Annotated in this window: 38 protein-coding genes and 2 pseudogenes; 22 read left to right on the top strand and 18 right to left on the bottom strand. The window is 44.6% G+C overall.

Annotation, left to right across the window (positions count from 1 at the left end):
* Positions 1-129 precede the first annotated feature (129 nt).
* Together RDN79_RS13300 and RDN79_RS13305 are read right to left on the bottom strand one after the other, a co-directional pair.
* On the bottom strand, positions 130-3,195 hold the full coding sequence (locus RDN79_RS13300; RefSeq protein ID WP_308573238.1) for a DUF6383 domain-containing protein: 3,066 nt from the start codon (positions 3,193-3,195) through the stop codon (positions 130-132).
* An 875-nt stretch (positions 3,196-4,070) separates the two neighbouring features.
* Entirely contained in the window at positions 4,071-5,711 is a 1,641-nt protein-coding gene (locus tag RDN79_RS13305; RefSeq protein ID WP_298552020.1) for a fumarate hydratase, read from the bottom strand.
* 468 nt (positions 5,712-6,179) lie between these two features.
* Here RDN79_RS13305 and RDN79_RS13310 point away from each other — a divergent pair, with 468 nt between their 5' ends.
* From RDN79_RS13310 to RDN79_RS13345, 8 genes are all read left to right on the top strand, one after another.
* Positions 6,180-6,650 (top strand): hypothetical protein, encoded by a 471-nt coding sequence (locus RDN79_RS13310; RefSeq protein ID WP_298552018.1) that lies wholly within the window; start codon positions 6,180-6,182, stop codon positions 6,648-6,650.
* Positions 6,647-6,937, top strand: a complete 291-nt coding sequence (locus RDN79_RS13315; protein ID WP_298552016.1) for a helix-turn-helix transcriptional regulator — start codon at positions 6,647-6,649, stop codon at positions 6,935-6,937. Before RDN79_RS13310 ends, RDN79_RS13315 begins: the two co-directional genes overlap by 4 nt.
* Positions 6,921-7,139 carry a hypothetical protein gene (locus RDN79_RS13320; RefSeq protein WP_298552014.1) on the top strand — a complete coding sequence of 73 codons (219 nt, stop codon included), beginning with the start codon at positions 6,921-6,923 and terminating at the stop codon, positions 7,137-7,139. Before RDN79_RS13315 ends, RDN79_RS13320 begins: the two co-directional genes overlap by 17 nt.
* 177 nt (positions 7,140-7,316) lie before the next feature.
* Entirely contained in the window at positions 7,317-8,969 is a 1,653-nt protein-coding gene (locus RDN79_RS13325; protein ID WP_298552012.1) for a trypsin-like peptidase domain-containing protein, read from the top strand.
* Between the two features lie 243 nt (positions 8,970-9,212).
* Positions 9,213-10,904 carry a hypothetical protein gene (locus tag RDN79_RS13330; protein WP_298552010.1) on the top strand — a complete coding sequence of 564 codons (1,692 nt, stop codon included), beginning with the start codon at positions 9,213-9,215 and terminating at the stop codon, positions 10,902-10,904.
* Between the two features lie 111 nt (positions 10,905-11,015).
* Positions 11,016-11,672, top strand: a complete 657-nt coding sequence (locus tag RDN79_RS13335; protein WP_298552008.1) for a hypothetical protein — start codon at positions 11,016-11,018, stop codon at positions 11,670-11,672.
* 118 nt (positions 11,673-11,790) lie between these two features.
* Positions 11,791-13,443 (top strand): hypothetical protein, encoded by a 1,653-nt coding sequence (locus RDN79_RS13340; protein WP_298552007.1) that lies wholly within the window; start codon positions 11,791-11,793, stop codon positions 13,441-13,443.
* Between the two features lie 91 nt (positions 13,444-13,534).
* The gene (locus RDN79_RS13345) at positions 13,535-13,786 is read left to right on the top strand and encodes a DUF6722 family protein (RefSeq protein ID WP_298552005.1); all 252 of its coding nucleotides are present in this window, start codon (positions 13,535-13,537) and stop codon (positions 13,784-13,786) included.
* 249 nt (positions 13,787-14,035) lie between these two features.
* Here RDN79_RS13345 and RDN79_RS13350 read toward each other — a convergent pair whose 3' ends face one another.
* Genes RDN79_RS13350 through RDN79_RS13365 form a run of 4 tightly spaced genes read right to left on the bottom strand, consistent with a single transcriptional unit; the run spans position 14,036 to position 20,703 of the window.
* Positions 14,036-15,505 (bottom strand): glycoside hydrolase family 28 protein, encoded by a 1,470-nt coding sequence (locus RDN79_RS13350; RefSeq protein WP_298552003.1) that lies wholly within the window; start codon positions 15,503-15,505, stop codon positions 14,036-14,038.
* Between the two features lie 50 nt (positions 15,506-15,555).
* Positions 15,556-18,438 (bottom strand): glycosyl hydrolase, encoded by a 2,883-nt coding sequence (locus RDN79_RS13355; RefSeq protein WP_298552001.1) that lies wholly within the window; start codon positions 18,436-18,438, stop codon positions 15,556-15,558.
* Positions 18,439-18,453: 15 nt separating this feature from the next.
* Complete coding sequence (locus RDN79_RS13360) at positions 18,454-19,206, bottom strand: glycosyl hydrolase family 28 protein (protein ID WP_186929472.1); 753 nt, start codon at positions 19,204-19,206, stop codon at positions 18,454-18,456.
* A gap of 18 nt (positions 19,207-19,224) precedes the next feature.
* Positions 19,225-20,703, bottom strand: coding sequence for a glycoside hydrolase family 28 protein (locus RDN79_RS13365; RefSeq protein ID WP_298552080.1), 1,479 nt, complete (start codon positions 20,701-20,703; stop codon positions 19,225-19,227).
* A 178-nt stretch (positions 20,704-20,881) separates the two neighbouring features.
* Between RDN79_RS13365 and RDN79_RS13370 the strand changes: the two genes are divergently transcribed.
* Positions 20,882-22,642: a DUF6057 family protein gene (locus tag RDN79_RS13370; protein WP_298551998.1), complete on the top strand. Its 1,761-nt coding sequence runs from the start codon at positions 20,882-20,884 to the stop codon at positions 22,640-22,642.
* A 2-nt stretch (positions 22,643-22,644) separates the two neighbouring features.
* Positions 22,645-24,078, top strand: coding sequence for a hypothetical protein (locus RDN79_RS13375; RefSeq protein ID WP_298551996.1), 1,434 nt, complete (start codon positions 22,645-22,647; stop codon positions 24,076-24,078).
* A gap of 125 nt (positions 24,079-24,203) precedes the next feature.
* On the opposite strand, the gene RDN79_RS13380 is transcribed toward RDN79_RS13375, so the two are convergent.
* The 3 genes from RDN79_RS13380 to RDN79_RS13390 all read right to left on the bottom strand — a co-directional run bounded on the left by RDN79_RS13380 (position 24,204) and on the right by RDN79_RS13390 (position 30,748).
* Complete coding sequence (locus RDN79_RS13380; RefSeq protein ID WP_298551993.1) at positions 24,204-25,883, bottom strand: RagB/SusD family nutrient uptake outer membrane protein; 1,680 nt, start codon at positions 25,881-25,883, stop codon at positions 24,204-24,206.
* A 19-nt stretch (positions 25,884-25,902) separates the two neighbouring features.
* Complete coding sequence (locus tag RDN79_RS13385) at positions 25,903-29,451, bottom strand: TonB-dependent receptor (RefSeq protein ID WP_298551991.1); 3,549 nt, start codon at positions 29,449-29,451, stop codon at positions 25,903-25,905.
* Between the two features lie 268 nt (positions 29,452-29,719).
* Positions 29,720-30,748 carry a metallophosphoesterase family protein gene (locus RDN79_RS13390; RefSeq protein ID WP_255489075.1) on the bottom strand — a complete coding sequence of 343 codons (1,029 nt, stop codon included), beginning with the start codon at positions 30,746-30,748 and terminating at the stop codon, positions 29,720-29,722.
* A gap of 374 nt (positions 30,749-31,122) precedes the next feature.
* Here RDN79_RS13390 and RDN79_RS13395 point away from each other — a divergent pair, with 374 nt between their 5' ends.
* A complete protein-coding gene (locus tag RDN79_RS13395; protein WP_186929466.1) occupies positions 31,123-32,667 on the top strand; it encodes an ADP-ribosylglycohydrolase family protein in 1,545 nt (514 codons plus the stop codon).
* A gap of 349 nt (positions 32,668-33,016) precedes the next feature.
* On the top strand, positions 33,017-33,865 hold the full coding sequence (locus tag RDN79_RS13400) for an AraC family transcriptional regulator (RefSeq protein ID WP_298551988.1): 849 nt from the start codon (positions 33,017-33,019) through the stop codon (positions 33,863-33,865).
* Positions 33,866-33,878: 13 nt separating this feature from the next.
* On the opposite strand, the gene RDN79_RS13405 is transcribed toward RDN79_RS13400, so the two are convergent.
* Together RDN79_RS13405 and typA are read right to left on the bottom strand one after the other, a co-directional pair.
* Entirely contained in the window at positions 33,879-35,489 is a 1,611-nt protein-coding gene (locus RDN79_RS13405; RefSeq protein WP_374044518.1) for a dipeptidase, read from the bottom strand.
* Between the two features lie 455 nt (positions 35,490-35,944).
* Positions 35,945-37,741: a translational GTPase TypA gene (gene typA / locus RDN79_RS13410; protein ID WP_298551984.1), complete on the bottom strand. Its 1,797-nt coding sequence runs from the start codon at positions 37,739-37,741 to the stop codon at positions 35,945-35,947.
* 171 nt (positions 37,742-37,912) lie between these two features.
* Between typA and rpsO the strand changes: the two genes are divergently transcribed.
* The 6 genes from rpsO (at position 37,913) to RDN79_RS13440 (ending at position 44,387) form a co-directional block, all read left to right on the top strand.
* The gene (rpsO, locus tag RDN79_RS13415) at positions 37,913-38,182 is read left to right on the top strand and encodes a 30S ribosomal protein S15 (protein WP_186929463.1); all 270 of its coding nucleotides are present in this window, start codon (positions 37,913-37,915) and stop codon (positions 38,180-38,182) included.
* A gap of 158 nt (positions 38,183-38,340) precedes the next feature.
* The gene (locus RDN79_RS13420; protein WP_298551980.1) at positions 38,341-38,925 is read left to right on the top strand and encodes a helix-turn-helix domain-containing protein; all 585 of its coding nucleotides are present in this window, start codon (positions 38,341-38,343) and stop codon (positions 38,923-38,925) included.
* 12 nt (positions 38,926-38,937) lie between these two features.
* Positions 38,938-40,593 carry an AMP-binding protein gene (locus RDN79_RS13425; protein WP_298551978.1) on the top strand — a complete coding sequence of 552 codons (1,656 nt, stop codon included), beginning with the start codon at positions 38,938-38,940 and terminating at the stop codon, positions 40,591-40,593.
* A 45-nt stretch (positions 40,594-40,638) separates the two neighbouring features.
* A complete protein-coding gene (gene ahcY / locus RDN79_RS13430) occupies positions 40,639-42,057 on the top strand; it encodes an adenosylhomocysteinase (protein WP_298551976.1) in 1,419 nt (472 codons plus the stop codon).
* A gap of 140 nt (positions 42,058-42,197) precedes the next feature.
* Positions 42,198-43,628 (top strand): hypothetical protein, encoded by a 1,431-nt coding sequence (locus tag RDN79_RS13435; protein WP_298551974.1) that lies wholly within the window; start codon positions 42,198-42,200, stop codon positions 43,626-43,628.
* Positions 43,629-43,643: 15 nt separating this feature from the next.
* Entirely contained in the window at positions 43,644-44,387 is a 744-nt protein-coding gene (locus RDN79_RS13440) for a glycosyltransferase family 2 protein (RefSeq protein WP_298551972.1), read from the top strand.
* Between the two features lie 332 nt (positions 44,388-44,719).
* Here RDN79_RS13440 and RDN79_RS13445 read toward each other — a convergent pair whose 3' ends face one another.
* Positions 44,720-45,163 (bottom strand): Abi family protein, encoded by a 444-nt coding sequence (locus RDN79_RS13445; RefSeq protein WP_298552078.1) that lies wholly within the window; start codon positions 45,161-45,163, stop codon positions 44,720-44,722.
* A 141-nt stretch (positions 45,164-45,304) separates the two neighbouring features.
* Here RDN79_RS13445 and RDN79_RS13450 point away from each other — a divergent pair, with 141 nt between their 5' ends.
* Positions 45,305-45,505 carry a hypothetical protein gene (locus RDN79_RS13450; RefSeq protein ID WP_298551969.1) on the top strand — a complete coding sequence of 67 codons (201 nt, stop codon included), beginning with the start codon at positions 45,305-45,307 and terminating at the stop codon, positions 45,503-45,505.
* An 82-nt stretch (positions 45,506-45,587) separates the two neighbouring features.
* Here the strand turns inward: RDN79_RS13450 and RDN79_RS13455 are convergent, their stop codons facing one another.
* Positions 45,588-45,758: a hypothetical protein gene (locus RDN79_RS13455; RefSeq protein WP_298551967.1), complete on the bottom strand. Its 171-nt coding sequence runs from the start codon at positions 45,756-45,758 to the stop codon at positions 45,588-45,590.
* A 107-nt stretch (positions 45,759-45,865) separates the two neighbouring features.
* Here RDN79_RS13455 and RDN79_RS13460 point away from each other — a divergent pair, with 107 nt between their 5' ends.
* Entirely contained in the window at positions 45,866-46,444 is a 579-nt protein-coding gene (locus RDN79_RS13460; protein WP_298551965.1) for a plasmid pRiA4b ORF-3 family protein, read from the top strand.
* Positions 46,445-46,446: 2 nt separating this feature from the next.
* Positions 46,447-46,881, top strand: a complete 435-nt coding sequence (locus tag RDN79_RS13465) for a UPF0158 family protein (protein ID WP_298551963.1) — start codon at positions 46,447-46,449, stop codon at positions 46,879-46,881.
* A gap of 361 nt (positions 46,882-47,242) precedes the next feature.
* Here RDN79_RS13465 and RDN79_RS13470 read toward each other — a convergent pair whose 3' ends face one another.
* A complete protein-coding gene (locus RDN79_RS13470) occupies positions 47,243-48,598 on the bottom strand; it encodes a hypothetical protein (RefSeq protein WP_298551961.1) in 1,356 nt (451 codons plus the stop codon).
* A 75-nt stretch (positions 48,599-48,673) separates the two neighbouring features.
* Between RDN79_RS13470 and RDN79_RS13475 the strand changes: the two genes are divergently transcribed.
* Positions 48,674-49,672: a glycosyltransferase family 2 protein gene (locus RDN79_RS13475; RefSeq protein ID WP_298551960.1), complete on the top strand. Its 999-nt coding sequence runs from the start codon at positions 48,674-48,676 to the stop codon at positions 49,670-49,672.
* A 109-nt stretch (positions 49,673-49,781) separates the two neighbouring features.
* Here RDN79_RS13475 and RDN79_RS13480 read toward each other — a convergent pair whose 3' ends face one another.
* The 4 genes and pseudogenes from RDN79_RS13480 to RDN79_RS13495 form a co-directional block, all read right to left on the bottom strand.
* The gene (locus RDN79_RS13480) at positions 49,782-52,301 is read right to left on the bottom strand and encodes a YfhO family protein (protein WP_298551959.1); all 2,520 of its coding nucleotides are present in this window, start codon (positions 52,299-52,301) and stop codon (positions 49,782-49,784) included.
* 25 nt (positions 52,302-52,326) lie between these two features.
* Positions 52,327-52,482 (bottom strand): annotated as a pseudogene (locus tag RDN79_RS13485) (glycosyltransferase); the annotation flags it as partial.
* A gap of 68 nt (positions 52,483-52,550) precedes the next feature.
* Positions 52,551-54,014, bottom strand: a complete 1,464-nt coding sequence (locus tag RDN79_RS13490) for an ATP-binding protein (protein ID WP_298551957.1) — start codon at positions 54,012-54,014, stop codon at positions 52,551-52,553.
* A gap of 24 nt (positions 54,015-54,038) precedes the next feature.
* A pseudogene (locus RDN79_RS13495) lies at positions 54,039-54,158 on the bottom strand (glycosyltransferase); the annotation flags it as partial.

Genomic DNA, 54,158 nt, shown 5'->3' on the forward strand with positions numbered 1-54,158 from the left:
TTCAATTCAATATACTTTAGTATTATTAATATTAAATCCGGCCGCCTGTTCGCCTGTCGCAGGGTAATTGCCGTTTTCACGGCACGCGGCCAAACATTTTAGAATTATTTGATTATAAAATATCTTCCTTTATTTTACAATTGCCTTAACAGCAGCTTCGCCTTCGACAGCTACTACTACCACACCTTGAGGAGTAGCGATTGCAGCGTTGTCGGAAGTCAGAACCGTATTGGCTACTACCTGGCCTAAGATGTTGCTGATGACCACCTTCTTGCCGGCAGCGTTAGCGATGGTTACCTGGCCTTCGCCTGCGATAACCGTTACTTCAGATACTGCTACGCCTTCGTTGGCGGTAGGAGCTTCTGTTGCAGCCATATTGAACTGAGCAGCTTCATTGATGCTCGGAACCATTACCAATACATCATTACGAACGGCAATGAATTTGTTCGATTTCTGGTTTTCCAGAGAGATGGAACCGTTTTCGTTAGCAGTGAATGCCCAGTTGGCAATGTTTCTATGATTCTTCTTGATGACTACAGTGTCTTTATCAGCAATAGCATGTCCGTTGAACAATGTGATTGTATCGGCTTCAACAACACCTTCCAGGAATCCAACGCGAGGAAGCGTCTCACTTGTGTAACCGTCAATCTTTACAGAATCTTCGAAAGATACCAGATAGTTCATTTCACCCTTAGCCTTGCAGTCGTCAGAGATATTCTGGCCTGTAGCAATGTAGTACAACGGTTTGTTTACATCAGCCATCGTTGCTGTGTCGACATACATCTTCAGGTTATCGATCGTGTAATCAGCTTTCAGTTCCTGGCCTACGCGTTTCAGGGCGGCAAAGTTGTCTGATGTGATTGTCAGAGCCATTGCGTTGTCTGTTGACAGCGTGATAGTCTGGTGAGCCGGTTTCTGGATTGTCTTGTCGTAATCAGGAGTACCGTCTTCGATCATAAATACAGTGTTGGATGCTGCGTTGTCGTATTCAGTCTGACTAACAGCGCCGTCGGTAATGTTTACAGATACTTTCTGGTCATACAAACCGCTCTGCGTACGAACACCGGCTTTTATACCGGAAGCCATAGTGAAAGAAGTGCTATATGCGCCATTAACAGTAATAGCACCTGTAAGATCTGTAGTCGGCGTATAAATCTTTTCCATAACCAAAGAATATTTGTCTTTGCCTACAGCCTGGAAGTAAACAAAAGCAGTATCCGTTTCTGAAGTAGTCAGCACTGCTGTTGCATTTGTTGCATTCGCATTTTCCCATGCTACAGAAGTCATCTTATAAGAATTCAATGCCTTGTCATAAGCCAGATAAGATTTCTTGTCGGCACTCAACAACATATAAGAAGTACGTTTCAGAGAGTCATTTTCAGTATCACCAAACTTCATTTCTTTATTCGGTTTCAGGCGGAACATTACTTTCTTGTCAGCATCAACAGTTGCAACGATAGCAGAGTCTTTTGTCGTCAGATAGACTGGATCATTGCTCAAAGCCTGAACCTGAATAGCAAATGTCAGGTTATCAACCTGAGAAGCAGTGAATTTCTTATAACCGACATAGTTGCCAGTAGCTTCCGGACATTTAACCAAAGTAACAGTCTTAGAACCGATCATATATACTCCATTGGCAGCATCAACATCATAAGCTGTCCCATTAGCACCAGTCAGTTCATTTCCACTTTCGCGGTTAACCAACTTGTAAGAAGTGCCGCCATTAGAAACCAGATTCCACTGGGTTGAAGGAACATAAGCAGAGGCAGAAGCCGATTTAGCGTCACCGGCAACCCAATAGTTACTTGTAGCCTTGTTGTCTTCATCCATTTCTTTTACGAAATAAGCAACCTTTGTATCAAGGTTCTTAACTGCGGTAGAAGAACCGAAAGTGATGGACATGTTCTTGTAGGCTTCCAATCCTTCAACTGTAGCTTTATCACCCAATGTCAATGCTTTTGCATCTTTCAATACGTTGATGAATGCCAGGTATCCGTCTGCGGCAGTATTTACAGCTAAAGCAGTATTTGCAGGACTAATATTTGCAGCATAAGTACCTTTCTTTTCAACATCGCCCCAATATTGATCAGTAGCCGGAGCAGTCGGTACAGCAACTGGATAGATATCTACATTTCCTTTTGAATAGTTGTAAGAAACCGAGAACATATAAGAAGCCAAGTCGCGTCCCTTAGCCGGAACCAAACTCATACCATCCGCAGAAATACCGATTGTATCTTCTGTAAATGCGAATTGAGTTGTACCTGCGATATAAGCTGTGTCGACAACTGTAAAATATTTGACTTTTTGTTTTGCCCCGTTTGTTACAGTCTTACCGGTTGCCAAAAAGACAATCTTGTTTGTTGCATCAGTGCCATCAAAAGCGATATCACCAGTAGTCGTTGTGGCAATAGTTAAATTTGCAATCGCTGTATTATCGCTATTATCTCTTGCATAAGTAATGCTATTAGTTGCTTTAACAGACAACGCCTGCAAAGTCTTTCCAGAGAAAATATTATCGTCTGAATTCGGAGTGAATGTCAAATCGAAACCTTTTGTGTTTTTCTTTGCATTCAGGTCTTTAGCAGTCAGATCAACAGGATCGTTGTCGTCAACAAGTTTCAGTTCTAATACTGTAGCACCTGTTTCAGCAGTGACAACTGCGCCACTTCCGTTTAATTGTGCAACAGCAACGACTGCACTTGTTACCGCACCACCCCAAAGATTTGTAACCGTAACCAAACCATACTCTTTACCATCTTTATAAGCAGTAAACTTTCCGGCTGTTCCCCAAGCTGCAGCTTGACTATTTACCCACTGATTCAAAACGCCATTCGCTTTGATACGGGCAGCTGCTACATTTCCTGTTTTACTTGTTTCTGTCGTTTTACTAGGAATAGCCAAAGACAAAACGGCTTTAGTTTCCTTATTCACCAGTTTGTAAACGGGAGTTGCAGTAGCCGTATTTTCTTTTGTAATCGTCCAGAAGAAACGATCATCCAAAGAACTGGCAGTTGCAGCTAAAACCAAACTGTCTGTATGGATAGCATCAACACCTAATACGGTATTACCGCTTCCAGTCTCCAAACGATAATACTTGTCCTTGTCAGGTGTAGCATCGGCTGTTGCCATCACCGTCGAAGACAAACCACCGGCTACCAGAGCGGCAGCCAAAAGAGTAGAAAATCTCTTGTTCATAATCATTAAAAATTAATTGTTAATAAAATAGTGTATAAAAGTCCAACAACTAATTTTACGAAGGGGAGAAACAACTCCCCGCGAATGATTATGAACGGGCACAAAAAAACGCGGGTCTGTTGTCTATTATCAATCTTTAGGTATCGGCAAACACCCGCTTAGTAATAATAGAACAAAAGCCCGCGCCTTATACGATATAACAATCTTCCCATAAAAATGGTAGATAAACTTATACGTAACCAGCGCAAGCATTTTCTGTCCATTATTCCACTAAGCTTAAAATTTTGCCGATTTTAAAGATTGGAATAATCTTCGTAAAATGCTTACAATATGTAATTGACCCCGCGCCCTGTGAGCCGCTGCCCACTACGGAATCGTTGCAAAGGTAAATAGGTTTTCCGAATCAACAAGAAAAAACATTCATAATTTTCCAAAACATATGGGTTACAGGACAAAAGAATACCATTTATACAACATACCCCTTAGGTTTTAGGGATAAAAAGGATGACAGTTTTTTTTATGCTTTCCTTTGCCATGTCTTTCGAAGGGAACATCAAGGGAAGGTTGGCGACACAAACGACATTGTTTCCTGCCGCGAAACAAAAGTCTCTACGGTCGAAACTTTTGTTTCACGGCTTGAAACTTTAGTTTCGACCGATGAAACTAAAGTTTCCCTTAAGTGAAACTAAAGTTTCAAAGCAAGCAACCATATGAAACTTTAGTTTCAAACTTTTCCCAGGCTGAAACTAAAATTCTTCGAGCAGGAGACTTCATCATCGATACGGCTTTAAATAAAAGAGCCGTGATGTATAATAAAAAAAGAGGGAATGATTTTTTTCACTCCCTCTCTCTTATATATTAAGGTAAAGTACGTCTTACTTACCGCAAGTGCAACGCGGTTTGATCTGTTTGAAGAAATCGTTGCCCTTGTTGTCTACCAGAATGAATGCAGGGAAGTCTTCCACTTCGATCTTCCAGATGGCTTCCATGCCCAGTTCGGGATATTCCACACATTCGATGCTCTTGATGTTGTTCTGTGCCAGGATAGCAGCCGGGCCGCCGATACTTCCCAAATAGAAACCGCCATATTTCTGGCAAGCATCCGTCACCTGCTGGCTACGGTTGCCTTTCGCCAACATGATCATGCTGCCGCCGTGGCTCTGGAACAGACCGACATACGGATCCATACGGCCGGCAGTCGTCGGGCCCATGGAACCGCAAGCCATACCGGCAGGAGTCTTGGCCGGACCGGCATAATAGATAGGATGATCCTTGATATACTGGGGCAGGTCTTCACCGCGGTCCAGGCGTTCCTTCAACTTGGCGTGAGCGATGTCGCGGCCTACGATGATCGTACCGTTGAGCGACAGGCGTGTAGACACCGGATATTTGTCCAGTTCTTTCAGGATATCGGCCATCGGCTGGTTCAGGTCGATCTTGACAGCGTCGCCTTCGCCTGCCTGGCGCAGTTCAGCCGGGATCAGTTCGCCCGGATGGCTGTCCAGCTTCTCGATCCAGATACCGTCTTTGTTGATCTTGCATTTCACGTTACGGTCAGCCGAGCAGCTAACGCCCAAACCGACCGGACAGGAAGCGCCGTGGCGCGGCAGGCGGATGATACGGATATCATGTGCCAGATACTTGCCGCCGAACTGTGCGCCCAGACCGATATTGTGCACTTCGGCCAGCACTTCTTTTTCCAGTTCGATATCCCGGAAAGCACGGCCATACTCGTTGCCGGTCGTAGGCAATTCGTCATAATAATGCGTAGAAGCCAGCTTCACCGTCAGCAGGTTCTTCTCGGCAGAAGTGCCGCCGATCACCACTGCGATATGATAAGGAGGACAAGCGGCCGTACCCAATGTCTTGATCTTTTCGATGATGAAGGGGACCAAAGTGCCGGGGTTCAGGATCGCTTTTGTTTCCTGGTACAGGTACGTCTTGTTGGCGGAACCGCCGCCCTTTGTCACGCACAGGAATTTATATTCCATGCCTTCCGTAGCTTCGATGTCGATCTGGGCCGGCAGGTTGCACTTGGTGTTCACCTCGTCGTACATGTTCAGGGGAGCGTTCTGCGAATAGCGCAGGTTTTCTTCCGTATAGGTTTTATAGACACCCAACGAAAGCGCCTCTTCGTCGCAGTAGCCGGTCCACACCTGCTGTCCCTTTTCACCGTGGATGATAGCCGTACCGGTATCCTGGCAGAAAGGAAGTACACCCTTAGCAGCAACTTCTGCGTTACGCAGGAAAGTCAACGCTACATATTTGTCGTTATCACTTGCTTCCGGATCGCTCAGGATCTTAGCCACCTGCTCGTTGTGCGAACGGCGAAGCATAAACGAAACATCACGAAAAGCGGCATTAGCCATTGCCGTAAGACCTTCTTTCGCGACTTTCAGAACCGGAGTCCCTTCGAACTCGGAAACCGAAACATAATCTTTTGTAAGCAGATAATACTCTGTCGTATCCGGGCCCAATGGGAACGGAGCCTGATACTTGAAAGGAGTTGTTGCCATAGCGTTTGTATTTTAATTTATAATATTGGTTTTAGAATCGCATCCTTGAACGGACGGGCAAACTTAGCGAAAATCTCTGGAATAAACGAATAAAAAGGGAGAAATGGCATTGACAGGCTTATTAATAAAGCATTTGCGGTGACAGATGCCGGACAAACACAGGGAATACCTAACAACGGACAAACTGAAACCACAGTAACCGACATTCCGCCGCAACATTGGCGATTACGGCAGCATAGTTTCTACACAAGTCTATGCCTCTTGAACATGGAGAAAAAGGCGGAAGCGGTAAATCTGACGGCAGGACTTTTTGGCTGACAGCCCCCTGTTAACTAAGCGGAGGGAATTGTTTTTTCTTCCCTCTGTTTGAAAAATTCATTTTACTATCATTTTAACATAAAAAGATGCTGTATTTTATTTATAAGTGAAATATTAATTATACCTTTGTGATGCAAAGAAATAAAGAACATGAGTGAAGCTGAATTAAGATTGGTAAAGGTAACCGGGAATTGCACGATATATTCCATTCAATTCTTATCGGAAGACGAGAGTGAATTTGAGCGTTTCTACGCCAAATTCAGGGATGAATCGGTTTATAACGAAGATTTTGAACGCCTTTTGAATATAATCGGACGTATAGCGGACTTTGGCGCATTTGAGCGTTTCTTCCGTCCAGAAGGAAAAATGAGCGACAGGGTATGCGCTTTGCCTGTCTTGAAATCACGTTTGCGCCTCTATTGTTTGAGGTTGTCAGATAAAATCCTCATACTTGGTAACGGTGGAGTAAAAAACACTCGAACCTATAATGAGAATGACATGCTGAAAGGTTACGTTATCACCCTTCAGAACTTTGACAAACTCATAACAGAGGGAGTTAAAAACGGTTCTATACTGGTAAAGGAGAATACAATAGAAACAGAAAACACCTTTGATATATGAAAACAGTAAAAACTTCTTTCGACGAAATGTTGGCAAGCACCTCTCCGGCTATTCAGCAAGAGGTGTCTTTGGAATTTGCCATTTCCAACCGCATCTATGAACTAATGACGGAGCGTGGTTTATCCAAATTACAGTTTGCACAGGCATTGGGCAAACATCCAAGCGAAGTGACCAAGTGGCTAAGCGGACAGCATAATTTTACGATTAAGACAATATCGCTGCTTTCTTCATTCTTTGGAGAAACATTGATAAGTATTAATCAAGAGTCCGGTGGCAGGTGCCGATGAATCGGGCTTCTACGTCAACGGCAAACTCAACTGGGCGTGGATATTGCAAAATCCAAAACTTACACTGACACGGATAGCCAAGGGACGAGGCGCAAAAGAATTTGTTTTTCACGGGACAAAAATTTGTAAAACATTGGTTTACAAAAATGTTGACAGCGCAAGAAAAGGCAAAAATGCGCTAACCACCAGAAAGGCACAGTAATAGGCACGGTTGCCAACTCGTTACCTCAAAATCGGGCACTCAGCCCAAAGCCTTTAGAATAAGGCGATATTAACGAAGAGGATTGTACATTTCCTGCCGGCATCAAGGCGGAGATGCGATTTAAAATGAATCTGAAATAGCCGATTATTTCCTTAAAATCGTATATTTGCCGCCACTATGGCAAAGCATCTTATCATATACTTCGGGTTATGCCTGTTTCTTAGTGTTTCCGTCAAGGCACAGATCAGTCATGGAGGACGCCCGTTGCCTCTCACGGCCACCAAAAGCCTGACCGAGGAAATGTTTATCACAATGCCCCCGTTCGACCTGGCGGAGCAGCTCCGGCTCGACTCGCTCGAAGCGACCGGCCTCAGGAGCGGGTTCCGTTTTGCCTATAAGTTCATGACGGACTATACGCCGGAGAACTCCGGTGTCCGTTTCACCCTGCCCGACGGGACAAAGGTCTGGCGGCTCGGAATACGTTCCGAAGGAGCGCTCTCCCTCAATATAATGTTCAGCGAATACCACCTGCCCGAAGGCGCACGGGTGTTCCTTTATAATAGCGACCAATCGGAAGTATCAGGCTCGTTCAACCACCTGAACAATTCGGAACGCGGCATTCTGCCCGTCGCCCCGATCCGGGGAGACAGACTGATCATCGAATACCAGGAACCGGCGGAAGCCGCTTTCCCCGGCAAACTCGCGGTCGGCGAGGTGAACCACGGCTACCGGGACCTCAGAGTATCGGAACCGCAGCCCGACTTTACGGCCTTCCAATGTATGCCGACCATCGCCTGCTACCAAGATACGACAACCCGCTACGACGACATCGAACGAAGCGTTGTCCTTTTGATTATCGACGGACAAATCGGCTGTACAGGTACGCTTGTCAACAACACGGCAAACGACGGGAAACCTTATCTCCTTACCGCCTCGCACTGCCTGAACAACCAGTTCCAGATCAAAAACCCGGATTATGAAGAGGTGGCGGGCAAGATCGTCTGTTACTTCAATTACAACAGCCCCCAGTGCAGCCCGGTTGAACCCGGACGCACCGACCAGACCGTCGCTTCGGCGCATTTCCGGGCCGTGAACGAATGGACGGATATGGCACTACTGGAATTGCAAGACACGCCGCCCGCCGATTACCGGGCCTATTATGCCGGCTGGAACGCACAGGACGCGGGGACAGCACCCTATACCTGCATCCACCATCCGGGCGGGTCGCTCAAGCGGCTTAACCTCGCCGAAGGGGACGTGGAACTGGCGACCTACAAAATACAGGCCACCGACTTCAATGAGAATTCGCACTGGAAGGTAGCCCGCTGGGCGACAGGCTGTACGGCCGGAGGTTCGTCCGGGTCTCCCCTTTTAGATAGCGACAACCGGGTTATCGGAGGCTTGACAGGCGGCGCTTCCAACTGTGCCAATCCGGTCGAAGACTTCTTTTTCTCCATACAAAAAAGCTGGACCGAACCGATCGATAGCAGCATGCAGCTCAAATACTGGCTCGATCCTGTCGGAATGACTGTTCCCGTCTGCAACGGAATGGACCCGAACGAAGGAGGCGGGACAGCCAACGAACGCATCGAAGCGGCAACGGATGTCAGCCTGTCTGTCGACAGGTTCCGACAAACGATCCGCATCGACTTTACAATCCCCGTCAGCCGGGCTTCGCTCACTCTGGTATCGCTCACCGGAAAGCCCGTGCGCAATTATTCCATCACCGGGCAACAGGCGATCATACCGATCGGTCCGGTCCCGGCCGGCGTGTATATCGTGAAGATTGTTTATAATAACAAACTTTATACTCAAAAAGCCTTGTTTTGATTAAAATTTGACAATAAGGGTCCGGTAAAATCCGGGAAGATTCATCGGATTCATTTCCTATCTGTTTTGACATCAGACAGGAAAAAATGGAGACAAGATTCATTAATAAGTATTAATTAGAAAGATTTTATCTCTTGTTTGCTCTTCATAACAAAAAAATGCTTTAGTTTTGCACTTTGATGGCTAAGGGATAATTGAAAGTGAATATATAAACATAGTAACATTTTAAACTTACATCAAATTATGAACAAAAAGTATTTAATGCCTTTCCTCGTATTGGCAGCAATTCTGACTTTTTCTTCTTGTTCAAACAAGTTGAAACCGTTAGCTGAAGAGTACATCAAAGCTGAACCGCAGCCGCTTGAGGCCATCGGAGGCAAAGTTCCTGTGACTATCAATGCCACATTCCCTGCAAAATGGTTCAACAAGAAAGCTGTTGTAACTGTAACTCCGGTGCTGCGTTATGCCGGTGGTGAAGCATGGGGAACTTCTTACACTTACCAAGGTGAAAAAGTAAAGGGTAACAACCAGGTTATCCCGCAGAAAGAAGGTGCCAACGTAACCATGAAATCTGCTTTCACTTACAAACCGGAAATGAAAAAATCTGAATTGTATCTGACTTTCGACGCAAAGATCAAGAACAAGACAGTTAAATTGCCGGATGTTAAAATCGGCGAAGGTGTGATCGCTACATCTGAATTGGCTGACGCAGCTACTGCCAACGCAGCTATCGCAGCAGACAAATTCCAGCGTATCATCAAAGAAGCTCACGACGCAAACATCATGTTCCTTATCCAGCAGGCCAACCTGCGTGCCAAAGAGTTGAACTCCGACGCAATCAAGGAATGGAAAGAACTTGTTAAGAATGCAGACGAAGCTCCTAACCAGAACGTGGCAATCGAAATCTCTGCTTACGCTTCTCCCGACGGTGGTGTTAAACTGAATACCGGCCTGGCTGAAAATCGTGAAGGCAACACAAGCAAATATCTGGCTAAAGAGTTGAAGAAAATGAAAGTTGACGCTCCGGTTGACGCTCGTTACACTGCTCAGGACTGGGAAGGCTTCAAAGAATTGGTAGCTGCTTCCAACTTGCAGGATAAAGACCTCGTGCTGAGAGTTATCTCTATGTACCAGGATCCTGAAACAAGAGAAAAAGAAATCAAAAATATCTCTGCCGTTTACTCTGACTTGGCTGAAACAATCCTGCCGCAACTTCGTCGTTCCCGTTTGACGGCCAACATCGAAATCATCGGTAAGTCTGACGACGAAATCAGCGCATTGGCTAAGAGCAATCCTTCTGAACTGAACATCGAAGAAATCCTGTACGCTGCTACTCTGACTAACAACGACGCAGAAAAGATGGCGATCTATACAAAGGCTTCCGAACTGTATCCTAACTGCTACCGCACTTGGAACAACATCGGTATGATGGCATTCCGCGCCGGCGACCTGGCTAAAGCAGAACAGATGTTCAACAAATCAAACTCTGTAAAAGCGAATCCGTCTGCAAACATGAACTTAGGTTTGATCGCTTTGACAAAGGGTGACCAGGCTAAGGCTCAGCAGTTGTTCGGTAGCGCAGCAGGCGTTGCTGAATTGGGCGAAGCTCTGGGTGTTCTGTACCTGGAACAGGGCGAATGGGCTAAGGCTGCCAACTCTTTCGGTTCAGTTAAGTCTAACAACGCTGCTCTGGCTCAGATCCTGACTAAGGATTACAGCAAAGCATCTCAGACTTTGAACGCAGTTGCTAAACCCGACGCTACAACTTCTTACCTGAAAGCTATCGTAGCTGCTCGTACCAACGACGCTAACGCAGTTATCAGCAACCTGAAAGCTGCTATCGCTGCCGACAAGGCTATGGCTAAAGAAGCTGCTATCGACTTGGAATTTGCTAAATATGCAACTAACAGCGAATTCGCTGCTTTGGTTAAGTAATAACAAACTTATTCCATATATCCGAAAGGCCGTCTCTGTAAAAAGAGGCGGCTTTTTTTGTTATATCCAAAACAATACGTATCTTTCGTAAGAATTAAAACGTCGGATATCATGAAAAAGCTTATTTATATCTTGCTCATCTCCCTGATCGCCACGATTTCCGGGCTATCCGCCCAGGAAGGCCAGCCCGAATACCTCTTCAACGACTTCCAGAAAAGCCTGATCTATTACAAGGACGGGAGGGTGTTCGGCGTGAAGGTCAACTACAGCTTGGCAAGGAATGCCTTTATGTTTATTGATGAAAACGATAATAATAACATCAAGCTCTTTGCCGAACCGGATATGGTAAGGACGCTGAAAATCGGTAACCGCATTTTCCAGTTGGCCTCGAAAGGCCTGGCACAGGAACGTCTGAGCCAGGAACCTTATCTGGCCGTTACCTTCAGGGGACGATCCCGCCCGCAGGGAAAACAGGTCGGATACGGAGGACGCTCGGAGACTGCTTCCGTCGATTCGTATTCGAGTATCCAGGCCAGCGGACATTCCTATAAACTCGAAACGGAGAAGATCATCATTGGCGATGTCGAAAAAAGATACACGATGAAAAAGAACGGGAAAGAAAAAACCTTCCAGACTCCCAAACAGTTCCTGAAACTATATCCGAAAGAACAACAGGAGCCGATAAAGGCGTATATAAAAAGCAATAAGATCGACTTTGACGAGCCTCAGCAGGTTCTCCAACTGGTCAAATACGCAGAGACGTTGTAACTTTCCGCCATTTAGCCAAATATCTAAATAAATCCGACAAAAAACACATTTGCATATTTGTGACTTTGCTTATTTTTGGACATCCTGGAAAATAAGAAAAACACGTATGCAAAAACAAATGAAATCACTTATAACCAACTATTTCCTGCTTATCCTTTGTGCACAGGCTTTCTTTGCCTGTGCACCCGATGCAAAAAAGGTTCCCGAACGGACATTCCGGATCATTCATAATAACGACGGTTCCGACCTGTTAGGGAACCGTTGGTTCAAGTATCGTCCGCTGACGCTTGCCGACCTGGACTCCTGTGTCGATATGGTGGCGAACTCACAGGTCACGACCTATATGATGTGCTCCGGCAGCGATTTCTTCTATGTCCGTTCCCAATATGGCCATGTGATGGGAGACGACCTGAACGGGACGTTGGATTGCGGCTGCGACACGGCCCAATATAACTCTTTCCGAAATTACTACCGGAACCATCTGAACCTGGAAAAGGAGGGGACGGACTTGGTCGCTTATACCTTAAAAAGGGCAAAGGCGAAGGGGATGGAAGCCTTCATCACCTACCGGATGAACGACCTGCATTTCAATGATACGACCACCCGTTGTCCGATCTGGTACACCGATTTCTGGATTCAGCATCCGGAATACTGGCTGAACGACACGACACAAGGTTATAACAGCGGCGGAGCTTTTGACTTTGCCATAAAGGAAGTCCGCGATCGCAAGTTGGCAATCATTTCCGAGCAATTGGAAAATTACGCCGACATAATCGATGGATACGATCTCGATTTCATGCGCTTTATCGTTTACTTCAAGTCAGGCACAGGACAGCAGAACGCACCGCTTATGACACAATTGGTAAAAGACATCCGCCAGAAAGTGGATGAGATTTCAGCCAAACAAGGCAGAAAGATCCTGCTCTCCGCACGTGTAGCGCCGACAGTCGAACAAAACATGATGAAAGGGTTGGATATACGCGAATGGCTGCGCCTCGGACTGCTGGACTTTATCAGTACAGGTGTCCATTGGAGGGGCGATCCCGCCATGCCGGTAGCCAAGTTCAGGGAAGAAATGGGGAAAGACCTCAACATACCGTTCTATAGTTCGATCGACGACGGAGGCTACCGCCCGCGAGAATTCTGGTCACACGGCATGCACAGGGGTATGTGTTCCCACATCCTCTCGCAGGGGGCAGACGGGATCTACCTGTTCAACTACTATTTCGGCGCGTTCAATTCCGAACATGACGGGAAGCTATATCTGGAAGACGGCGGCCAGGTTTGCCGCATCATGATGCCGGAACTGCTCCGGGAATTGGGATCGTTGGAAACTTTAAAAGGCAGGAATAAGATATATGCACTGTCCGACGGAGTTGTCCAGTACAATATAAAGCCAGATTCCCCCCTCCCGTTAAAAATAGGCAAAGGCGAACGGAAAGAGGCGGATCTCTATATCGGGGATTCGGTAGAAGAAGGATATCCGCAAGAAGCAATCCTATTCATCCGCACCAGTCATCCGACGGTCTGCCGGCTGACGGTAAACGGGGAAGCGGTTGAAAAGGGAATGCCGGCCTACACCCGCCTTTACGACAGGGAACGCGGGCTGGAAGGAGAAGAAAAGGAATATGCCTTTATCCTGCCCGACAAAATCCTCAAACAGGGATATAACCGCATCGGTTTCCAGTCCGAGGATGACAATACATTCACTGTCAAACGGGTGGAGATAGCCCTTAAATATGGAGATGTGAAAACGCACGGGTATTTCTAAAGCCGTCTTTATCACGAAAATAATCCATAAAAGGTAGGAAAGGTTCGAAATCTTTTCTACCTTTGTTTTCGTATAACTAAACATATTAGCTATGAAAAGAAAACAGAATGTGAATTTTCATTTGCTTCCGATTGTAAAGGAAGAAAGTGTAAGCATCCCCAAAGAGGTTGCAAGGTATTTGTTGGATATATCCAAGTTGATTATCGGGGGAGCCGTTATTACGGCGACACTGGACATTATTCCCGATAAGATGGTTGTGATATATGTCGCTGGAGCAACGGCTACTTTAGTCGCTATATGTGCATTTATTACATTAATAATTAATAAAAAAGACAGACAATGAGTGCAGCAGTTACTTTATATAGTATAATCGGTGGATTAGCTTTAGTCTACTTGATTTTCATTCTGACTCCCGCCGGAAAGCGCTGGTTAAGATCTTTGGATAAATAAACGTAAGTTTTTTCATTTGGGAAACGTACATCTTCTTCTGAAAAAATGTACGTTTTTTATGGGTATCCGCAGATTCCGCATGTTCTTTTCTCCATATAAAAAGTGTATAAGGCGGAACATGCGGAATCTGCGGATACGTGTTCTATTTTTTAATCTTCGTAGACTTGTAAGCGTGTATCTTTTCCTTCTTTCCGGCAGACGGTTCAACCACTTCGATCTTCGTAAATGTACCGTTGTGCACATCATCCAGGACGATAGCCGGACGATAGTCTTTCTTCAAAGCAGTCAACTTCACATTCTTGAAAGTGACCCCATCAGCATGGCGTACATAGAAGCCCCAGGCAGGCAACTCTTTATGCTGAGAGAATTCAGGATACGCCTTCGGCATTTCCGGAACTTTATCCAGTTCATCCAGCCCAACTTTAGCATACAACGGGTTACCGCCACCCGGATAGACGATCTCGACATTCTCAATAGAGACATTCGTAATCTTGTTATCCTGCAAACCGACAATGCCGGAAGGCGATACATTACGCGGATTATCTTCCGTCGGCCCTTCGTAGTCATAACCTGCATCCGGTTTCGTTGCCGGGACTTCGGCATAAACATTCGAGATATGTACGTTGTCCATCCGGCTGCGACGACCTTCACGGCGTTCTCCCACGACCAAATAGATGGGATTTCCGGTATTGATGGAACGAAGGCTATCCACTACCACATTTTCAACCTGTCCACCATCAACCGCTTGGATCGTTATGGCCGAGCGGAACGTGTCGAATACCGTATTATTGATAATCTTTATATTCTTGAAGCCCCCCGTCGAAGCCGTTCCGAACTTGATACCGCTGGCACTTGAACAAGCGGTGTTGTTGCGTACCTCGATATTCTGGCAAACGGCATCGGCACTATGGGATTTCAGGCAGATCGCATCGTCTGTCGCATCCACATAACAGTTTTGGATCAATGCGCCGTTACAGTCGACAATATCCATCCCGTCGTTATTCCAGTAAGCACGGCTATGCACCGTGATCCCGTCGATCAACAGGTTCTCGCACTGGTCATAGGTCTGCGTCCAGAAAGCCGGATTCATCATCGTCACCCCTTTTATCTCCACATTCTTACATTCGCGGAGATAGACCAGCTTCGGACGGTTGGCAACACGCCCCAACTGCAATTTGTCCTTGATCACCCCAGAATAAACCTGGTTGATGAAGTTATTGGCAAGTTCACGTCCGCGCCCATCGATCACTCCTTTGCCGGTAATGCCGATATTATCCTGCTTGTTCGCCAGGATCAAGCCGTACCAGGCATTCAGTTCCATATCATAATCATAAGGATTGGTGGAACCGAGCAACACGGCTCCCTCTCCCAAATGGATCGTCACATTCGACTTCAGATGAATACTGCCGGTCAGATAACGTCCGACGGTAAATACCAGACGTCCGCCTCCGTTCTCGGAAATAAAGTCGATCGCCTTTTGTATGGAGCGGGTATTCATGGTCGTCCCGTCCGACTTGATCCCGAACATAGTCATCTGATAATCCTTTGCCCCCACCGGAATCATCATTCCCGCCAGCAAACACAGGATCATTATTTTTCTCATCACATTCATAACTCTTCAATTTCTTAATTTCAGCTTCTTAATTTTTTAATTCTTAATTCTTAATTTTTAATTCTATAAGCGGTTACCGGTCCGACCAACCCCGCCGGCTGTACAACATCCTGCCTCCGGGTCCACGCCTGAGCGATCTTATTATCCTTCAGCGTCTTCATATAGTTTCCCATAACGGTTACGACATGTACCTCAACCATATTCTCTCCCTGTTTCAATCGGGTTGCGACCGGATGGATACGGCGACCATACCATTTGACACCACAGCTCTGCCCATTCACGAATACTTCGGACACACCGTGCACCAATCCGAGGTTAAGCACCGTTCCGGCAGGCGAAGAGACATTGATTTTCTTCCTATAGACAACCGTTCCGCAGAAGTTCACATAGTCCGTATCTTTCAAATCCTGCAATTTGTCGAAATGTGTCTTTTGTACCGTATTCTCACGGCTGTGACGAAATTCGACATCCCAGTCGGCAGACAGGTCTTGCAAGTCCGTACCGGAAGTAGGCAGCGGCTTGTAATCATTCCCTCTCTTTTGCTTATCGAACACAATCAGGAGAGAATCAGCCGGACCGAAGTCGAACAGGAAACTGTTGGCGGCATCCAACGGCAACCGGTACCGTTCGCCCGTTTCCAGATCCCACACCCAACCCTGACGGCCTTTTACAATCTCGTTGCTGAAGGAAATACGGGTCTGATGCGAATTATAGCGGTGCGCATAACTGAAGAAGAACATTTCTTCCCTGTTATCGCCCTGATAACGGTTCTGCATCAAGTAAGGATCAGGTTTTTCGATCGTCACATACGGTGCCAATCCATAGTCTTTCTGTACCCCCTGATACCAACCGACGAAGTCTTTTTCCGGTTTCTGGAGCAATATGAGACGTCCGTCCATCTGCTTCATCTTTTCCACCCATTCCTGCACTTCCTTATCGTGCTTGCCATGATCTTTCAGGCCGACCGATTTATGCGGATAAGCCTCGATGCAGAAGATACGCCCGCCTGAAGCCACAAAATCATACAATTTACGAGCGGTAGCCGGTTCCATACTCTCCACCTCGATCAGGAAAAGCGTTTTATATTTGCGGGGACCGTAACACAAGTAACCGTCTTTCATCTCGGCATCCCGGATGATCGATTCGGAAACATAGTCGCAACCGCTACCGTTCTTATGGATCGCCTCCCATACCAATGTCTTATATTTCACATTGGTAGTGGCGGGGAACGGCTCGTTCTGCATCCCCAACGTGCTCCACATATCGGCTATCGGATGCAGGATCGCGATATCCGCATACATGGTTCCATGTTGCAGGGCGGAAGCCATACGGCCTTTATAAGCGGTATAATATTTGAAATACGGCCACCAGTTGTTATTCTCGTTATAATAAGCCCCGTAACGAATCCATCCGGGGAACGGTGCTTCTTTCGGAGAATAGTTGAAACCGTGGAAGATGGAATGTGTCACACCGGAGATAGCCGTCTGGTCGCCTCCGATCTTCAACAACTCCAATGTCATATTGAACACGGTATAGGTATTTGTCATCTCCTCGCAACTCACCAGGCGCTTTCCCCGCAAGTGGGCGGCAGAAGATACATATTTATTGACCATCGTATAGGCACGGCCCCGGCGATAATCCTCTTCCGACATCTCCTCACCCAAACGGTGCCGCAACCAGGTCATCGTCCAGGATTCACATTCGGGAATATCATAATCCAGGCTGCTTTCGAGCGGGAAGAAACCACGTCCGTAGGCTTGTGCACGCGATTTGACGTTCAGCCCCTTGCACCAGTCCAGATAAGTCCGTGTAAAACGCTCGCGCAACAGTTCGGCTTTCGTATATTCGAAGTCATAGCGTACACGCTGGATCGTATCGTCCAGTTCGGGTGTGAACTGCACCTTCGGCTCATAGGTCAACACATTCCCCATACTCCCCATCTTAAACAGGATGAAAGGCAGGTACGGTTGCACATCATATCCCCGGCGTCTCTTGAACTCTTCCGCCATATCATACGACCAGTTCGAACCTTCCAGTTCCATGCTGTCGGTGAACAGGGAACGGATATTGCCGGACAACGGGCCTAAACGGTTCTGGATCTTGTCCGACATATTATTCAGATATTTCTGTACGGCCGGCTTGTTGAAGTGGTTCAACACCGGTCCCGTAGCACCGGGAGCGCCATTGATCACTTCGAGGAAACCGCGTATCTTGACTAAGGCAAACAAGACATATTTCCCATCGGGCACTTTGAACTTGAACGTCCCGTCCACCTCCTTCCCCATCAGGTCGATAGCCTGGTCAAGCCTGCCAAACGGTTCGGGGACCAACTGCAAGGATACTAACTCCATCTTCTTTCCGAGGAAGGGAGAACTGATAGCAGGATCGGCTGCACAGAACAGACCGTCGCGAGAGACTTCATAATCGATCGGGCCGCTCAGTTTCTCAGAGTAGTTCACGACAACATCCGCCCGTTCGTCTCCCGTCAGGAACTCCGCCCCGAACGGCCAGCCGGAACCGACGATCAGATCGCAGGTCATATCGAGCGACTTCGCCTCGTCAAAAGTCACCCGTAACATGTCGATCCATTCGTCACTCAGCCAGGACAGCGACTTCTTTCCCAGATCGTCCGTGTCATTACCGGGGAATTTGACCGGATTGATCTCTACTCCTCCGATACCTGCATCCTTCAATATGTGCAGTTCGCGTTTCAACTCGTCGGCTTCCACTTTATCCCCGTTCCACCACCAACGGACAAACGGACGGTAAATGGATTGCGGATCGCGAAATAATTTATATAGTTCACCGGAACGCAAGGCTGCTCCCGTCACCTCACCGGTCGCATCGACCGCACCCCACAACGGCATACGGCTACCGACAGCACAACCGGCCGTCCATAAAACACTCTGTTTGATAAAAGATCTCCTCTGCATAGTTTTTTCCTCCTTTTATTGATCGCTTGAGACAGCTTTGCCATCTGGTGTTATACAATTTGTAAATATCAGGTTGCGGGATGTCCCGGCACTCTCCAACGGATTCCCTGTCATATTGAAGTAGCAATCCGTCATCTTCACTCCGTCACAGCCGGAAATCGAGATTGCTTTCCGGTCCGATGCACCTGCATTCACAACGACTTTGTCGACTGTCACATTGCGGCAATCCTTATATATTTCGGCGATGTTTGCTGCATCCTGCAGGGTAACCTGTTCGATTTTCACATCCTCGCAGCCCGCCATACAGATCAAAGCCGGTGCATAACCGGATATATTCCCTTCAATATGGCCTTTCTGCAATTGCTCTTCCACACTTGCCCGCACGGCGATGCTACGGCCATCGATGATGCCTTTTCCACCGATACCGATATTCTTTTGCTTGTCTGCGTAAATAATCGCATTACATTTCTCCACCCCTTTAAAATCATACACAGATGGGACAGCAACCAAGACGGCTCCCTCTTCGATACGGATCGTCACATTCGACTTCAGTTCGATCGAACCGGTCAAATAACGGCCCACATAAAAAATAAGCCGGCCACCTCCCTGTTCACTGATATAATCGACAGCCCGCTGGATGGAACGGGTATTGAGTGTCACCCCGTCCGATTTGATCCCAAACATCGCGACCTGGTAATCCTTCGCCGAAAGCCCCGTCACAAAAACCAGCAGCCCTATCACACTTGCAAATAATTTATTTCTATACATATTCTTATTCTTTATATTTTAATCTTCCGACTTTTTATAGGGGAATATTTGTTCTTTACCCTCGCTTTCCGGCTCTATGAACCGGACATTCTTGAATGTAACCCCCTCCGCATCATCTGTTACGATTGCCGGACGGTAATCTTTTTTCAAAGCCTTAAAAGTCACATTATCAAAAGTGATCCCCTCGGCATGACGGATGTAGAAGCCCCAGGCCGGCAATTCCTTAAACTGCGAAAACTCCGGATAGGAAGTTGCCATTTCAGGGATGCTGTCCAATTCTGCCGGTGTCAGTCCCCGGTAAGCATAGTAGGGATTACCGCCTCCGGGAGAAACGATCTCGATATTCTGAAGCGTCACGTTCTGAATCTTATATTCAGGCAATCCGACAATGCTGGCGGGTGAAATATTACGGGGAAGGTCTTCGATCGGCCCCTCATAATTATATCCGGCATCCGGTTTATCCATCGGGATCTCGGCATAGACATTCTTGATCGTAATATTCTTCATGACCGGTTTCTTCCCTGCACTCCAACGGTCACCGATACGGAGGTAGATCACATTTCCGGTATGGATGGAGCGCACGCCGTCCACCTCAATATTTTCAATCAGAGCACCGTCGACCGCGGCAAACGTTATGGCCGAACGATACGTATCGTATATCTTGATATTCTTCACCTTGAAATTACGAAAACCGCCACGGGAGACTGTTCCGAATTTCAATCCGCTGGCGCTCGAACGGCCTACACAGTTCTCGACCACCACGTTCTGGCACATGCTGTTCGCATCGTGCGATTTGAAGCAAAGGGCATCATCCGCCGCATCGATAAAAGAGTTTTTCAGCACGACGCCGTCGCAGTCCACAATATCTATACCGTCATTATTCCAGTAAGATTTACTATCGACCTGTATGCCGTCGACATACAGATTCTTGCATTGATCGTAGGTCTGGTTCCAGCTTGCCGGGTCCCGCAGGGTGATATCCTTGATCGTCACATTCTCGCATTCACGGAAATAGATATTCTGCGGGCGGTTCGTCTCGTTCGGACGGCCCAGTTTCAGAGGATCTTCGTAGATACCCCGTTGGATATAGTCCACCATATTGTTGGCGGTTTGGAAACCACGCCCATCGATCGTCCCCTTTCCCGTTATACCGATATTCTGCTGTTTGACAGCAAAGATCATAGACATCCAGCGAATATACGGATCTTTTTCGTAATCCCAGGGATTGGTCGAACCGAGCAGGGCCGCCCCTTCCTCAAGATGAAGCGTCACATTCGATTTCAGGTAAATCGTCCCAGTCTGGTAATTGCCCGCAGTAAAGACCAAACGCCCCCCACCCTGCCCGTTCACAAAGTCGATTCCTTTCTGGATGGAGTTCGTATTCAACGTCTTGCCATCCGCTTTCACCCCGAAATCCGTGGCATAATAATCCTTGGCCGACAGGCTCGCCCCGCATATCAAGGCGAGGCAAAGAATAAAGAATTTGTATCTGTTCATCATAATACAGTATTTACATTTAATTGATAATGGCATTAGAATCATTCAAGTTACAAATTTATTTATGATTCACAGGGCTAACCCTATGCTTTTGATATTAATAATTAAAATTTTGGCAAAAGAGGATTTATAGAACTAATCAATAAGCTATATTTGTAGAGTAAATATTCTTTAAGAAATGGAGAAAAAGAAATATAATCATATCATCAGATGGGCTTTTTGGGGATCGACAGGCCTTATCTTGTTCTTATTCCTACAATATAGATATGCATTCTATTTTCTTTACATAGAACAACTACAGTTATTCCCGCTAACAAATGATTACTTTATACAAAAGCTCTCCACTCCTGGGGGATTTGTCTCCTATTTAGCTGAATTTATGACGCAATTTTATAGCTTGCCTTATGTCGGAGCATCTATGACAACCATACTTTTCCTTTTCGGATGCTTTTGCATGCAAAAAATAACAAACAAATTAGCGCCTGCTTTCGACAGTTTGATAGTAGTTACTGTTCCAATGGCCTGTTTCTGTCTTTTACAATTAGATATGAACTACCGCCAAGAAGGAACCGTAGCATTCATTCTTGTCCTCGTTTTCTTTTATTTATTTATCTGCCTGCCTCATTTCTATTTACGATTGACAGCATCCGTCATTATACCTGTTATCCTTTTTGGGCTGGCGGGGCCAACTACCACATTATTTATAACGGGTGTCGTGATTTGGGCTCTACAAAAGCGACCACCCCGTGAATACTGGAGTTTGCTTTCTATTCCAACATGGCTCATGCTTAGCTGGTTATCATGCTATCAGGCGTGGCAAAGCAATATATGGGAAAGTTTCATTCCCAATATCTATTATACAGATCTTTCACAAGTTTCTAATTTATCTTTTTTATACTGCGCCTGGATATCTTTTCCTGTGTCATTGTTCATAACCGTATCTATCGGAAGAAAGATCCATATAGCACACAAACGGATCATTTTCTTCCGCCTTTTTGAACTCGGAATCATTTTTGCCGGTTTTTGGTTCATATCTGAAAAAACCCAGGACACAACCCTACTTGCCAATATGGAACAAGATTACTATTTAAGAAACAAACGTTGGAAAGATATCATCTCTACTTTCCCTGCGCAGAAAAGCGACTTGCAAACCATTAATATTTTGAATCTTGCATTGTCCAATGAAGGCAAACTGGATCAAGACCTTTTCAAATATCCCCAACGAGGCGGTGAAACATTGTTGTCGAATTGGGATGAACGACTTTCAGGGGCAATCGCACAAGCCGACTTACATTATATGATAGGAAATATCGGAGCAGCTCAAAAATATGCCTATGAAGGATATATACTTTCCCCAAACGGTAATCCCCGGCTTCTAAAGCGATTGATCGACACGAATCTGATCTTCGGTTTCTATCCGGTAGCAGAGAAATACATTACGATCCTGGAACAGACCTGTTTTTACAAGAAATGGGCTCAGGAACATCGAAAATATCTGAACAACGACAAAATGGTCGAATCAGATAGTGAATACGGCCACAAACGAAAAGCCCTTAAAGAAAATCCAGACGAAACGGTCTGTTTGGATTTCACTCGTGTACTCGAACGCTTGGCTGCAAACAACCCCGACAATCCGATTCCTCTGCTCTACTTGACGACTTTCCATCTATTGAATAAAGATTTGACCTCTTTCGATCATCTTTATAAAAAATACTATCAAACAAAGATATGGCCGACACTGACTATCCGTCAACAGGAAGCCGTCATAGCCTGGTATGAGGACCAACGCCCTGACTGGCCAGAAAAAGGGATCAGCCCTGAAACAGGACAACGCTATTTAGCATTAAAGGGCGCATTGCAAAACCACAATTTAGGGAACAAGGCTATAGCCTCATTTGAAGACACTTACTGGTATTATTTACTGTTTAAAAAAGAATGAAGATGAAATCCAAAAACTATATATGGAGTATTTTGCTTATATGGGCATCCTGTTCGCAACCAGATAAAGAGACAAGTATCTTGGTTGGCTCCTGTCCGAATATTTTTCCTGATTATGTCGGAGTAACTATTCCGTACAATATAGCTCCGCTAAACTTTTCAACAGTTGCGCCTGAAGAAGACATAAAGGTCGCATCGTTTGAAACCAAAGGTTTAAGATTTGAAGTAAAAGCGAACAAAGGTTTTATTGATATTCCGATAAAGAAATGGAAAGCTCTTCTGGAAAAATCAAAAGGAGATTCAATAGCTGTACAAATCACGAGCAGCAAACAAGGGCAAAGCTATTCCTATCATCCTTTTTATATCTACGTTTCCCAACATCCAGTAGACCGATACATTGCCTATCGGCTCATCGAGCCTTTATATGCATTATGGAATGAGATGGGGCTTTATCAGCGCGACCTGGAATCATTTAAAGAGACTCCTATTTACGAAAACAAATTGACTGCACATAATTGTGTAAATTGTCACTCTTTCTGTTCCCATTCAGCAGGAAAGATGTTATTTCACATGAGAGGAGAATACAACGGGACGGTTTTAATCGATGGTAACAATATCGAATTTATAGATTTTAAAGCACAAAGCGGCCAAAATATGGTTTATCCATCCTGGCATCCTTCCGGGAGATTTATTGCATTCTCAACCAACGACACCTATCAAGGGCTGCATCCAAGCCAGCGTATAGAAGTATATGACCGTAGTTCAGACATCGTCATTTGCGACCTCAAAACCCGGAAGATATTATCACCCTCCATACTTTCATCTCCCAACTATTTGGAAACTTTCCCTTCATTTTCACCTGACGGGACAACCCTTTATTACTGTTCAGCTTCAACTCAAACAGTACCTGATTCCATATCCAAACTCCGGTATAGCCTATGCAGTATATCGTTCGATCCTGAAAACGGTTCTTTGGGGCAAACCGACACGTTATACAATGCCGATATACAAGGTGGCAGTATTTCTTTTCCCCGCATATCGCCTGATGGAAACTTTTTAATGTATACACAATCCCAATACGCAACTTTCCCTATTTGGCACAACGATGCAGATTTACACCAAATAGACCTTCGGAATAACCAACAGATATCATTATCTGAAATTAATAGTGAGAAATCCGAAAGTTACCATTCGTGGTCTTCGAATAGCCATTGGGTTGTTTTCTCCAGTAGACGCATCGATGGGCTGCATACCCGCCTTTATATTACCCATATCGATAAAAAAGGGAAAGCATCGAAACCATTCTTATTGCCTCAAAAGAAAAAAGATTTTTACAAACTAAGTATGAAGTCTTACAATATTCCCGAATTCGTAAAAGATCGGATTCCTGTTCATCAAGCGACCAAAATAGCCCAAAAAGCGAAAGAGCATAAATAGACATCCGCAACAATGTTAATGCCATTGCCATAGGGTATCCACTGGGAAAAAGGGCTTCTTCGGATGCTTACAAAAAAAGGCTGCCCATCACGGACAGCCCTTTCACAACTGAGATTAAATATCTGTTATTTTCTATTCACATTTGCCCAATACTGATTCGTCTGAGTTTCCTGTTCCGGGATCTCCCATGTCATGTGGTCAATAGTGACTGCGGTTGTGCTCCAATGATTAGATCCCTCATAAACGGGGGCTTGATTCCAACGTTTACTATTCCAGAAATTCCAACCATTTTCTCCCCAACATTCAATTCGCCATTGCAACTTGCACATGTCAAGTGCAGACATTCCCTGCATAGCCGGATAGTTATCACAAGTCAACGTAGGAGTTCCTGCTTTTGTACGAGCAGCCAGCAACTTATTCAAAGTCGCTTTCGCACCAGATTCATCACCGCTCTGTGCTTGGGCTTCTGCCATCATCAACAATACTTCTGATGTACGATAGATAATCACATCAGAGTTAGAACGATCGTGACGACGGGATGACTCATCAGAAGCAATGGATGCTGCCCATTTCAAACAGGTATAAGCAGGAATGGCAGTAGGATACCAGGCAGTATCTCCATTTTCTATGGCAAAATAGGGGAAAGTTGCAGTTTCTGTTGTAAAACGTTCTTTGCGATAGTCATTATCAGCCATTTTCGACCATAACGCATTATCAATCTGGAAATAGGCCGTATTCACCATATCAGAGCCAGTTTTAAGCACATTATAATAGGTCCAAGTGTAAATGTTAGCATCATTGGCCCAACCAAAAAGGCATTCCGGGTTCTTAGCTACAGACATAAACGCATTGTCATCAGCTTTGATATCATCCGTTTTATTACAAAAACCGGCCATACGGTCATTGGATGCTCCATAAGCAGATTCCGGAATAAATTCCCAACCGTAATTATCCAATACATCTTTACATGCCGCAATGACTGTTTGATAATCTCCCGTCCATAAAGCGGATTTTGCTAAAAAATACTGCGCCAAACCAAGGTCAATATCGACGGCCGTATCATGATCTTTAGCTTTTGTATAACCATAACCGGACTCCTGAAACAGGCGAACAGCATCTTTGAGGTCTGTCAAAATAAAATTCCATGATTCTTCCGCTGAAGAAGGAGCTACAACATCCTGATAACCATAGTTTGTATAAAGAGGCATGCCATAACCTTCTTTTCCACCATGCAAATATGCTTTCGTAAAACGTTCCATCAACTGCAAATATCCCATGCCACGCAGTGTCAATGCCATAGCTTTATATTCTTTCAACAAGGAACTTTCTCCAACCACCTCGTCACTCAGAAACATCAACACCTTATTGGCATTACTAATCGACAAAGAAGGAGAACACCAATAACCATAGCATTCAGAAGTCTGATTGGCTCCCCAATATTTCAGATCCGGACTGTTTCTATAGTATTGGCCCCAACCGGAAGAATGGCGGGCGCCATCACCATACACGATATCACCACATTGCAAATTACGGTAAATATTATTATGCACCCATTCGTTATCAATAGACATATTCGTAAAGCCACCACTCATGATAGCGTTGCGTACGACAACATATCCTTTCAAATTGGCCGTCAAACCGCCTAATATCAATTCACGTTCTTCATCCGTACCGTTTTTCAATAAATCTTCAATCTGCTCATCCGAAAAGTTATTTGGATTGTGGACATCCAACTTGGAATCACAAGCAGTCAGCACAGAAACGATAGCCAAAGTGCCACAGAAATATTTAATATATTTTTTCATTTTTCGCTTCATTTTATAATTAAAATTCAAGATTCAAACCCAAAGAGATCGTGCGCATAGTCGGATAGATATACTGACTAACTTCCAAACCTCCAGTCATTGACATGGCAGGATCCACACCTTTCTTTGCTGAAATATAGAACAAGTTATCCGCAGATGCATAAACACGCAATCTACTGATGCCAGCCTTATTCAAGAGAACTTTCGGGATTGTATAGCCCAATGTAATATTCTTCATACGCAAATAAGAAGCAGAAAACAATGACATATCGGTATATTTCCAAGAACCGGTCGTCGAACCATCATAATATATAGTAGAATTATTCGATGCCCAGATCATTGGGAAATAAGCCCCCGTATTATTTTCCGGATCATACGTGCTACCAATCAAATCAGTAGATTGGGGTTGTGCAGAACGAGACAAGAAAGAGGAACGATAAAGGCCATTAGCATATTCGACAGACATAAATTTACCGCCGAACTGATAAGCAAAAATAGCTTGAAGGTCAAAATCTTTATATCGCAAGGAAGTAGTCAAACCTCCAATCCATTTGGGCGTTGCACTCCCCATTTCATACATGGATGCATCCGAAGAAACCGTAGTCTTCACACTTTCACCTTGTTTATAGTTTGCATAACGGCCACCTGATGCTCCATTATGGACATCATCATATGTCACACGATGCCAATACATTGGCAAACCTGATTCCTGATCGACACCTGCATATTTGTACAAATACAAGTTATACCAGTCGCGTCCTTCACCACGCAAGTAAAATACTCCGGATGCATTGGCTGTCCCAGCGCCAGACCAACCGTCGCCGTTTGCAGTCCATGTCCCTTTTGGAAGATCCATCGTTTCATTCCATGCCGGAATTGTCGATGCCGGGACTTCCTTCAAAATCGTTTTATAGTGAGTACCATTAATACCTACGTTCCAAGTCCAATCCTTTGTACGAATAATATCAGCCGACAGATCAATTTCAAAACCACGGTTACGTAGTTTGGCTGAATTCCGTTGCCGCGTCGTATTACCACCATTTGCCAGATAAGAGATCGGCTCGTTATAAAAAGAATTGGTGGTCAAACTGTTATAAAAGTCCAACGAACCCGATACACGGCCTCCCAATACAGAGAAATCCAAACCGACATCAGTTGTATGGACATTTTCCCATGTCAAGTCTTCATTGACCAAACCGCCATAACCTATAGAATAGGTTTTTGCCGTACCTGTACCATTTGAGCTTGTATTCCATGATCCGACGCCATAAGACCAAGTATGGTATCCATAATCGGCAGCACCATTCTGGTTACCGATCACACCATAACTTAAGCGCAACTTGGCATTATCCAACCAGCTTTTCGTCCCTTCCATAAAACTCTCAGAGGTGAAGCGCCAACCAGCACCGACTGAATAGAATACGCCCCATTTGTCTTTAGCAAACTTAGAAGAACCATCAGCACGGACAGATCCCGACAAATAATACTTCTCATCATAATTATAATTAGCACGTGCAAAATAAGATTCCATACGGACAGTACCCAAGCTCCATCCCGGAGTAGCCAAAGTAGATACATTTGTATAACGGCTGACAAAGTTACCCGGAGAGATAAAGCCTGCAATCAATTCATCTGAAGATCCCCAGTTCAATTGGTCATAACTATTATCATTATATTCGTGGCCAACCATAGCATCAACATGATGTTTCGCGATATCTTTGTTATAACTTAACATCTGTTGGGTATTCAGAATCGTTCTTACATATTTTTGAATACCGATACCTCCATTATTAGGAGAACCCAAAGAACTTAAACCACTACGATATTTCATCATACGGTTAGCATGCTGGTCATAAGAGAAATTGACGGTAGCCTTGAAATCTCCAAATACAAAATCAGCATACACACGCGAAGTCCATAAATCAACTTTATTCTGATTGATATTCTGATCAATATCATAAAGAATGTCTCCAGCAACACGGTTGCCTTCTGTTGTCCCAACAGGAGAATAAGTAGCACCGGGATAACCGGCTTCCACTTTATTGCCATGCTCATCCAACACATAATTGCCAAGTGCATCACGTGCCCAAATCGAGACAATTGGGTGAGTAGCATTAGCATACATCATCACATTACCTGAAGCAGCACCGGGGTTACGTCCCCATTTTGTAGACATAGAATTGGTGACCGTATGAGTATATCCTACGTTTGCACCGACTTTCAACCATTTAAATAATTCAGCATCTACGTTAGCACGGCCTGAATAACGTTCAAAATCGGAAGCACGTACAAAAGAAGGTTCATCCAAATAGCCCAATGAAGCATAATATCTTATCTTGTCCGTACCTCCGCTGGCTGAAACATCATATTGCTGACGGAAATTTGTTTGCAACAATTGATCTGCATAAGTATCACCATCCCGATACAAATACGAAGCATTCGGATTTAACCGTCCATCAGTATTAACCAAATAAGCGCCAGTCATGGTAGCAGCAGCCGAAGCTCCCGCTCCTTCCATCGTATAAATAGCCCCCGGAACATTGTATGCCATCCAGTTACCCAAACCATTACGGGTAAAGTTCTGTTCACTATTGGCCGCACCAGCCACATAATTAAACAGGTGTTGGCTTGCAAATTCAGCTGCAGCCTCATGCGTATAGTTCGGATTTTTAACATTCGTGTACGGGACTCCGTTCGAATCTACGCCAGGAAGACCTGTTCCGTTTACACCATAACGATACGAATTGTAAATAGCTTTCCAGTAGTATTCATAATAATCAGAAGCTTTTGTCATGCCTGAAGTATTAAACCGTCCTACTGAGTTCCAACCCCAACGAGCATCAAAGCTGATACGAGTCTGGCCGCTTTTACCTTTTTTGGTTGTCACCAATACCACCCCGTTCGCTCCACGAGATCCATAAAGAGCTGTAGATGCAGCGTCCTTCAAAACCGTAATACTCTCGATATCGGATGAATTCAAGTTAGACAACGGATTTTCATTCTGGGCTGGAACACCATCAATTACAATCAATGCACTCGCACTACCCCCATTTGCAGAACTGACACCACGTACACGGATCCCCATATCGACCCCCGGCTGACCATCTGTTGCAGCCACCTGCAAACCAGGGACAGATCCCTCCAGCATTTTGGATGCAGAGCCCGAACTCTGAACCACCAACACTTTTGAATCTATGGCGCTCATCGATCCCGTCAAATCTTTTTTCTTCGCTGTACCATAAGCAACGACAACAACCTCTTCCAACTGTTCCGAATCTTCCGACATACGAATATTCAAGAACTTTTGATTACCCACTTTCACTTCTTGAGTCTTATACCCGATAAATGAAAATACCAAAACAGCATTACTTCCTCCAGGAATATTAGGAAGTGTAAAAGTTCCATCAGCCCCTGTCATGGTTCCAATAGCCTGACCTTTTACAGCAATATTGACACCTGGCATTTCTATTCCCAAGTCATCTACCACCTTTCCTGAAATTGAAATCTGAGCAAATGCTTGCAACCCCATACAGAGGGAACATAGCAATAATAGAATTCGATTTCTCATAATTTCACAAACTTTATTAGGTTAAACATATTTATTTTTGGCAAAATTCTACTTTTATGCTCTTTAATATCATAAAAAAATGATATTTTTATCCTATTTTTTGGCGAATTAGAATATTGTTCAAAATTTCGTATAATCCGGAAAAGTCACAAAATACTGATTTACAATTCAAAAACTAAAAAAGCGAACCGTGCAAGAAGAGTAGTATATCCCTTATCTACAATATGGCAAAAGGCAATCGATCAATGTGAAAAAATCATTTTCTTTTCTATTTTTTCCCAAACCGATTCATAAAATCTTCCGGATAACGCAAATCTTGAACAACTTCTCCACCATAGACACGTATCCATGAACGAAAGCTTTTCGTTCCATCCGTCAATTCAATCACGCGAGCACCATTCGGCTTCAGGTCGTTATAGACCGTATCGCACCCACTAAACCGTCCAAAAATAAAAAACATCCTGTTCCATAAAGTTGCACAATCATTATCATGGTCATGCCCGACAAAAATAGCATCGATATCTTTCATTTCTTTCATTGAGACAAACAGGCCGGAACTAACATTGGCTGAAGCGACAAGTTCACCTTTAATCCCCCGTGTCTCACTATAAACATCATCTTGCATTGCCCTTTTATGTTCCAACAAAGGAATATGAAAAAAAGCAAATGACGGTATCGGTTCACCTCCGTTCATTTTAGCAAAAACCTCACTTTGTTTCCGATACCAAGCTATCTGATCAAATCGAATATGGTCATACCCCTTTATTCCTTCTATTTTAGAATAAGCATTCGAATCAAAGAGATAAAAAACCCGGCTGATTTTACCATTAGCTGATGAAGCAAGCGTTATTACCGCGTTCGTCTCTCCGTGTATGCCTTCTACCTTTGTATTGATATTATAAGGTATGGACTTGACAATATCCAACATCTGCGCCCGCGTCCGGTCAAATTCCTCGTCATGATTGCCAAATGTGACGGCAAAAGGAATTTTACGTATAGAAATAGGAGCCAAGATTTCACGTATGGACTTCTCTGCTGGTTTCCCAAAAACCACATCTCCGGTATGAATAACCAAATCAGGCTTCTCCAAGTCTAACATTTGGTTGACATTATCCAATGCACGAACAGATTTCGGATCTCCTGCGACATAGTGCGTATCCGTCAACTGTAAGATTTTAAACTTGCCCTCTTTATTAAAAAAGAACTTCCGCGCAGAATCATCCTCTTGTTCAGGAAAATTCTCCCTTGCCAGGACAGCAGTACTTGCAACAGCATCAGCAAAAATCAATCCGCCCATAGCCGAACCTTTTATAAAATTTCTCCGATTCATTCCACCTTTCATTATAGATGATCTATCATCCCTCGTTACAAATATTTTTAATTGAGCGCAATATTAAAAAGCATGAACCTGCTATTCATTATATTTTTGACATAATTTATTAGCTTTTTGACACCGCAATCTATTCTTTATCCATTTTCAGCACCGGAAACAAAATCATCAAATCACTAATTAATAGCACATTAAATCTTTTTTTCAATCAACCATCCTAAATTGGGTTTATCTTTTCCATTTTAAATTGAATAAAAAGAAAAAGAACCTATTATTACTTTTGTCAAGTCATCCAATAACAATAATTCCATATAAAATAAAACATAAAAAAACAATTTATCATGAAACACGAAATCCTACCACTCTTGGTAATCAGTCTGGCAACAGGGATACTCTCTTGCTCGCAACAACCGCCCAAAGAAGCTGACAGCATTCCCCAAACCATAACTATCAGTAAAGAAAAACTATTAGACAAAATCAAAGGCGGTTGGGCAGGGCAAACCATTGGCGTGGCATATGGCGGTCCGACTGAATTCCGTTACCGAAGCGCCATGATTCAAGACTACGTTCCTATCACCTATAATGACGGATGTATCAAAGGCTATTTCGATCATTTTCCAGCATTGTTCGACGACATCTATATGGATCTGACTTTCGTAGAAGTATTCGAACGTTTAGGGATGGATGCGCCGACCGATTCTTTTGCATACGCATTCGCTCACGCCGATTATGGACTTTGGCACGCCAATCAGGCAGCTCGCTACAACATCATAAATGGAATTATGCCTCCCGAATCCGGACACTGGTTAAACAATCCGCATGCAGACGACATCGATTACCAAATTGAAGCTGATTTTGCCGGCTTGATGACACCGGGTATGCCGAATGCTTCATGCGAGATATCCGACAGGATAGGACATATCATGAATTATGGTGACGGATGGTACGGAGGTGTCTATATCGGAGCCATGTATTCACTTGCTTTCATTTCCGACGACATCAACTTTGTTGTCAAAGAAGCCTTGAAGACGATTCCGGAAGATAGCCGCTTCCATAAGTGCATGAGCGACGTGATCCGTTGGCACGAACAATATCCGGATGACTGGAAGCAGACGTGGGCAGAATGTGAAAAAAAATGGAACCAGGATATCGGTTGTCCGGAAGGCACATTACGTCCTTATAATATTGATGCTGTCATCAACTGCGCCTACGTTATAATGGGATTATTGTACGGGCAAGGTGATTTTTATAAAACAATGGATGTTTCGACACGTTGCGGACAAGATTCCGACTGTAACCCCGCATCGGCTGCCGGTATCTTGGCAACAATGCAAGGGTATAGCCGGATATCCGAATACTGGATGAAAAATTTGCGTGAAGTGGAAGACATCAACTTCGCCTATACAAACATGTCTTTAAACCAAGTCTACCAAACCTCTTTCAAACATGCCTTGCAAATGATCGAACGCAATGGAGGCAGCATTAAGGACGACGAAATCACAATTGCCTGCCAAGCGCCCGTCCCGGTTCGTTTTGAACAAGGATTCGAAGGCTTGTTCCCAATCGGACGTCAAGACATAAAAAAAGATTTGAAGGACATAGAAAAATTTGAATTTGAAGGGACAGGAATCGTATTTACCGGTTATCTCCGAGGCGAGAAAAACTATATAGCCCAAGTCGAAATGCATATCGATGGGGAAATGGCCGAAAGAGCCAATCTTCCTATCGGCAAGAATCATCGCGTCGATCTTTTCTGGAAATACCAACTTCCAAAAGGCAAACATATCGTCACCTTCAAATGGATGAATCCGAATTCAAAAACGAAAATTCATTTCAGCGATGCTCTTATCTACTCTGATGGTCCGCTTCCTGTAGCTCATCAATAAAAACACTCAAATTCCAGCCAACAACCGGATAGGCTCTTCGTAACAGGGAGTTGGCTGGTTACAATAAAGGACAGACAAATCAACACGTCAAAAACATGAAATGCAAAAAACAGCAAGTAAATTTGTATTTCAAGAATGACGTTGAATATGAAATCATGAATCTAATGCATAAGTATAGTCACAATATATTGGATATCGATACAAACAAATAGTTAATATATTGAGAAATAAATGATACATTTGTACAAGCAATTATAACACCATAAAGAAACATCAGATGGATTTCGAATACAATAAACACAATGTCATAAAATACTTACCCACAAATAAAGACAAAGACATCTGGGAAATGTCAATCAGTGGTGTAGGATTCCAATCTGTCAAGCCCAAAGACAGCTATCCTCCGAAAGGCCATCCGATCGGATATACCTTTAATCCTGAACGCGGACGGATAATAGACGAATTCACATTAGTATATATTACAAGAGGAGAGGGGAAATTCCAATCCGTCAACTGCCCCGAAGAGAAAATAACAAAGGGGGACGCTTTCCTCCTATTCCCTGGAGAATGGCATACTTACCAACCGACTAAAAACATAGGATGGGATGAATATTTCGTAGCCTTCCGGGGAGAATATTTCGACAAACTACTCAATAAGATCATCCACCATGAGACTCCCATTTTCCATATCGGTATAAATGACCAAATAGTCAAGCATTTCGGCGAAATGCTTGACTGTGCCTGGGCACAGAAGGCCGGATTCCAAGCAGTCCTGTCTGGAATCATGATGCACATGATCGGCTTGATCTACTCGATTAGCAAAAACCAGGATTACGGGTCGGCCTCCATGCAAAAGATCCAGGAAGCATGCGTACTGATGCGGGAAAACATTTACAACAAGTTTACACCGGAAGACATTGCCGGCTCCATCAACATGAGCTATTCCAACTTCAGAAAGTCGTTCAAGCAATACACCGGGATCGCCCCTCACCAATATATGCTACAACTAAAGCTTAGTAAAGTCAAAGATCTGCTGAGCAGTACGGAAATGTCGATCCAGGACATCGCAATGAAGCTCAATTTCGAATCGGCCGACTATTTCTCTTACTTTTTCAGGAGCAAAACAGGCATAAACCCACTCTCTTACCGCAAAGAAATCGAAAAGCAGCGGGAAAAAGCCAAGAAAAATTCACTGTAAAGGGTTTCTTTCTTTAGAAACCCCGACCGAACTTATGCCAAAGCTGTCCTTCCATTTCCTCCCAACAACGCAAGGTCGAATAGATAAAATCGAACGAATAACGGGTAAGATAAGCTTGAGCTTCGTCTTTCTTGCCTTCCTGGATAAGGGCCGATACCTTGTTTTGTATCAGGGGCATTTCGTCTACAGCCTTCTGCTCGAAAGAGAGAACGGCAGGCTCGATCAGTTTGCGGCCATGCCCCCAACTCACTTGCGCCAGGCGGTTCGTACGCCGGTAAATCCAAAGGGCGGCATCAGGCCGGTAACGCTTATGCCCGCATACCTTAAAACTTTCGGGAACATCCGTCATCCCGGCAAACAACGGAACACGGGGGCTTTCGCCCGGATTATCTTCCGACCACCAGCAAACGCCTCCCACCTCGTCCGGCAGCCAGTCACGGCACTGGATCACAAACGAATAAGCACACCAGACAACCGATATCGTCCGCTGTTTCCCTATCTTCTTTTCACCCCGCTGCGCATTCAAGAATTCAAACATGTCGTTCGTCATCCAGTTTTGAGCCAGCGGGCTTTTATAGGTCGTGTCGCGCTCGGTTCCGTCTTTATCCTTGATCTTCTTCGTTACCATCATGTCCTTCGTCATATCCCATTCCGTACCTTCATACGTTTCACGCAGCAAGCGGTTCATATCCGCCAGGGAGACTTTCCGTTCAGGCTTGACCGACAAAGGAAGCTCCTCCATGTCCATCGTCAAGTTCAAAGAAGGAGCCAGCGTTTTCAAAACAAAAAAGTCCCGGACGGTAAAAGGTTTCTTCCCTGTTTCATGGATAACTTTCCAGAACTTGAAAGGCTCTTTCCCATCCCAATACCCTAACTTGCGAGCTTTCTCTTTCAGCCCTTCGCTATACATATAATTATCCTCATCCTTGAAATCGACATCGGAAATACGAGGCGTATTGGCCGAAACCGTCACATGGTCGTCCGGTATGCGCCGGGCGACCCACAAAGCCCCCATATCTTCCGGCCCCGCACCCGTAATCTCGAAAAACCAAAGTTCCTTTTTATCGGCGACCGTCAGGCATTCGCCACCGTCACGATAACCGTATTGTTCCGCCAGGCGTCCCATGAGCAAGACCGCCTCACGTGCCGTGCTGCAACGTTGCAAAGCAATTCCCTGCAAATCCTCGATATGGAACAAGCCTTTCGGATTGCGTAGTTCCTTACGCCCGACGATGGTTGTCTCGCCCATCGCCAATTGCTTCTCGTTCATGCAAGGATAACCGGTATTCAGGTAAGCGAATGTATAAGAGACCTGCGGGATAGAACCTTTCAGCTTAACTCCCAACCGGTCGTTTTTGCTTTCCGTGTGACGCAGATCCCAATAGATATCGAGTTTTGCCGTGTCAGGCCAGTTTTGTGCCGGCACTATTTCCATCCAGGTACGCGAGGTCCCGTCACAAGTCTGCGAGGTCATGACCGAACCATCGTCCGTCGCCAGTTTACCGGCTGCGATACTTGTACAACTTTCATCCGGATTTGTCAATTCCACTACACGATCCTGAGCCGAGAGGGATGTCACGGCACAACAAAGGCACGCGATTGCCTTATATATCTTTTCCTTCATCATCTATTTGTAAAGCTTATCATTTCGGGTGGCAAATATAAGACATTCCATATTTCCCGAATCCTTCTTGCCTTTTTATTAATAATAAGAATTATATACGAATCATAAATCTCCGCTTCATCTCAAAAAGCCCTGATAATAGATCAGATATATAAGATTACAAACAGGCTGAACCCATATCTTTGTAAATTTATCTACTTCACTGCGTCCACCCAGTTTCTCATCGGTATGAGAATCTTTTCCCATACCGATGAGAAACTTTTCCCCCGCTGATGAGAAACTTTTCTCATGCTGGTGAGAATAAATTCTCACGCTTTTAAAAAATGCCGAGAAAACCGTACGAAAAAATCGTTCCATAACGGAAGCGAGCGAATCTTTACAATATATTAAAGAAAAAGCCGGGAGTAAATGCTACTCCCGGCTTTTCGATATATTCTTTGTTTCAAAACAACTTCTTATCTTCCCTGACGCTTACGTTCGAGTTCATCAAGAATGATCTTGCGCATACGCATGCTGTTCGGGGTGATTTCCACATATTCATCACCTTTAATATATTCAAGGGCATCTTCCAGGCTGAACACCGTAGGAGGAGCCAGCGAAACTTTATCATCCGAACCGGAAGCACGCATATTCGTCAGCTTCTTCGATTTCGTTACGTTCACAACCAAATCATTATCTTTCGTATGCTCGCCAACTACCTGGCCGGCATATACCTCCTCCTGGGGAGCGATAAAGAAACGTCCGCGGGATTGCAGGTTGTTCAAGGCATAAGCATAGGCAGTGCCTGTTTCCATCGCGATGATAGAACCGTTCGTACGGCGTTCGATCTCACCCTTCCACGGTTGATATTCGAGGAAACGGTGCGCCATGATCGCCTCACCGGCGGATGCAGTCAGAACAGCATTGTTCAAACCGATAATACCGCGGGAAGGAATCGTGAACTCCAGGTGCATACGGTCGTTCTTGCTCTCCATCATCGTCATTTCGCCCTTACGCTTGGTTACCATATCGATGATACGGCTGGAACATTCTTCCGGCAGGTTGACTGTCAACTGTTCGACCGGTTCGCATTTCTCGCCGTTGATTTCCTTGATAATAACCTGCGGCTGGCCAACCTGCAACTCGTAACCTTCGCGACGCATGGTTTCGATCAGGACAGACAAGTGAAGCACGCCGCGTCCATACACCAACCACGAATCGGCAGAATCTGTCGGAACCACACGCAGGGCGAGGTTCTTGTCCAGTTCCTTCATCAAGCGGTCGTAGATATGGCGGGATGTCACGAACTTGCCATCCTTGCCGAAGAACGGGGAGTTGTTGATCGTAAACAACATAGACATTGTCGGTTCGTCGATGGCGATCGTCGGCAGCGGTTCCGGATCATTGGCATCGGCAATCGTTTCACCGATTTCGAAACCATCCACACCGATAACTGCACAAATGTCGCCAGACTGGACAGCGTCTACTTTCGTACGTCCCAGCCCTTCGAACACGTCGATTTCCTTGATCTTCGATTTCACCATCGAGCCGTCACGCTTGCAAAGCATGATGTCCTGTCCTTCGCGCAGTTCGCCACGATGCACGCGGCCCACGGCGATACGGCCCACATATTTGGAATAGTCCAATGAAGTGATCAACATCTGGGATGCGCCTTCCAATACCTGGGGTTCCGGAATATACTGGATGATGGCATCCAGCAAAGCGGTAATATCTTCCTTCGGCTCTTTCCAGTCTTCCGACATCCAGCCCTGCTTGGCAGAACCATAGATCGTCGGGAAGTCGAGCTGTTCTTCCGTCGCGTCGAGACTGAACATCAGGTCGAACACCATTTCCTGCACCTCTTCCGGGCGGCAATTCGGTTTGTCTACCTTATTAATAACCACAATCGGTTTCAGTCCCAACTGGATAGCCTTCTGAAGCACGAAGCGGGTCTGCGGCATCGGACCTTCGAAAGCATCGACCAGCAACAGGCAACCGTCGGCCATGTTCAATACGCGTTCCACTTCACCTCCGAAATCGGCGTGGCCCGGAGTATCGATAATGTTGATTTTATAACCTTTATAATTAATAGAGACATTTTTGGCAAGGATCGTAATCCCTCGTTCGCGTTCCAGGTCGTTATTGTCCAGGAACTGATCCGGCTCTGCCTGTCCTTCACGGAAAAGCTTACCGGCTAATAACATCTTATCCACGAGCGTTGTCTTACCGTGGTCTACGTGCGCGATAATCGCGATGTTTCTAATCTTTTGCATTGAAAACTAATTTATTGGCCGCAAAATTACAATAAATTTGCGAGAAGTATATGACATTGATGCTTCAAAATAAAAAAAGATGCATAAAAAGATTTGTCAATCGAAAAGGAATGTCTACCTTTGTCCCCGCTTAGATAACATAGTATTAATTTATTAAAGTACACAAGAATCATGTTTTTAGATTCAGCAAAGAAAAAAGAGATTTTCGAAAAGTATGGCAAGTCTGCGACCAACACAGGTTCTGCAGAAAGCCAGATCGCACTGTTCACAATCCGTATCGCACATTTGACAGAACACCTGAAGGTTAATCACAAAGACCATAGCTCCGAAAGAGCTCTGAAGATGCTGGTAGGTAAACGTCGTCGTTTACTGGATTACCTGATCAAGGTGGATATCGAAAGATACCGCGCCATCATCAAAGAGCTTGGCATCAGAAAGTAAGAAACAATTTCTTCGCAGGAAGTTACAAAAGGATGGTCTCCACGGGGATCATCCTTTTTTCTTTTAGCGAAAGCCTTTGTTTAATAAAAATTTAATGTAATTTTGCGCCGTTCTGTTACAAATTAAAAGATTTAATAAACAATAAACATACAATACTCATGGGAAACAACAAAATCATAGGAGCGAAAATCAGAAGCATCCGTGAATCCAAGCAACTTTCTACCCAGGAAGTATCCGAACGCTCAGGGCTGGGCATCGAACAAATAGAACGTATCGAGGGCAATATAGACTTCCCGTCTCTCGCCCCGTTAATCAAAATCGCCCGTGTATTAGGCGTTCGCCTGGGGACCTTCCTGGACGACCAGTCCGAGCTGGGGCCCGTCATCAGCCGCAAGAAAGACAACAACGGCTCTAACGGCATCGGTTTCAGCAACAACGACAGCAAGGCACGCAAGCACATGGAATACCATTCCCTGTCGCAAGACAAGTCGGGACGCCATATGGAGCCTTTCCTGATCGACGTCGCCCCGACTGAAGAAGGAGTGGATTTCGTTCTCTCCACACATGAAGGGGAAGAATTCATCTATGTGCTGGAAGGCATCCTCGAAATCAACTACGGCAAGAATACTTATATCCTGGAAGAAGGCGACAGCATCTACTACGATTCCATCGTCGCCCACCATGTACATGCCGCAGCCGACAACACGGCGAAAATACTCGGAGTCATCTACACCCCTTATTAATCGACAGTCCCTATGGAAATACAATTACAAGACAGGACGCTCGGCCAGTGGATGGAACATTGGGCCGAAACAACCCCCGACAAGGAATATCTGGTATATTCCGACCGCGACCTGCGTTTCACCTGGAAAGAATTCAACGAACGTGTAGACCGGATGGCGAAAGGGATGCTTTCGATCGGGATCAAACATGGCACGCATGTCGGTATCTGGGCGACCAACGTCCCGGACTGGCTCACCTTCCTGTATGCCGCTGCCAAGATCGGAGCTGTGGCCGTCACCGTCAATACGAACTATAAGCAGAGCGAACTGGAATTTCTGGTAGAAAATGCCGATATCCATACGATGTGCATCACCGACGGCGTGTTTGACGGCAGTTATGTCGACATGATGTACACCATGCTGCCCGAACTGAAAGAATCGCAACGCGGCTACCTGAAGAGCAAACGTTTCCCGAAGCTGAAGAACGTAGTTTACATCGGGCAGGAGAAATACAGAGGGATGTACAACACTCCCGAACTGTTGCTTTTAGGTGAAAACGTAAGCGACGAGACACTGGTGGAAGCCAAAAAGCTGGTGACCCCGCACGATGTCGTGAACATGCAATATACTTCCGGCACGACCGGTTTCCCCAAAGGGGTCATGCTGACGCACTATAACATTGCCAACAACGGGCTGCTGACGGGCGAACACATGAAGTTCACGGCAGACGACAAACTATGCTGTTGTGTGCCCCTGTTCCACTGCTTCGGCGTCGTGCTCGCTTCCATGAACGTCCTGACGCATGGTTGCACACAGGTGATGGTCGAGAAATTCGATCCGCTGGTCGTACTCGCCTCCATCCACAAGGAACGGTGCACGGCTCTTTACGGCGTGCCGACCATGTTCATCGCCGAGCTCAACCATCCGATGTTCAGCATGTTCGACCTGACGTCCCTCCGCACCGGTATCATGGCGGGCTCCCTTTGCCCCGTGGAACTGATGAAACAGGTGGAAGAAAAAATGTTCATGCGCGTGACCAGCGTTTACGGGTTGACGGAAGCATCGCCCGGCATGACGCATTCGCGCATCGACGATCCGGCGGAAGTCCGTTACAACACGGTAGGCCGTGACTTCGAATTTACCGAAGTCCGCGTGATCGATCCGGAAACGGGCGAAGAATGTCCGGTAGGCGTACAGGGTGAAATGTGCAACCGGGGGTACAACACCATGAAAGGGTATTACAACAACCCGGCAGCTACGGCCGAAGTCATCGACAAAGACGGCTTCCTGCACAGTGGTGACCTGGGCGTGAAGGACGAAAACGGCAACTACCGCATCACCGGGCGCATCAAGGACATGATCATCCGCGGAGGAGAGAATATCTATCCCCGCGAGCTGGAAGAATTCCTCTATCACCTGGAAGGGGTGAAAGACGTACAGGTTGCCGCCGTCCCATCCAAGAAATACGGGGAGGAAGTAGGGGCCTTTATCATCCTGCACGAAGGTGTTACCCTGACGGAAGATATCGTCAAGGATTTCTGCCGCGGAAAGATCGCCCGGCATAAGATCCCGAAGTATATATTCTTCGTCGACACCTTCCCCATGACCGGTAGCGGAAAGATCCAGAAGTTCAAACTGAAGGATGTAGGTCTGAAGTTATTGGCCGACCAGGGAATCACTCCGGTTTAAAGTTTTTTTCGTACCTTTGCTGCATTAACATTTTAGTATCAATTTATGTCACAATTATTTCCAACTAATCTGCCTTATAAAGTAGCAGATATGAGTTTGGCTGAATTCGGTCGTAAAGAAATCGAGATCGCCGAACACGAAATGCCGGGACTTATGGCGCTCCGTAAGAAGTATGCCGATCAGAAACCTCTGAAAGGAGCTCGCATCACCGGCTCACTGCACATGACGATTCAGACCGCAGTGTTAATCGAAACATTAGTTGCGTTGGGAGCAGACGTTCGCTGGGCAAGCTGTAACATCTTCTCTACACAGGACCATGCCGCCGCAGCCATCGCTGCCGATGGTGTTCCCGTTTTCGCCTGGAAGGGTGAAACACTGGAAGAATACTGGTGGTGTACCGACATGGCACTCCGTTTCCCCGACGGCAAAGGTCCGCACATGATTGTGGATGACGGTGGCGACGCTTCCTTGCTGGTTCACATGGGTTACCGGGCAGAAAACGACGCTGAGACGATCAACCGCAAAGGTGGCAATCACGAAGAACAGGTCATCCTGGATACCTTACACCGCATCCTGGTTGAAGACAATACCCGTTGGCACCGCACGATCGCCGAAATGAAAGGTGTTTCCGAAGAAACGACTACCGGCGTACACCGTCTGTACCAGATGATGGAAAAAGGCGAGCTGTTGGTTCCGGCCATCAATGTCAACGACTCCGTTACAAAATCGAAATTCGATAACCTGTACGGTTGCCGCGAATCACTGGCCGACGGTATCAAACGCGCGACAGATGTTATGATCGCCGGTAAAGTGGTAGTGGTTGCCGGATATGGTGACGTAGGTAAAGGCTGTGCCCACTCCATGCGCTCTTACGGAGCCCGTGTCCTGATCACGGAGATCGACCCGATCTGCGCTTTGCAGGCTGCCATGGAAGGTTTCGAAGTGACGACGATGGAAGAAGCCGTCAAGGAAGGCAACGTTTTCGTTACGACCACCGGTAACTGCGACATCATCACCATCGAACACATGGCCCAGATGAAAGATCAGGCCATCGTTTGTAACATCGGCCATTTCGACAACGAAATCCAAGTCGACAAGTTAGTGAACTATCCGAACATCCAGCACACCAACATCAAACCGCAGGTTGACAAGTACACGTTCCCGACAGGCAACTCCATCTTCCTGCTAGCAGAAGGCCGCCTGGTAAACCTGGGTTGCGCGACCGGCCATCCCTCTTTCGTCATGAGCAACTCCTTCACCAACCAGGTCTTGGCCCAGATGGATTTGTGGACAATGCCTTACGAAGTCGGTGTCTACCGCCTGCCGAAACGCCTGGACGAAGAAGTAGCCCGCCTCCACCTGGAACGCATCGGCGTCAAACTGTCCACTTTGACACAAAAGCAAGCCGATTACATCGGAGTTCCGGTCGAAGGGCCTTATAAGGCTGAACATTACAGATATTAATATTTTTTACAATGAAGAACAGTTCATCAGCAAAGTCTAACGGGATATATATAGCAGGTTTAATCATCGTATTCATAGTTTCGTTCTCGTACATCTTCGACAGCAAACTGGACTTGAACGGGGATAACTGTGCATATTATATGTTAGCAACCTCTATCGTACAGGGACACGGGTATGCAGACATTACAACAGCAGCTTACACTCCCTCCAACGTTTTTCCTCCCGGCTATCCTTTGCTGATGACTGTTGTCCGTTTTTTTACGGAAAGTTTTTTCCCACAGAAAGTATTAAACGGATTATTTCTTTTAGGTAGTGCTATCCTCTTATTTTTCTTAATTAAGAAAAATAAGCTATCTGATCAGATAGCATTTGTAGCCGCATCCGCGATACTATTAAATTATCAAGTTTTGCATTTCGCTACCATGATGATGAGCGAAATGTCATTCCTGTTCACCTCCGTACTTGCCTGTTGGTTCATCTACAAAATAGATGAGAAAAAAGCATTTTGGAAAGATCCATTCTTTTATCTGGCAATCATTACGGCCGCATACAACTACCACATCCGCACACAAGGAATCGCCCTTATTGCCGCAATCCTCGGTTATTTCCTATTTACACGCCAATGGAAACAAATGCTCGGTTTCGCCGGAGGTTTCGCAATATGCCTGCTCCCTTGGATGATCCGAAATAAGATCGCGGGATTAGGACAAAGCCGGTATATAGATATGATTGCCTCTTCCAATCACTGGAGACCGGAAGAGGGTACATTGGATTTGTTAGGAATAATATGTCGTTTTCTGGAGACTTTCAAAATGCTACTAACAAAAGCATTACCCAATTCAATACTTCCATACCTGAATGTCAATTACGATATCGCTACAACATGGGAAGAATGGCTTATTGCCATTATACTTTTAACCTTAATCATAGTTGGAATGTGGAGATTCGGAAAATATAAATATTTATTCCTGTTTTACACATTGGGCACATTCGGGGTTATCTCTATTTTTAGTACACCAAGTGGAAACCGCTACACAACACCGTTACTTCCTTTTTTAGAAATAAATTTAATAATAGGTTTATATACAATACTGACAAAAGGAATGCAAAAGATAAAATTAGCTAAGACCTTTTCGCCTTGGCTACTAATATCGCTTTTCATATTTTTCTCGCTTCCTAAATTACAGGAATTGAGAGCAATCAACAAATCGGCTTATCCTTCTAACTATCAGAACTTTTTTAAAATAGCAGAAGAGGTACGCAAACAAGTTCCACCCCAAACGGTTGTTTGTTCACGCAAACCGGAATTATTCTATATGTTCAGTAAAACAGCCGTTACAATGTATGCTTGGACAGAAAATGAAGAAGAATTAATAACCGGATTAATAAATTCTGGTACAGACTATGTAGTATTAGAGCAATTAGGCTACAGTTCGACCGGACGATATCTATATCCGGCAATACAAAAGAGTCCAGAACTGTTTCCAATAGTCATGCATCTAAAAAATCCGGATACTTATTTACTAAAATTCGACAAAGAGAAAGCAAAACAAAAATTCAAACAACAATAAACAATACTATAAGTTATGGTTAATAATCAAAAAGTCACCGTTGTTTTACCTGCTTACAATGCAAGCCAAACATTGGAACAGACATATCGGGAAATTCCTTTAGATATTGTAGATAATGTCATCCTTGTTGATGATTGCAGCAAGGATAATACCATTGAAGTTGCGAAAAGATTAGGGATTCAACATGTAATCCGACACGATAAAAATAAGGGATATGGAGGAAACCAAAAAACTTGTTATAACAAAGCATTGGAAATAGGTTCTGATATTGTAGTCATGCTACATCCGGATTATCAATATACACCTCTTCTACTCCATTCCATGATCTATTTAATAGCAAACGGGGTCTATGAAGTTGTTTTTGCTTCTCGCATTTTAGGAAAAGGAGCCTTAAAAGGTGGAATGCCAATATACAAATATATAGCAAACCGAGGACTTACCTTTATTGAAAATATATTGATGAACAACAAACTTGCAGAATACCATACGGGGTATAGAGCATACTCTGGGAAAGTATTAAGAAGCGTTAATTTCAATAAATGTTCCGACAATTTTATTTTCGACAATGAAATTATCGCACAAATATCTGATCAAGGTTACGAAATTGCAGAAATTACCTGTCCGACTAAATATTTCAAAGAAGCTTCTTCCATTAACATAAAGAACAGTACAATATATGGTTTAGGTGTTCTCAAAGTTTCAATATGCTATTTTTTTAATAAAATCGGAATCATAAAATATAACATTCTACAAAAATAAGAGAAACAAAGGCATAGGATTAGTCCCCTAAAACTGCACTTTAGCCTTCGTAAGGCTATAGTATTCTATGTTAACCTGCAACTGAAAAATCTATTTTCACTTACAGGTTAACGTTTATTGTCAATATCTGCATACTTGGTAACTATTCTGCCATAGTAAGGGCGCACTGATTCGGTCGGTCTGTTGTCAGTATAGTCTCCTTCAATGCATTAGCCTCGCGTCTATCATCCATCACTTCTATTTTGGCACATTGTCTAAGCTACCGTAAAGATGCAACATTTGGTTCGATGTATTCAGCCTTTCGTTGATTTCCATTCTTAGGCAGATGTTCATTATCTCCATAGAGGCTCTTGTTCCCAATTATAAGGAAAGCCTAACAAATGAGTGTTTACAGACGGGTGTTTTACCAAAAGTTGCTTGAAGTCAGCAACGAAAGTGTTTTCGGGAACAATAGAGTTGAACCAATACACGACACAGCACAGTTGTGGATAAAGGGATTGTTTCCGGAACGAGAAATTTACAATCCATGTGTTCGGCATACATTCTGGCATCTTTGGTTTTACAGGAAAGACACGATTTGAAAGTCTGGAATGGTGAGCACAACAATTACGAAGTACAGCAAGGCACTCCAACCAACTTCTCAAAAATTTGTGATGTTTCAAACCGAACTCCCTCGCTACTGCTTTCTCGACATCATTGATAAGCAAACCTCTCTCTTTGAGAATTCCAATTTGCCTCTCTGTTGTTATAGCTTGATGTATATACTTGGCTCCCATAAATAAAAATGTCCCGCCGGGTACACTAATCTTACGGGAAGCGGGCGGGATTTGTTGATACAAAGGTAATAAGATATTTTTATCCTACAAGCGACCAATATAAAAAAAGCTTATCCGTCTTATTTTGGCAGTTATTATCAATTGGACAAAGTAATAAACTTTCTTGCCAAGATTGAGAACCTGTATTGTATCGGACGTAACGGACAACATCGTTATAACAATATGGATCATTCAATGTTGACTGCTATCGAAGCCGTCAATCATGTCATTGGAAAGAATACAGATAAATCCACCATTTGGAACGTCAATACGGAAGAAGAATATCACGAAACAAAAAAATAAAAAGGAACGCTATTATTTGGCATGCATAACCCAATGCTTTAGCTTGTACAAAGCTATGCCTTAGCCCTCGTAACCCATAGCATTACGATCCGGATACCGTCCCTTTCGAAAAGGAGTCGGCATCCGGACCGAAAGGAATGCTTGCATCTTCCCGGTCCGCCTTCATCCGCAACTTCATCTTGCTGCTTCCGAGATCCATCAACAGGAAGGTGAAGCGAGAGCCTCCAGGTGAAGGACAAAAGCGGTATCCCATCCGGACTTTAAACCAAGAAAAACATATTTCCGACACGATTATCCGATAAAATAGCATGCGGACGATCAAAAAGAATTACCTTTGCGTACCTAATTATCTCACTATATATGGCATACCTATTCAAAATTAAGATCAAAGGGATAACAAAACCACCGGTTTGGCGCAAGGTTTCCGTTCCGGAAAACTTCACATTCCTGCAATTCCATCAAGTGATACAAACTGTTTTCGGTTGGTACGACTACCACTTGTTTGAGTTCAGAGAGAAAGAATACCAGGGCAAATTCCGTATTGCAATTCCTTCCGAAGATGATTTCGAGTTCGATATTAGGACATATGATGCCTCAAAAACCAAACTATCGGCTATATTTTCAGGAAATATAAAAAAGCTCTTATATATCTATGACTTCGGCGACGATTGGGTACATGAAATAACATTGGAATCCATTTCCGAGGAAATGCTCAAAAACGCTTATTGCATTTCCGGTAAAGGGGCCTGCCCACCGGAAGATTGTGGGGGCATATATGGTTACGCACATATGAAACAGGTGTTCCAGACAACGCCTGACAGCGAAGAGGCCCAAGAATTAAGAGAGTGGCTGGGACTGGATGATGACGAGAATTGGGACGCGGGCTTTTTCTGCACAGAAGAAAAAGAAGATATAAATTGCGACTTGAAAGACATTTAAATATGACAAACAAAAACTACAATATCCCGGATCAGTTGATAACCGAAATTGCCCAAGAGATCGACATGGGCATGGTTTGTTTTATCAATCCGGAGACATTGGAATTGGAATCCATATTAGGAAACTCGTACATCTATGGAGATACGGAAGAATTCAACCAGGAAATTTTCGCAAAAGTAAACAAATGGAAGAAATACATACACATTGAGCCATTAGAGTCTCGTGAATCATTCCTAATCATGGAAAAATTCATTCAATGCTGCATACCAGACAAAGACCGTTTCAAAGAGGAGCTATGGAATGCCATATCCCGTCCCAAATCTTTCCAGCATTTCAAAATCCGTATCGACAACAGTCGATATCGGCAAAACTGGTTCGATTTCAAGCAGGAAGAGTTGGAGAAGTATGTACGGGAACAATTGAGATTTGCGGAATGATTCACACATCCAACCTATACTGATCTTTAACTTTAGCCATATTAACCCCTTTGACGATTATATTGTTTCTTCTTAGTTGTGTCAATTCCGATTGCGTCAATTTAAAGTTCTTAAATGGCGTATTATCCTGTTTGGGCAATGAAAACAGCAGATAAGCCAAATGTTTGTCCCCCACCACACCTTTGTCTTTATAGTAACGATATGTCTTCAAAACTTGATCTATTGCCTTATTAGAATTCTTTACCGCATTTTTAAACTCGCAATATTTCAACTCCAAAAACATAATCCAAGAAGACAATAATCGGAAACATATATGCTTTTTTGGTTGAAATACCTTATCTCATGTTCAGGAAATTCCTCCTTAATCCTCGTTGCTATCATCTTCGTAATAATTCAACATCTTGTAAAAATCGTCCATTACCTCTTTCATGTTACTATCAAAATAATTGTCACCTACCAAACCGTCAGCCTGTTGAATTGTAGCGTTCAACTCACCGTTCCTCCCTTTCAAATACCCATCTTTTATTTCCCACACGGATACCAGCTCCGGACTAATCCATGAATCACGGCAATCAATCTCCTTCCGTGTATCATCCGATACCCGGTCTTTCACTAAATGTCCCATCATACAATTATTCAATGCATACAAAATATAAGGACTATGAGTCGTAAGAGTCAGGCAATCATTTTCCCTTATCGATATCAGTTTGACCAATTCATAGAGTAAATCCCTCTGCGCTAATGGAAATAAATTCAATTCAGGCTCCTCGATATAAAGATTTGCCGATTGGGTTTTGAACATCTGGCTAATAACAGACTCAAATCTTTCCTTCTCTTCCTGAGACTCGAACAAACGTATTTCTTTTGCCTCCGTTTTAACTATGATCGTGTTATCTTTTACTTCAACCGTATGTTCTTTATTTCCTGTGTTGATGACAATATTTTTAGTACCTCCTTCTGTGGGTAATTCAAGCTCTTTCAATTCAAAATATTCTTCATATATATTTTGGATCACTTTGTTTTTCGACTGTTCATCCACCACACTGCTTTGCTTATCTATCTCTCCCAAATGAGTAACTAAATAATGGCTCAGCACCAACAACGGGATCAAGGATTGCAATCCGCTGGAAGTATTTGTCAAATCCAACGACTTGGCATCATTGACTGCCACAATATCCCGACCGGTCGCATCGTCAAAATAATATTTCATATTCAAATTAATGACATCAAGAGGATTATCTTTCCGGTAATTCCTGCGAGAATCATCCCAATCTATCATGAAACTAAGGATGTTCGTATTCTTAAAACGAACCTCGAACCAGTTGTTTATGACCGAAACGATATTTCTTTCTCCCGGAATATAAGCGATCTTCGAACGTCGATATCCACATCTGTTTTTCCATTCAAGCCGGGGCGGCTCTTTAAAATCATAGGTCAACACAAGCGTATCTGTTTCATATCGAATATAACTGTCTTCCGACACATATCCGATCAATTTATGAAATTCAATTAACCGCTCATTGAAAAAAGAGGAAGACAAAAAAGGTTCGACAGTCTGAGACAAGCAGCATTTCTTCTCCATCCACTTGCAGAAAGAAGCTATTTTACAAATCGTACTCTTGCCGGAGCTTTGAGGTCCCATGATCACATTCACCTTCTTCAACTCCATCGAAGCCTCTTTTATCGCTCCTATATTTTTTATTGTCAAACTTTTCATCTATATCAACCATTGATTCATTATATGCAAAGATATATGTATTTTTGCACAAAACTTATTGATCGGAAAATAAATATGGCAACACCCCATTTATCCCTTATTATTCCAGTCTACAACCGTCCCAACGAGGTAGAGGAGTTGTTGGACAGCCTCACGCGGCAAAGTGAAACAAACTTCGAAGTCGTCATCATCGAAGACGGTTCGAAAGAAACTTGCCAGCATGTAATCGAAGCTTTCAAGGATAAGTTGGATGTTTCCTATTTTTATATCCCGAACGGTGGTCCGGGTAATGCCCGCAACTACGGGGCGAAGCAGAGCAAAGGCGATTACCTGATCGTTCTCGATTCGGATTGTATCCTGCCTCCCGATTATATCCGATCGGTAAACAATGAACTGAAGGAAACCGGAGCTGACGCATTCGGAGGACCGGACAAGGCCTCTGACAGTTTTACGGACGTGCAGAAGGCCATCAACTACTCCATGACCTCCTTTTTTACGACAGGCGGCATTCGTGGCGGGAAAAAGAAGATGGATAAGTTCTACCCCCGGAGTTTCAACATGGGGATCCGAAAAAGCACATACGAAGCGTTAGGCGGCTTCTCCCCCATGCGCTTCGGAGAAGACATCGATTTCAGTATCCGTCTGTTCAAGAACGGCTACAAAGTATGCCTGTTTCCCTCGGCCTGGGTATATCATAAGAGACGTACGGATTGGCGCAAGTTCTTCCGCCAGGTCTATAACTCCGGCATCGCCCGCATCAACCTGTACAAAAAATATCCGGACTCACTTAAACTGGTGCATCTATTGCCGGCAGTCTTTACTTTAGGAGTACTCTTTTTCCTGGTCGGAAGCTTCTTCTGCGCTTGGAGCTTATTGCCGCTCGGACTTTTCTGCTTGCTGATCTTTGTGGATTCTTCGATTCAGAATAAAAGCATCAAAATCGGCTTGCTGTCAATTATCGCCTCCTTTATCCAGCTGTTAGGATACGGTTGCGGATTTTTAGATGCAGCTTGGAACCGATTGGTTCTGAAGAAAGAAGAATTTTCCGCGTTCCAGAAGACGTTCTACAAATAAAACTAACATAATTCAGGCACAGATTACACGGAAAGAGAATAAATTTATCCGTGTAAATCCGTGCCTGAAAAATTGTGATAAAGGAGTTTTGACACACTCCCCTACGATATTATTCTTTACTCTTTTCCCAATATTTCCATCCTGACCAACCAATCGCAGCAATCAATAATAACAGGATCAGGAACGAGCTATAGGAAGAAACGTATGCAGCCGTCACATAACCGGACGGACGGAACTCGAAGACAATCGTATGTTCGCCTGCCGGCACACGCATACCGCGCAAAATCCAGTCCGCACGGAAATGAGGCACTTCCTTGCCGTCGACCGTTGCCTTCCAACCCGGCTGGTAATAGACTTCGGAAAAGACAGCCAATTGTTCTTTATCCGCTTTACTCTTATAGGTCAGACGATTCGGGCGATATTCTTCCAACACGATCGTTGCGGTAGAATCTTTCTGCGGAACAAATCCTTCCAGCTCTTTCCTGAAACGTTTGTCCACAACCGCCGTTTCCAGCGGATCGATCGTATTCAAGGCTTCTATCTCGGCATCCGCATTCTCCACCATGTCCAGCTTATCCACAAACCAAGCATTCCCGAATGCATACGGGTTCTTCAACGGCTGCTGTTCCGGGTTATAGATGATATAGCGGGTATTCAACATATTCAATGAAGGACAGGCAGCTAATGCGGACATCACGTCTTCGGCCGTCTGTGCCTTCTGCAAAGCACCGATAATCCCACGCAACTCACCGTCCAGCCGATGGTCGATCAGCTCCTGGTAACGGCGCAGTTTGACGGCATGATACCCCCCGATAGAATGATGATAGTAGGAAGTATTCGTTTCCTGCCACGGATTATTGATGTTCAACACACGGAAAGTCGAACCCGTATCCTGCAAAATCGCCTTGTCGGCAACCGTTTCCTTATACATCTCCGCCGGTTGCTGCTTGACGAAATTACCGTCATTCAAATAACGGCGGTCCACCGTCCAAAGATCGATCAAAATAAGTACCGCCACCCCTGCACTTACGAAAGTCGCCGCAGTCTTCTTATTTTTCGCTTTCCAGAACCAGACAAGCAACCCGGCTCCCAACAGGATAAAGACCAAAGACCGCAACGCGTCGGCCGAAGCCAGCGAAGCACGGTCCATCAACAAAGCCGTGTAATACCACTCCGGAACCTGGTTCTGGAACTGCGCATCGTATGCAGACCGGAAATCCAACAGCAAGGAAGGCATCAGCCAAAGAATCACACAAAGTCCTCCGGTCAACCCCAAAGCCCAAAGGAATCCTTTTTTCAAACGAGCCTCCTCCACTTTTTCAGCCAAAATTTCCCGTAATCCCCAAATAGCGACGATCGGAAATACCAATCCCGGTATCACCAACGCCATCTCGACCGTACGGAACTTATTGTACAAAGGCAGATAATGGAACATCAAGTCGTTAAAAGAATCGAAATTACGTCCCAACGCAAGGAACGTCAGGAACACCGATCCTGCTAACAGCCACCATTTCATCGGGTTCCGGATCACGAACATTCCCAAGACGAACAGGAAGCAGACCAAAGCCCCGAAATAGACCGGCCCGGAAGTAAATATCTTATCTCCCCAATAGGTATAGGTCTGTACTTCTTTCCCCACCTGGGCCCCGTTTTTCTTCAACTCCTTGTATAACTCGGAAGAACTGTCCAACGTACCTCCGGAACTACCTCCATAGGTATTCGGAACCAAGACGGTCATCAACTCTTTCCAACCGTAACTCCATTGAAAAGCATAATCCTTATCCAAACCGGTAGAAGCCTTCTCCACTGTTCCCGAAGCATCCGGTTTCGGCGTCAGCTCCGAAGCTCCACGGATGGAATGTTGTCCCAGATCCCAATTGGAATACATTCCCTGCGCGTTAGGCAATACAGCCAATACGACACAAGCCAGCATAATCAGGGAAGTTTTCAGCCATTCGCCATATGCTTTCTCCCTGATCTTCTTAATCGCATACCCTAAATAGATCAGTACACAAAGCAATACCAGATAATAAGTGATCTGGATATGTCCGTTCGCCAGAGACAAGGCTACCCCTAACAGGAACAAGACGGCTCCCCACAGATAGGAGCGCCTGAAAAGCAATGCCATACCGGCCAACGTCACCGGCATATAACCAATCACATAGGCTTTCACAATATGCCCCGCCTCGATAATAATGATATTATAGGATGCGAATGCAAAAGCGAACGCCCCGGCAATCGCGAGCCACCAGTTTACTCCCATGACGCACATCAACAGGTAGAAACACACCAATCCGACAAATACCATTGCTGCATCGCCATACCCCACCTTTTTCAACCAACCATCCACAATCGAATAAGAAGGCATACTCGGTGCTGCCTGACCATATCCTGTCACATACGGCATCCCTCCGAACATCGCATCCGACCAGGCACTGAACTCACCTGGCTGTGCCGTCTTGGCATATTGCTCCATCTGGCTATGCCCCATTCCGGTCGCCTTGATATTATCACCTTGCATGATTACTTTCCCATCAAACACCGCCGGTGAAAAATAAACCATCACCAGTCCCAAAAACAAGATCAGGGCAACAACATGTTTCCCCCACTGCTTTAGCAAATCCTTCATATATGTCTCATTAAAATTCATACTATCAAACCCGCCCCTTCAAGCATTTCGCCGCATAAAAACGGACGGCGAACCACCCATGGAGCAAAACCGTAACAAAAGTACCATAATATTTGCACATAATCGCATATCTCTCTCGCAAGGACGCTTTTCTTTGCGTCGTGCTCGTCCCGCCGTCCAGGGTGAGATAACGTTTACTGTGCATTTACTGTGCATTTACTGTGCATTTACTGTGCATTTACTGTGCATTTACTGCAACACCATTTCATAATATTGTACCGGGTCATTCTTCTTCCCATACCGTCTCACCAAACCATATTCAATCAGTCGATTAAGCCTCAATAAAACCGTACGTCTCGCTTTGCCTGTATAGGCTTCCAATTCCAAGCGAGTCACCCTTACCTTATTACCCATATAGGTCAAAATAGTCCTCTCCAAATCATCAAGAGAGTTCCACATGTCCGTACTTACATTTGCTCCTGCACATGCAGATTGGTGCATAGTACGCATTACAATATTATTCTTCAGCACAAGTTTTACAAACTGCTCAGGTTCGGTATATATGGGTTCGTCTAAAAAAAGATCTTTCATATCCGAATAAATACGCTTTACTCCCTCATTTAACTCACGAACCCATCCAAAATCGGTCAACACACGGGCTATTCGAGGATTCCTTGAATAACGTGTAACCTGTATATTGCTGACTGTTACGACATTGGGCAATCTGCCAGGACTCAATATTTCCAATCTATCATCATACATCGTCACCTTTATGTAGCTCCCGCTCATACCATACTCCCGATGCGTAACAGCATTGACAATCCCCTCAAGCCACGCAAACTCCGGATATTCAGGGACTATCCGGAATTTACCGGTTTGTTGATCCAAAGCCGTGAACTCCCTCAGTTGCGAACCTATAAATCTTTTGGCTTCATCTATAATCTTAACAATTGAACATTCAATATTGACATCCCTAATAATATTTATATTGGTCCCCACTTGGGCGGAATTGCCTTCGTAACGGACGAAACGGACTCTGCAATTAGGATAAAACTGTTGGACATTTTGAGCAAACAAAAGGACAGCCGCATTCGTCAAGTATTCTCTTCCTCCCAGCTTTTTAAGAAAACCACGGGCACGCAACACTTGCTCCGTCGATAAATGAGAGGCTTTAATATACCGCTTGTATTCCATGATACTATCGTTATCCAAATCAGACAACGATGCATCCATATTACATTCATCCTCATAATGGCGGGTACTTTTGCTATACTCAAGATTCCGCAAATCCACGCCTTTCAGTTCTTTCGTCTTATCACCGATCCTCAGATAAGTCGAATCGTTTACCGTCCGTATGATCTGATCGATACTGGCATGAATATGTAAAAGTAAAATCCGGTCTTGCTCTCCCTTATTATTAATAACATCCAAAAATTCATCATCATAGGCCGGCATCGGCTTACAACAATCTTTAGGTGCATTCAAAAAATTATTGATTTTTTCTATGCCGCAACTATTTACGCCTTCTATTGTTTTGGTTTTATCACTGATACCTATAACAACAGTCCCACCTTCCGCATTCGCAAATGCAGAAATCAAGTCTGCAATATCAGCCACTTTTATTTTTGCGGACTTCCTGTCAAAATGTTTATTTTCATCTTGAGAAGTCAAATAGTCCAAGGTCAGTATTGGATTTATTTCGGATCGTATCATACCGATAAATTAAAATTCATACTATCAAACCCGCCCCTTCAAGCATTTCGCCGCATAAAAACGGACGGCGAACCACCCATGGAGCAAAACCGTAACAAAAGTACCATAATATTTGCACATAATCGCATATCTCTCTCGCAAGGA

The organism is uncultured Parabacteroides sp., from assembly GCF_902493135.1.
Lineage (GTDB): Bacteria > Bacteroidota > Bacteroidia > Bacteroidales > Tannerellaceae > Parabacteroides.

Coding starts and splice junctions, on each gene's coding strand:
- RDN79_RS13455 (WP_298551967.1), bottom strand. CDS start 45,758: ATGGGATACCGCTTTTGTCCTTCACCTGGAGGCTCTCGCTTCACCTTC.
- RDN79_RS13490 (WP_298551957.1), bottom strand. CDS start 54,014: ATGATACGATCCGAAATAAATCCAATACTGACCTTGGACTATTTGACT.
- RDN79_RS13325 (WP_298552012.1), top strand. CDS start 7,317: ATGGCAAAGCATCTTATCATATACTTCGGGTTATGCCTGTTTCTTAGT.
- RDN79_RS13465 (WP_298551963.1), top strand. CDS start 46,447: ATGACAAACAAAAACTACAATATCCCGGATCAGTTGATAACCGAAATT.
- RDN79_RS13330 (WP_298552010.1), top strand. CDS start 9,213: ATGAACAAAAAGTATTTAATGCCTTTCCTCGTATTGGCAGCAATTCTG.
- RDN79_RS13355 (WP_298552001.1), bottom strand. CDS start 18,438: ATGCAGAGGAGATCTTTTATCAAACAGAGTGTTTTATGGACGGCCGGT.
- RDN79_RS13340 (WP_298552007.1), top strand. CDS start 11,791: ATGAAATCACTTATAACCAACTATTTCCTGCTTATCCTTTGTGCACAG.
- RDN79_RS13400 (WP_298551988.1), top strand. CDS start 33,017: ATGTCAATCAGTGGTGTAGGATTCCAATCTGTCAAGCCCAAAGACAGC.
- rpsO (WP_186929463.1), top strand. CDS start 37,913: ATGTTTTTAGATTCAGCAAAGAAAAAAGAGATTTTCGAAAAGTATGGC.
- RDN79_RS13420 (WP_298551980.1), top strand. CDS start 38,341: ATGGGAAACAACAAAATCATAGGAGCGAAAATCAGAAGCATCCGTGAA.
- RDN79_RS13405 (WP_374044518.1), bottom strand. CDS start 35,489: ATGAAGGAAAAGATATATAAGGCAATCGCGTGCCTTTGTTGTGCCGTG.
- RDN79_RS13475 (WP_298551960.1), top strand. CDS start 48,674: ATGGCAACACCCCATTTATCCCTTATTATTCCAGTCTACAACCGTCCC.
- RDN79_RS13440 (WP_298551972.1), top strand. CDS start 43,644: ATGGTTAATAATCAAAAAGTCACCGTTGTTTTACCTGCTTACAATGCA.
- RDN79_RS13460 (WP_298551965.1), top strand. CDS start 45,866: ATGGCATACCTATTCAAAATTAAGATCAAAGGGATAACAAAACCACCG.
- RDN79_RS13300 (WP_308573238.1), bottom strand. CDS start 3,195: ATGAACAAGAGATTTTCTACTCTTTTGGCTGCCGCTCTGGTAGCCGGT.
- ahcY (WP_298551976.1), top strand. CDS start 40,639: ATGTCACAATTATTTCCAACTAATCTGCCTTATAAAGTAGCAGATATG.
- RDN79_RS13395 (WP_186929466.1), top strand. CDS start 31,123: ATGAAACACGAAATCCTACCACTCTTGGTAATCAGTCTGGCAACAGGG.
- RDN79_RS13435 (WP_298551974.1), top strand. CDS start 42,198: ATGTTAGCAACCTCTATCGTACAGGGACACGGGTATGCAGACATTACA.
- RDN79_RS13365 (WP_298552080.1), bottom strand. CDS start 20,703: ATGAACAGATACAAATTCTTTATTCTTTGCCTCGCCTTGATATGCGGG.
- RDN79_RS13390 (WP_255489075.1), bottom strand. CDS start 30,748: ATGGGCGGATTGATTTTTGCTGATGCTGTTGCAAGTACTGCTGTCCTG.
- RDN79_RS13315 (WP_298552016.1), top strand. CDS start 6,647: ATGAAAACAGTAAAAACTTCTTTCGACGAAATGTTGGCAAGCACCTCT.
- RDN79_RS13370 (WP_298551998.1), top strand. CDS start 20,882: ATGGAGAAAAAGAAATATAATCATATCATCAGATGGGCTTTTTGGGGA.
- typA (WP_298551984.1), bottom strand. CDS start 37,741: ATGCAAAAGATTAGAAACATCGCGATTATCGCGCACGTAGACCACGGT.
- RDN79_RS13345 (WP_298552005.1), top strand. CDS start 13,535: ATGAAAAGAAAACAGAATGTGAATTTTCATTTGCTTCCGATTGTAAAG.
- RDN79_RS13385 (WP_298551991.1), bottom strand. CDS start 29,451: ATGAGAAATCGAATTCTATTATTGCTATGTTCCCTCTGTATGGGGTTG.
- RDN79_RS13375 (WP_298551996.1), top strand. CDS start 22,645: ATGAAATCCAAAAACTATATATGGAGTATTTTGCTTATATGGGCATCC.
- RDN79_RS13335 (WP_298552008.1), top strand. CDS start 11,016: ATGAAAAAGCTTATTTATATCTTGCTCATCTCCCTGATCGCCACGATT.
- RDN79_RS13310 (WP_298552018.1), top strand. CDS start 6,180: ATGAGTGAAGCTGAATTAAGATTGGTAAAGGTAACCGGGAATTGCACG.
- RDN79_RS13350 (WP_298552003.1), bottom strand. CDS start 15,505: ATGAATGTGATGAGAAAAATAATGATCCTGTGTTTGCTGGCGGGAATG.
- RDN79_RS13445 (WP_298552078.1), bottom strand. CDS start 45,163: ATGGGAGCCAAGTATATACATCAAGCTATAACAACAGAGAGGCAAATT.
- RDN79_RS13380 (WP_298551993.1), bottom strand. CDS start 25,883: ATGAAAAAATATATTAAATATTTCTGTGGCACTTTGGCTATCGTTTCT.
- RDN79_RS13470 (WP_298551961.1), bottom strand. CDS start 48,598: ATGAAAAGTTTGACAATAAAAAATATAGGAGCGATAAAAGAGGCTTCG.
- RDN79_RS13425 (WP_298551978.1), top strand. CDS start 38,938: ATGGAAATACAATTACAAGACAGGACGCTCGGCCAGTGGATGGAACAT.
- RDN79_RS13360 (WP_186929472.1), bottom strand. CDS start 19,206: ATGTATAGAAATAAATTATTTGCAAGTGTGATAGGGCTGCTGGTTTTT.
- RDN79_RS13305 (WP_298552020.1), bottom strand. CDS start 5,711: ATGGCAACAACTCCTTTCAAGTATCAGGCTCCGTTCCCATTGGGCCCG.
- RDN79_RS13480 (WP_298551959.1), bottom strand. CDS start 52,301: ATGAAGGATTTGCTAAAGCAGTGGGGGAAACATGTTGTTGCCCTGATC.